The organism is Victivallis lenta (assembly GCF_009695545.1).
Lineage (GTDB): Bacteria > Verrucomicrobiota > Lentisphaeria > Victivallales > Victivallaceae > Victivallis > Victivallis lenta.
The window spans coordinates 230687-287060 of sequence record NZ_VUNS01000003.1; the positions used below are offsets into that span (position 1 = coordinate 230687).

The 56374-nt window shown below is 60.8% G+C and carries 52 protein-coding genes and 4 tRNA genes (2 of these 56 cut by a window edge); 37 read left to right on the plus strand and 19 right to left on the minus strand.

Going from position 1 to position 56374, the window contains the following annotated elements; genetic code table 11:
• Together FYJ85_RS04735 and FYJ85_RS04740 are read right to left on the minus strand one after the other, a co-directional pair.
• On the minus strand, positions 1–213 hold the 5' portion of the coding sequence (locus tag FYJ85_RS04735) for a response regulator transcription factor (protein WP_106055743.1). Its footprint begins 474 nt before the window's first position; the window shows 213 of its 687 coding nt (coding positions 1–213); its start codon is at positions 211–213; its stop codon lies beyond the left edge, outside the window.
• Positions 214–387: 174 nt separating this feature from the next.
• Positions 388–463, minus strand: a tRNA-Glu gene (locus FYJ85_RS04740).
• A 168-nt stretch (positions 464–631) separates the two neighbouring features.
• Here FYJ85_RS04740 and FYJ85_RS04745 point away from each other — a divergent pair.
• A tRNA-Met gene (locus FYJ85_RS04745) sits at positions 632–708 on the plus strand.
• A 12-nt stretch (positions 709–720) separates the two neighbouring features.
• Positions 721–797: transfer RNA gene (locus tag FYJ85_RS04750), tRNA-Met, on the plus strand.
• Positions 798–935: 138 nt separating this feature from the next.
• Here the strand turns inward: FYJ85_RS04750 and FYJ85_RS04755 are convergent.
• Positions 936–2357, minus strand: a complete 1422-nt coding sequence (locus tag FYJ85_RS04755) for an MATE family efflux transporter (protein ID WP_154417143.1) — start codon at positions 2355–2357, stop codon at positions 936–938.
• Between the two features lie 118 nt (positions 2358–2475).
• Between FYJ85_RS04755 and FYJ85_RS04760 the strand changes: the two genes are divergently transcribed.
• Genes FYJ85_RS04760 through xseA form a run of 3 tightly spaced genes read left to right on the plus strand, consistent with a single transcriptional unit; the run spans position 2476 to position 4685 of the window.
• Positions 2476–2793: a YqfO family protein gene (locus FYJ85_RS04760; RefSeq protein WP_235903102.1), complete on the plus strand. Its 318-nt coding sequence runs from the start codon at positions 2476–2478 to the stop codon at positions 2791–2793.
• Positions 2794–2805: 12 nt separating this feature from the next.
• On the plus strand, positions 2806–3438 hold the full coding sequence (locus tag FYJ85_RS04765; RefSeq protein ID WP_106053863.1) for a site-2 protease family protein: 633 nt from the start codon (positions 2806–2808) through the stop codon (positions 3436–3438).
• Positions 3439–3455: 17 nt separating this feature from the next.
• The gene (gene xseA / locus FYJ85_RS04770) at positions 3456–4685 is read left to right on the plus strand and encodes an exodeoxyribonuclease VII large subunit (RefSeq protein WP_154417144.1); all 1230 of its coding nucleotides are present in this window, start codon (positions 3456–3458) and stop codon (positions 4683–4685) included.
• Between the two features lie 116 nt (positions 4686–4801).
• Here the strand turns inward: xseA and FYJ85_RS04775 are convergent, their stop codons facing one another.
• Positions 4802–6157, minus strand: a complete 1356-nt coding sequence (locus tag FYJ85_RS04775) for a catalase (protein WP_154417181.1) — start codon at positions 6155–6157, stop codon at positions 4802–4804.
• A 193-nt stretch (positions 6158–6350) separates the two neighbouring features.
• Here FYJ85_RS04775 and FYJ85_RS04780 point away from each other — a divergent pair, with 193 nt between their 5' ends.
• The 9 genes from FYJ85_RS04780 (at position 6351) to FYJ85_RS04820 (ending at position 14427) form a co-directional block, all read left to right on the plus strand.
• On the plus strand, positions 6351–6923 hold the full coding sequence (locus FYJ85_RS04780) for an HAD family hydrolase (RefSeq protein ID WP_106053861.1): 573 nt from the start codon (positions 6351–6353) through the stop codon (positions 6921–6923).
• Between the two features lie 89 nt (positions 6924–7012).
• Positions 7013–9577, plus strand: coding sequence for an FtsK/SpoIIIE family DNA translocase (locus tag FYJ85_RS04785; RefSeq protein ID WP_106053860.1), 2565 nt, complete (start codon positions 7013–7015; stop codon positions 9575–9577).
• A gap of 122 nt (positions 9578–9699) precedes the next feature.
• Positions 9700–10413 (plus strand): helix-turn-helix domain-containing protein, encoded by a 714-nt coding sequence (locus FYJ85_RS04790; protein ID WP_158704067.1) that lies wholly within the window; start codon positions 9700–9702, stop codon positions 10411–10413.
• A 73-nt stretch (positions 10414–10486) separates the two neighbouring features.
• Complete coding sequence (aroQ, locus tag FYJ85_RS04795) at positions 10487–10936, plus strand: type II 3-dehydroquinate dehydratase (protein ID WP_106053858.1); 450 nt, start codon at positions 10487–10489, stop codon at positions 10934–10936.
• 42 nt (positions 10937–10978) lie between these two features.
• Positions 10979–11434, plus strand: a complete 456-nt coding sequence (gene accB, locus FYJ85_RS04800; RefSeq protein ID WP_154417146.1) for an acetyl-CoA carboxylase biotin carboxyl carrier protein — start codon at positions 10979–10981, stop codon at positions 11432–11434.
• Positions 11435–11453: 19 nt separating this feature from the next.
• Positions 11454–12827 (plus strand): acetyl-CoA carboxylase biotin carboxylase subunit, encoded by a 1374-nt coding sequence (gene accC / locus FYJ85_RS04805; protein ID WP_106053856.1) that lies wholly within the window; start codon positions 11454–11456, stop codon positions 12825–12827.
• Positions 12824–13297: an Asp23/Gls24 family envelope stress response protein gene (locus tag FYJ85_RS04810; protein WP_106053855.1), complete on the plus strand. Its 474-nt coding sequence runs from the start codon at positions 12824–12826 to the stop codon at positions 13295–13297. The genes accC and FYJ85_RS04810 overlap by 4 nt, the downstream gene beginning before the upstream one ends.
• Positions 13298–13352: 55 nt before the next feature.
• Complete coding sequence (locus tag FYJ85_RS04815; RefSeq protein WP_106053854.1) at positions 13353–13889, plus strand: Asp23/Gls24 family envelope stress response protein; 537 nt, start codon at positions 13353–13355, stop codon at positions 13887–13889.
• The gene (locus FYJ85_RS04820) at positions 13870–14427 is read left to right on the plus strand and encodes a Maf family protein (RefSeq protein WP_154417147.1); all 558 of its coding nucleotides are present in this window, start codon (positions 13870–13872) and stop codon (positions 14425–14427) included. Before FYJ85_RS04815 ends, FYJ85_RS04820 begins: the two co-directional genes overlap by 20 nt.
• A gap of 93 nt (positions 14428–14520) precedes the next feature.
• Here the strand turns inward: FYJ85_RS04820 and FYJ85_RS04825 are convergent, their stop codons facing one another.
• The 6 genes from FYJ85_RS04825 to FYJ85_RS04850 form a co-directional block, all read right to left on the minus strand.
• On the minus strand, positions 14521–15333 hold the full coding sequence (locus FYJ85_RS04825) for a hypothetical protein (protein ID WP_154417148.1): 813 nt from the start codon (positions 15331–15333) through the stop codon (positions 14521–14523).
• A gap of 198 nt (positions 15334–15531) precedes the next feature.
• Complete coding sequence (locus FYJ85_RS23965) at positions 15532–16278, minus strand: prepilin-type N-terminal cleavage/methylation domain-containing protein (protein WP_106053852.1); 747 nt, start codon at positions 16276–16278, stop codon at positions 15532–15534.
• Positions 16279–16380: 102 nt separating this feature from the next.
• On the minus strand, positions 16381–17106 hold the full coding sequence (locus FYJ85_RS24170; protein ID WP_154417149.1) for a prepilin-type N-terminal cleavage/methylation domain-containing protein: 726 nt from the start codon (positions 17104–17106) through the stop codon (positions 16381–16383).
• A gap of 111 nt (positions 17107–17217) precedes the next feature.
• Complete coding sequence (locus FYJ85_RS04840) at positions 17218–17955, minus strand: type II secretion system protein (protein WP_154417150.1); 738 nt, start codon at positions 17953–17955, stop codon at positions 17218–17220.
• A gap of 138 nt (positions 17956–18093) precedes the next feature.
• On the minus strand, positions 18094–20145 hold the full coding sequence (locus tag FYJ85_RS04845) for a beta-galactosidase (protein ID WP_154417151.1): 2052 nt from the start codon (positions 20143–20145) through the stop codon (positions 18094–18096).
• 65 nt (positions 20146–20210) lie between these two features.
• Positions 20211–21194, minus strand: a complete 984-nt coding sequence (locus FYJ85_RS04850) for a LacI family DNA-binding transcriptional regulator (protein WP_106053848.1) — start codon at positions 21192–21194, stop codon at positions 20211–20213.
• A 242-nt stretch (positions 21195–21436) separates the two neighbouring features.
• Here FYJ85_RS04850 and FYJ85_RS04855 point away from each other — a divergent pair.
• From FYJ85_RS04855 to FYJ85_RS04865, 3 genes are all read left to right on the plus strand, one after another.
• A tRNA-Thr gene (locus FYJ85_RS04855) sits at positions 21437–21513 on the plus strand.
• A 270-nt stretch (positions 21514–21783) separates the two neighbouring features.
• Positions 21784–21930 carry a hypothetical protein gene (locus FYJ85_RS04860; protein ID WP_154417152.1) on the plus strand — a complete coding sequence of 49 codons (147 nt, stop codon included), beginning with the start codon at positions 21784–21786 and terminating at the stop codon, positions 21928–21930.
• A 257-nt stretch (positions 21931–22187) separates the two neighbouring features.
• Positions 22188–23453 (plus strand): L-rhamnose isomerase, encoded by a 1266-nt coding sequence (locus FYJ85_RS04865; RefSeq protein ID WP_420856446.1) that lies wholly within the window; start codon positions 22188–22190, stop codon positions 23451–23453.
• A 44-nt stretch (positions 23454–23497) separates the two neighbouring features.
• On the opposite strand, the gene FYJ85_RS04870 is transcribed toward FYJ85_RS04865, so the two are convergent.
• Entirely contained in the window at positions 23498–24892 is a 1395-nt protein-coding gene (locus FYJ85_RS04870) for an ArnT family glycosyltransferase (RefSeq protein WP_154417154.1), read from the minus strand.
• A 212-nt stretch (positions 24893–25104) separates the two neighbouring features.
• Here FYJ85_RS04870 and gap point away from each other — a divergent pair, with 212 nt between their 5' ends.
• The 3 genes from gap (at position 25105) to FYJ85_RS04885 (ending at position 29442) form a co-directional block, all read left to right on the plus strand.
• The gene (gene gap / locus FYJ85_RS04875) at positions 25105–26103 is read left to right on the plus strand and encodes a type I glyceraldehyde-3-phosphate dehydrogenase (protein ID WP_106053841.1); all 999 of its coding nucleotides are present in this window, start codon (positions 25105–25107) and stop codon (positions 26101–26103) included.
• Positions 26104–26194: 91 nt separating this feature from the next.
• Positions 26195–27448, plus strand: coding sequence for a phosphoglycerate kinase (locus tag FYJ85_RS04880; RefSeq protein ID WP_106053840.1), 1254 nt, complete (start codon positions 26195–26197; stop codon positions 27446–27448).
• Between the two features lie 149 nt (positions 27449–27597).
• Positions 27598–29442 (plus strand): TaqI-like C-terminal specificity domain-containing protein, encoded by a 1845-nt coding sequence (locus FYJ85_RS04885; RefSeq protein ID WP_106053839.1) that lies wholly within the window; start codon positions 27598–27600, stop codon positions 29440–29442.
• Here FYJ85_RS04885 and FYJ85_RS04890 read toward each other — a convergent pair.
• Positions 29436–30239, minus strand: a complete 804-nt coding sequence (locus tag FYJ85_RS04890; protein WP_106053838.1) for a hypothetical protein — start codon at positions 30237–30239, stop codon at positions 29436–29438. The two genes, FYJ85_RS04885 and FYJ85_RS04890, sit on opposite strands and share 7 nt — an antisense overlap.
• 288 nt (positions 30240–30527) lie before the next feature.
• On the minus strand, positions 30528–31019 hold the full coding sequence (gene lepB, locus FYJ85_RS04895; protein WP_106053837.1) for a signal peptidase I: 492 nt from the start codon (positions 31017–31019) through the stop codon (positions 30528–30530).
• A gap of 568 nt (positions 31020–31587) precedes the next feature.
• On the opposite strand from lepB, the gene FYJ85_RS04900 reads away from it, so the two are divergent.
• On the plus strand, positions 31588–32964 hold the full coding sequence (locus FYJ85_RS04900) for an alkaline phosphatase (protein ID WP_206212975.1): 1377 nt from the start codon (positions 31588–31590) through the stop codon (positions 32962–32964).
• 44 nt (positions 32965–33008) lie between these two features.
• Here FYJ85_RS04900 and FYJ85_RS04905 read toward each other — a convergent pair whose 3' ends face one another.
• Positions 33009–33782 (minus strand): PP-loop family protein, encoded by a 774-nt coding sequence (locus FYJ85_RS04905; RefSeq protein ID WP_106053835.1) that lies wholly within the window; start codon positions 33780–33782, stop codon positions 33009–33011.
• On the minus strand, positions 33775–34554 hold the full coding sequence (locus FYJ85_RS04910; protein ID WP_235903117.1) for a J domain-containing protein: 780 nt from the start codon (positions 34552–34554) through the stop codon (positions 33775–33777). Before FYJ85_RS04910 ends, FYJ85_RS04905 begins: the two co-directional genes overlap by 8 nt.
• Positions 34555–34745: 191 nt before the next feature.
• Between FYJ85_RS04910 and FYJ85_RS04915 the strand changes: the two genes are divergently transcribed.
• Positions 34746–35159 carry a response regulator gene (locus FYJ85_RS04915; RefSeq protein WP_106053833.1) on the plus strand — a complete coding sequence of 138 codons (414 nt, stop codon included), beginning with the start codon at positions 34746–34748 and terminating at the stop codon, positions 35157–35159.
• A gap of 33 nt (positions 35160–35192) precedes the next feature.
• Positions 35193–35501, plus strand: coding sequence for an HNH endonuclease (locus tag FYJ85_RS04920; RefSeq protein ID WP_154417156.1), 309 nt, complete (start codon positions 35193–35195; stop codon positions 35499–35501).
• Between the two features lie 108 nt (positions 35502–35609).
• Here FYJ85_RS04920 and FYJ85_RS04925 read toward each other — a convergent pair whose 3' ends face one another.
• The 3 genes from FYJ85_RS04925 to FYJ85_RS04935 form a co-directional block, all read right to left on the minus strand.
• Positions 35610–38894, minus strand: a complete 3285-nt coding sequence (locus FYJ85_RS04925) for a beta-galactosidase (RefSeq protein ID WP_206212977.1) — start codon at positions 38892–38894, stop codon at positions 35610–35612.
• A gap of 18 nt (positions 38895–38912) precedes the next feature.
• Positions 38913–39611: a DUF1559 family PulG-like putative transporter gene (locus tag FYJ85_RS04930; RefSeq protein WP_154417158.1), complete on the minus strand. Its 699-nt coding sequence runs from the start codon at positions 39609–39611 to the stop codon at positions 38913–38915.
• A gap of 106 nt (positions 39612–39717) precedes the next feature.
• Entirely contained in the window at positions 39718–40776 is a 1059-nt protein-coding gene (locus tag FYJ85_RS04935; RefSeq protein WP_206212978.1) for a GntR family transcriptional regulator, read from the minus strand.
• 205 nt (positions 40777–40981) lie between these two features.
• Here FYJ85_RS04935 and FYJ85_RS04940 point away from each other — a divergent pair, with 205 nt between their 5' ends.
• The 8 genes from FYJ85_RS04940 to FYJ85_RS04975 all read left to right on the plus strand — a co-directional run bounded on the left by FYJ85_RS04940 (position 40982) and on the right by FYJ85_RS04975 (position 49891).
• A complete protein-coding gene (locus tag FYJ85_RS04940) occupies positions 40982–41731 on the plus strand; it encodes an IclR family transcriptional regulator (RefSeq protein ID WP_106053829.1) in 750 nt (249 codons plus the stop codon).
• A 5-nt stretch (positions 41732–41736) separates the two neighbouring features.
• Complete coding sequence (locus FYJ85_RS04945; RefSeq protein WP_154417160.1) at positions 41737–42480, plus strand: SDR family NAD(P)-dependent oxidoreductase; 744 nt, start codon at positions 41737–41739, stop codon at positions 42478–42480.
• A 16-nt stretch (positions 42481–42496) separates the two neighbouring features.
• Positions 42497–43921 carry a GH39 family glycosyl hydrolase gene (locus FYJ85_RS04950; protein ID WP_206212979.1) on the plus strand — a complete coding sequence of 475 codons (1425 nt, stop codon included), beginning with the start codon at positions 42497–42499 and terminating at the stop codon, positions 43919–43921.
• Complete coding sequence (locus FYJ85_RS04955; protein ID WP_106053826.1) at positions 43918–46068, plus strand: beta-galactosidase; 2151 nt, start codon at positions 43918–43920, stop codon at positions 46066–46068. Before FYJ85_RS04950 ends, FYJ85_RS04955 begins: the two co-directional genes overlap by 4 nt.
• A complete protein-coding gene (gene dgoD, locus FYJ85_RS04960; protein ID WP_106053825.1) occupies positions 46065–47234 on the plus strand; it encodes a galactonate dehydratase in 1170 nt (389 codons plus the stop codon). Before FYJ85_RS04955 ends, dgoD begins: the two co-directional genes overlap by 4 nt.
• Positions 47235–47299: 65 nt before the next feature.
• Positions 47300–48178 (plus strand): polyphosphate kinase 2 family protein, encoded by an 879-nt coding sequence (locus tag FYJ85_RS04965; protein WP_154417162.1) that lies wholly within the window; start codon positions 47300–47302, stop codon positions 48176–48178.
• Positions 48179–48330: 152 nt separating this feature from the next.
• Positions 48331–49083 (plus strand): hypothetical protein, encoded by a 753-nt coding sequence (locus FYJ85_RS04970; RefSeq protein WP_106053823.1) that lies wholly within the window; start codon positions 48331–48333, stop codon positions 49081–49083.
• Positions 49084–49192: 109 nt separating this feature from the next.
• Positions 49193–49891 carry a hypothetical protein gene (locus FYJ85_RS04975; RefSeq protein WP_106053822.1) on the plus strand — a complete coding sequence of 233 codons (699 nt, stop codon included), beginning with the start codon at positions 49193–49195 and terminating at the stop codon, positions 49889–49891.
• Between the two features lie 25 nt (positions 49892–49916).
• On the opposite strand, the gene xerD is transcribed toward FYJ85_RS04975, so the two are convergent.
• Positions 49917–50816: a site-specific tyrosine recombinase XerD gene (gene xerD, locus FYJ85_RS04980; protein WP_106053821.1), complete on the minus strand. Its 900-nt coding sequence runs from the start codon at positions 50814–50816 to the stop codon at positions 49917–49919.
• 86 nt (positions 50817–50902) lie between these two features.
• Between xerD and FYJ85_RS04985 the strand changes: the two genes are divergently transcribed.
• The 6 genes from FYJ85_RS04985 to FYJ85_RS05010 form a co-directional block, all read left to right on the plus strand.
• Positions 50903–51448, plus strand: coding sequence for a DJ-1 family glyoxalase III (locus tag FYJ85_RS04985; protein WP_158704061.1), 546 nt, complete (start codon positions 50903–50905; stop codon positions 51446–51448).
• Between the two features lie 190 nt (positions 51449–51638).
• Positions 51639–52721: a tRNA guanosine(34) transglycosylase Tgt gene (tgt, locus tag FYJ85_RS04990; RefSeq protein WP_154417163.1), complete on the plus strand. Its 1083-nt coding sequence runs from the start codon at positions 51639–51641 to the stop codon at positions 52719–52721.
• Positions 52722–52885: 164 nt separating this feature from the next.
• The gene (larC, locus tag FYJ85_RS04995) at positions 52886–54118 is read left to right on the plus strand and encodes a nickel pincer cofactor biosynthesis protein LarC (protein WP_154417164.1); all 1233 of its coding nucleotides are present in this window, start codon (positions 52886–52888) and stop codon (positions 54116–54118) included.
• Positions 54119–54235: 117 nt separating this feature from the next.
• Positions 54236–54535 (plus strand): HU family DNA-binding protein, encoded by a 300-nt coding sequence (locus FYJ85_RS05000; RefSeq protein WP_106053817.1) that lies wholly within the window; start codon positions 54236–54238, stop codon positions 54533–54535.
• Positions 54536–54667: 132 nt separating this feature from the next.
• On the plus strand, positions 54668–55933 hold the full coding sequence (gene hisS, locus FYJ85_RS05005; RefSeq protein ID WP_154417165.1) for a histidine--tRNA ligase: 1266 nt from the start codon (positions 54668–54670) through the stop codon (positions 55931–55933).
• Positions 55934–55957: 24 nt separating this feature from the next.
• Positions 55958–56374: the 5' portion of an adenylate kinase gene (locus tag FYJ85_RS05010; RefSeq protein WP_106053815.1), read on the plus strand. It continues 234 nt past the right edge of the window; the window shows 417 of its 651 coding nt (coding positions 1–417); the start codon lies at positions 55958–55960; its stop codon lies off the right edge, out of view.

The window sequence follows — 56374 nt, forward strand, 5'->3', positions numbered from 1 at the left end:
GTTCTTCAAATTCCGGCAGACGGTCAGCCCGTCGATTCCCGGCAGCATGATGTCGAGCAGGATCAGATCGGGGACGAGCCTGGCGGCCATCGCCAGCCCCTCTTCGCCGTCGGAGGCGCAGTAGACCTGCAGGAAGCCGTTCATATTGAGGTTCATCTTCGTCATGTCGCAGATCGACGCGTCATCTTCGATCATCAATATCCGTGGATTCATTTTGCCTGCCTCTTTCCGGAAACCGCTGCAACCGGCAAAGGGACGCAAGCCGCATCCCGCCGTCCTGTTCAATATAATCATGCTGCGAAAATAAATCAAGTGCGGTCCGGCTTTTCCGGAATGCGGACAGAAAAAAAACCGTTCAGCGAACTGAACGGCGACGATGCCGGTAAATGGCATCCCCACGGGGATTCGAACCCCGGTTGCCGGGATGAAAACCCGGTGTCCTAGGCCTCTAGACGATAGGGACGTCTGATAACATGTTTCTAAATATATCACCTCTGTCTGGTTTTACAAGCGGGATTTGGAAATAAATTCATATTTTTTCCGGAAAAAAGCGGCGCCCTTTTGATTTTTTCGGGATTTTTTCCGCGAAAAGCTTGTAAAAAGGTAAAAATCATCTATTGTAATAAGGCGTGGCGGGTTAGCTCAGCTGGTTAGAGCGTCGGAATCATAATCCGCAGGTCTCGTGTTCGAATCACGAACCCGCTACCACTTTTCATAATTGGCGGCTTAGCTCAGTTGGTTAGAGCGTCGGAATCATAATCCGCAGGTCCCTGGTTCGAATCCTGGAGCCGCTACCATTTTTTTCCCCCTGATTTTTTCCGGGCCGGATTGTATTCCGGCAAATTCCGGATTGTTCTGCCTGAAACACGGAGAAAGCGGCGCGGAAGAGCGGACAATGCTTTTTACCTCGGCATCGGAATTCCGAATTCGGGCCGTCAGCGGGCGTTTTCGGCCGGCTGCTCGATCATCCGGATCTTCCGCCATTTGCCGGAGCTGAACCGCCAGAGGAAGATCATGGCGTCGATAAAGCCGCAGAAGGCGACGAAGGCCCAGACCTGGTGAATCGTCGCCGGATACCACTTGGTCAGCAGGATCATGCCCGGCACCAGGACTCCCCAGGCGGTCAGGCTGTTCAGCAGAAAGATCGCCAGCGTGTCGCCCGCGCCGCGCAGGCCGCCCATGAAGATGAACTTGATGCTGTCGCAGGCGTTGAACATCGCGGCGGCGGTCAGTACGCCGGTGCAGATTTTCACGACTTCGTCGAAGTTGACGCCGGAATCCTGCTGCGGAGCGAAAAACGTCGCCAGCGCTTCCGGGAAGCAGATGTAGATCAATACACCGGCGAATGCGTAGATCGCCGAAATCCGCCAGGCGCGGTAAACCGCCTTTTCCGCGATTCCCTGCCGCCTGCGTCCGATGTACTGGCCGACCACGATCGCGGTCGAATCCGCCAGGCCCGTCAGCGGCACGAAAAAGATATTGTTGATCGAGAGCGCGATGACGCTCGCCGCAAGCGCGGTCGGTCCGAGGTCGCCGATCAGGAACGCCAGGAGCGTGAAGGCGCCGACATCCACCAGCGTCTGGAACCCGGCCGGAGCACCGTAGCGGAACAGGCGCAGCGCGAGGTCCGGGTGAAACTCCCAGCGACGGCGGGTCGGGATCTTCCGCTGGTTCTGGCTGTAAAAGTAGATGACGATCGCGATCATGCTCAGTCCCGCGCAGATGCTCGAGGCGATTCCGGCGCCGTAGATGCCGAGCGGCGGCAGGCCGCAATGCCCGAAGATGAACATCCAGTTCAGCGGGATGTTCAGAAGGCAGCCGCCGATGTTGATGACGGCGACCGGCAGCGTGCGTCCCTGTCCGGAGAAGAAAGAGTAGAACGGCGCGGCGGCGCAGACGAACACGCCGCTCGGCAGCAGCGAAATGAAATAGTCCATCTCGCGGCCGACCAGCTCGGGATTGTGGTTGGTCCCGCCGAGGATCGCAAGCCCGAGGACCGGGATTATGAATGTGATGAAGAGGCCGGCGGCGACGGCGACCGTCTGCCCGGCCCACACCGCGCGCAGCAGGTTCTGCCGGTCGTGCGCCCCGTGGTACTGCGCAACCATGGCCGACGTGAAATTGCAGGTGACCATGAAAAAGCAGAACAGCGTGAAGTACAGGATGCCGGCCGGCATGGCGGCGGCGACGTCGAGCGTCGAGTGATGCGCCAGGAACCAGCGGTCGACGAACTGCATGACGCTGTTGCTCGCGCTCATGATGATGAGCGGATAAGCGATCCGGCAGATTTCGAGATAGCCGCCGCGGCCGATGAAATTACGGCGGTTGAATGATTTGCGAATTCCGAACAGTTCCATGGCGATTGTCTTTCTGAAAAAAGTGCAAGATTTGTAATATAGCTGCTGCGGCGGAGAAAGCAAGCAGAAAGCCGGAATTTCGATTGATTTTTTCCGGGAGTGCGGTTATATTTATTTCATGATGGAATATTGCAAGCTTGAAGTGTACGTTCCGGCGACGCACGCCGGAGCTTTGAAAGAGGCGCTCGCGGCGGCCGGGGCCGGGAGGCTCGGGAATTACGACTCCTGCATCTGGGAGTGCGCCGGAACCGGGCAGTTCCGGCCGCTCGCCGGGAGCAGGCCGTTTCTCGGCACGGAGGGCGCGGTCGAGACGGTTGCGGAAACCAAACTCGAGATGATCGTGGAGCGCCCGCTTCTCGACGCCGTCCTGAAGGCTTTGCGGGCTGCGCATCCGTACGAAACGCCGGCTTTTCAGTATTGGCCGGTTCAACTCTGATGGAATTTTTTCATGAATTTGTTTATCACGCAATTGTTTGAAGATCCGCAGCGCTTTTTCATCTGGCTGCTGGTCGTGATTTTTTCGATCTGCTGCCACGAGTTCATGCACGCCTGGGCGGCGCTGAAGCAGGGGGACCCGACCGCGGCGGACGAGGGACACCTGACGTTGAACCCGATGAAGCAGATGGGGCCGTTTTCACTCGTCATGCTTGCCGTCTGCGGCATTGCCTGGGGGCGGGTTCCGGTCCGGCCGTGGCAGATGCGGCACCGCCACAGCGATGCGCTTGTTTCGCTGGCGGGACCGGCCACGAATTTCGGGCTTTTCCTGATTTTCGGCATCCTGTTCTACGTCTGTTACCGGGCCGGCGTCGAAAATCAGGCCGCGCTCATGCTTCTTGAGCTCGGCAGCGTTCTCAATATCGTGCTGTGCCTGTTCAATCTCCTGCCGGTCCCGGGACTCGACGGCTTTGCGATCCTGAAGAGTTTCTTCCCGAAGCTCGGCGAGGTGAATTCGGAGTGGAGTTCAGGGGCGTTTCTTGTGGCCTTCATGCTGCTCTTCTTCGTCGGCTTCCGGTATGTGGCGCTGGCGGGCGGATTCATGTTCTACCTGCTGTGCGGCACACTGGTCGGGATATTCGGCTGACGGGAGGGAACCGGAAGATGGAAAATCCGCAGATCTGGAGTGTGTCGGACGTAAATCATGCGGTTCGCGAGATCGTCGAGGGCGCGCTGCTGCCGTTCTGGATGGCCGGTGAAGTCGGTTCGCTGACGCTGCACCGTTCCGGGCACGCCTACTTTACGATGAAGGACGCGAAATCGCAGATCCGGGCCGTCTATTTCGGCGGCGCCGCGGCCTGCACGCGGCTCGGCATTGCGAACGGCTCGATGATCGAAGCGTTCGGCAACCTCTCGGTCTACGAAGTGCGCGGCGAGTACCAGTTCGGCATCCGGCAGCTGCGGCCGGCCGGCGTCGGGGACCTTCGGATGCGTTTTGAGGAGCTGAAGCGCAGACTGGCCGCCGAAGGGCTGTTCGACCAGGAGCGCAAGCGGCCGATTCCGAAGCTGCCGGGGCGGATCGGGGTGGTGACGAGTCCGTCGGGGGCGGCGATCCGCGACTTCCTGCAGATCATCAACCGCCGCTTTCCGAATGTGAATGTGCGGATTTATCCGTGTGCGGTGCAGGGGGCCGGGGCGGCGGAGCAGGTGGCGCGCGGCGTCGAATTTTTCAACCGCACGGACGGGGCCGATGTGATTGTCGTAACGCGCGGCGGCGGCAGTATGGAGGATCTCTGGCCGTTTAATGAGGAAATTCTGGCCCGTGCGGTCGCATCCAGCCGGATTCCGGTGGTCAGTGCGGTCGGGCATGAGATTGACTTTTCGATCTGTGACTTTGCGGCCGATCTGCGCGTCCCGACGCCTTCGGCGGCGGCGGAGCTGGTGATCGGCCGCCGGGAGGAGATGGTCCGGGAGCTCGACCGCAGCGAGAAGGATATGCGCTATGCGCTCGAATCGGCGCTGTCACAGGCGCGCGCCCGGCTTGACCGTGCGGCGGGGAGTTTTGTTTTCCGCGAACCGGCGCATCTGGTGCGGATGCGCCGGCAGCAGCTTGACGAGCTTGATACGCGCCTCGGAACGGCGGCGGAACGGTTCCACGGCCAGTTCCGGGCGCGGCTGGAGCGGCTGGAGAGTACGCTGCTTGCGCTTGATCCGCGCCGCCAGCTTGAACGCGGCTATGCGATTTTGTTCGACCCTGCGCAGGAGAAGCCGGTGACGAGCGCCGCGAATGTGGCGGCCGGAACCCGGCTCGTCGCCCGGCTGGCCGACGGCAGTTTGAATGTGACGGTTGACCGGCCGGGCAGCGTACCGCCGCCGCCTTTCGCTGCGGTCTGAACGGCCGGTGTTTCGCCCGGATTCAATTTGAAGTGCCGCCTCGAGTCCCGCCGGGGGCAGGGAGCCCCCCCTCCGGGAACCTTTCAGGGCCGCGCTTTGGCGCTTTTCCGGTTTGGTTACAGCGTGAGCTTGACCCGCTGGTCCTGCGACATCATGGAGAGATGCCGCACCGTGTCGAGTTCAAGTCTCAGCGCATTCGCCACCCGGGTGCCGTATTCGCGGTCCGCCTTGTAGAACAGCGCACACTGACGGAGCTGAATGTTCTTCTTCGCATAACAGAGGTGTCCGGCGATGTTGGCGACGAGATGCGTTTTATCCTTGTCGCCGAGCACACGGCGGTAAAGTTCGCCGGGCTGCTCGAAGTCGATGTCCTCCGGATCGATGTCGTGGCGCGCGATACTGCCCGAGATGTCGATCGCGGGCGGCGTGAACGCCTGGCCGGGCTCCGGTCCGTCCTGCATGTCGCCGCCGGCGAACAGCCGCCCCAGCAGCAGCTTGTCGGGCGACGGACCGATGCCGGGAACGAAATTCGCCGGATTGAAAGCCGCCAGCCCGACATTCTGGAAATAATGATCCGGATTGCGGTCGAGCACCATTTCGCCGAGCTCGATGAGCGGGAAGTCGGCATGGTACCAGACCTTCGTGACGTCGAACGGATCGAAGCGGGAGGCTTTGGCCTGCTCCGGCGTCATGATCTGCACATAGAGTTTCCATTTCGGGAAGTCGCCGCGCTCGATCGCCTCATAAAGCTTCCGTGCGGCGAGACCCGGGTCCGCTTTCGCCGGCTCTTCCGCCTGCCCGGCGTCCGGCGCCCGGAATCCGGTCGCGGCCTTGAAGTGATATTTGACCCACACATACTCGTTCCTGTCGTTGTACCACATGAAGGCGTGGCTGGAATAGCCGTCCATCTCCTGATAGGAGGCGGGCGTGCCGCGGTCCGAAAACAGGATCGTCACCTGATGCAGCGACTCCGGCGCCAGCGACAGGAAATCCCAGAACATGGTTGCGTCCTTGAGATTGCTGCCGGAATTCCGCTGCCGGGTGCGGATGAAGTCCGGGAATTTGATCGCGTCGCGGATGAAAAAGACCGGCATGTTGCTGCCGACCAGATCATAATTGCCCTCTTCGGTATAGAATTTGACCGCGAATCCGCGCGGATCGCGGACTGGGTCGGCCGGGCTGCGTTCACCGCCGTCCGTCGAAAAACGGGCGAAAAGTTCGGTCTTTCCGCCGGCCTTGCCGAACAGGCGCGCCCGGGTGTATTTCGAGAGATCGTTCGTGACTTTGAAGTAACCGAACGCACCGGCGCCTCCGGCGCGGACGGCCCGCTCCGGAATCCGTTCACGGTCGAAGCGGGCGGGTTTTTCAATCGGGGGGCCATCCTGCACCAGGGTACAGCCGGTCGAACCGGAGACCGGGCCTCCGTACACGGAATTTCCGTTTGCGGTCGTCAAAGTCTTCTGATTCTGCATCATCTTTCTCCTCCTCAAGTTGAAGCTGCATCGTCGGAAAGTCGGGCCGGAACGGGGGCTCTCCACTTCCGCCCGCTCCGGTACTGCATCTGGACTATATCACGTGTTTTCCCATATTTCAACTGGTTTTCGGGAAAAAGCATGCTATACTATCCCTGCGTAAAATCATATTTTGAAAAAGGAGTTCGGACTCATGACGGAAAAAGTGATCGCACTGGATATCGGCAATGTCTGCATCGGGATTCATCCGGAGCGCTGTTTCGGGGCGCTCGGGTTCCGCAGCCTGGCGGATATTCCGCGCGAAGTGCTGTTCCTGGCCGGCGAACGGTTCGAACGCGGTGAAATTTCCGAAGCGGAATTTCTGGACGGCTTCCGGCGGCTGACCGGTTCCGCGCTTTCGGATGCGGAGCTGCGCCGGGCGTTCTGCGCGATCATCGGGGAGCCGGTGCCCGGCATGGCGGAGCTGGTCTCCGGGCTGGCCGGGCGCGGCTACCGGCCGGTTTTCTTCTCCGATACGTCGGTCACCCATATGGAAGAGCTGCGCCGGAAATTCCCGGCCGCCTCCGCAGTTCCGGACGGCATTTACAGCTACCGGGTCCATGCGAAGAAACCGGAGCTCCCGATGTTCGAGGCGTTCGAGGCCCGTTTCGGTGTTCCGGCCTTCTACTTCGACGACCGCGCCGAACTGATCGAGGGCGCCCGGAAACACGGCTGGAACGCACATCGCTTCGTTTCAGCGGAAGAAGTCGACAAAATCCTCGGTTGAATCGGCATAACCTATTGCATTTGCGGCGGCTCCGGTTTATATTACAGCCGATGGAACTGTTACAACTGCTTTGAGGATATTTGAGCGATATGGCCAATTCGACTCCGGTCCGGGAAGAAGAGTCAGGCTTCCGGGTCCGCTACATCTTTTATATTGCGCTTCTGCTACTGGCGCTGCTGGCGATCTTCTCGTATTCGCCGGCCGACAGCGCCGCGATTTCGGGGGGTGTGGACGCGCCTCCCGCAAACTGGATCGGCAATGCCGGCGCATGGTTCGGTTTCTGGCTCTTCAACCTGTTCGGGCTGGCGACCTATCTGCTTGCGCTGGTGACGCTGCTGCGGCTTCTGCGCGCGGTCCTGCCCGGCAAGGGGCGGCCGCTGCTGTTTTTCACCGGGGAGGCGATGATCCTGCTCGGCTCGATCCTGCTGCTGGCGCTGTCGCCCTATCCGTTCGTTTCGATGACCGAACAGCTCGGCATCGGCCGCAGCGGCGTCCCGGAGCTTGCGCTGGCCGGCGGCGCTGTCGGACAGGTGCTCGCGGCCCCCGGCCTGGAGTCCCCGGAGCTGCCGGAAGGGGTGCTGCGCCAGCTGATCGGCGCGGTCGGCACGACGATTTTCGGCTGGGCGCTCGTGCTCGGCGGCACGATCATCATCTATTTCTCCGACTGGCACGCTCTGCTGCGCGACCGGGTGTTCGTGGCCCGTCCCGGCGAAGAAGGTTATCCGGAGGAATCCGTTCCGCGCAGCCGCCGGGCCGCCCTTGCGGCCGAAGAGGATGAGGAGGAAGACGACGATGACGGGCCGGAACCATCCCCCGCTTCCGGCGGCCTCTTCTCCGGCATGCGCGACGCGCTGAGCGCGCTGCGCGCCCGCCCCCGCGCGGCGGAAGCGGAAGAGGGGGAGGCGGACGAGGATGACGAACCGGTCGAGGCGACTCAGCCGGACCTGATTGCCGCGCCGGAACCGGAGCCGGAACCCGAAGCGCCGCTCCGGGCATCGGCCGTTGCGGCGGCCGAGCGGCCGGACTGGAAAAAGAACATTCCCCCCGCTGCGGCGGATGCGCGCCCGCCGGCCGCGCCGGAACGCGGCATTCCGGCCGTCAGCACGAAAGTGGTCGAACGGGGCGAAAAGGCGACGGCCAGCGGCCGGGAATATGTGCTGCCGCCGCTGTCGATGCTGAGCAGAGGCTCCGATTCGGTCGGGGAGGCGCCGGAGGCGATCGCCCGTTCCCGCGAGATTCTGCAGCGGACGCTCGACAGCTTCAAGGTTTCCGGCAAAGTTTCGGGGTATATTTCGGGTCCGCGCATCACCCGCTATGAAATCTCGCTCGACGAGGGAGTCAACGTGAAAAAGGTCGAGGCGATCGCCGACAACATTGCGATGAACCTGTCGGCCAAAACCGTCCGCGTGCTGGCGCCGATTCCGGGGCGCCCTGTGGTCGGCGTCGAAGTGCCGAACACAAAGACTGAAGCGGTTTTCATGCGCGCCGTGATGGAGTCCGAAGCATGGCAGAAGGGGCACGCCGCGATTCCGATCGTGCTCGGCAAGGACGTGGCCGGCAACCCGGTCATGCTCGACCTGGCCAAGGCGCCGCACCTGCTGATCGCCGGTTCGACCGGTTCGGGCAAGTCGGTCTGCATGAATACGCTCATCATGAGCCTGCTCTTCAAGTTCCCGCCGGACGAACTGCGGCTCATCATGGTTGACCCGAAGATCGTCGAATTCGAAGACTACAAGAAGCTGCCGCATCTGATCACCCCGGTCATCAACGACTCGAAAAAGGTGCCGATTGCACTGCGCTGGGCCGTGACGGAGATGGAGAAGCGTTACCACATCCTCGCGAAAGCGGGCGTGAAGAAGCTGGCCGAGTACAACAGCCGCCGCGATCCGGAGCCGGTTTACGATGAAAACGGCGTGGCGGCTCCGGAAAAGATGCCGGTCCTCATCGTCATCATCGACGAGCTCGCCGAGCTGATGATGACCGATGCGCGCAAGGATTCCGAAGCGTACATCACGCGGATTGCGCAGCTCGGGCGCGCGGCCGGCGTGCATATCGTGGTGGCGACGCAGCGGCCGTCGACGCAGATCATCACCGGCGTCATCAAGGCGAATCTGCCGACCCGCATTGCGTTCCGCGTCGGCCAGATGGTCGACAGCCGGGTCATTCTCGACCAGAACGGAGCCGAGAAGCTGCTCGGCTCCGGCGATATGCTGTTCCTCGCCCCGGGCGGCATGGATCTCGAGCGCGTGCAGGGCGCCTGGGTCAAGGACGAGGACATCAAGCAGGTCGTCAAATTCGTTTCGGACCAGGTTCCGCAGAGCTTCAATGCGCAGGTCGTGGCCGAAGAGGAGGCGATGGAGGAGGAGATCGACGACAATGCGGTCGATTACGACGAGGACGACTACACCGATATCGCGCCGGTCATCAAGAAGTACATGCGTCCCGGAGACGACGACAACGTGCGCCGCGCGCTCGAAGTGGTCGTGCTGGACCGCAAGGCGAGCACCAGCTATCTGCAGCGGCGGCTGAAGATCGGCTACAACCGGGCGGCCGAGATCATGGATCTTTTCGAAGAGCGCGGCATTGTCGGCGCCGCTTCGGGCAGCGGCAACAAGCGCGAGATCCTGATTTTCGACGGCATGGACGAAGAGTGACGCGGAAAACGGCATGAAGATCGGCCGGAAGCCGCGGTTTTCGGAAATCCCGATTGCAGAATGACGAAGAAAGTATTATATTGAAACAGGATGATCATCCCAATACGGTAAGGATGCAGAAGATGGAAGACCTGAGAAACGGGCTGCTGCCCGGCCGGAAGAAGGAAGAAGAGCCCGGACTGTTCGCCGCGGAGCCGGATCAGGCGGCGGAACAGCGGCAGCGGCGGAATGCGGAGCCGGAAGAGCCGGAGCTGCCGCCCGGCCCGATCGACTCCGAAATCCGTGAAGTGCCCGGCGCTCCCGCGAAGAAGAATACGTTCTGCCGGGTGGCCGGGGACGGTTCGTTCGGAAGCTGTCTTGCCGAATTGCGGCAGCGCCACAATTATACGATCCGGCAGCTGGCCGAGGAGACCAAGATCCGTGAAATTTATCTTGAGGCGCTTGAGGCGGAGGACTACCGGAATCTGCCGCAGCTGGTCTATGTGATGGGTTACATCCGCAAGCTTTGCGCGCTCTACGGCGTCGGCAAGGAGGATGCGGACGCCCTGACCGCCGGGCTGCGCGAGCGGCTGCAGTACGAACTGCCCGAAGATATTTCCAAAACGGTGGTGGACCATGAGGTCAGCGAGGAGAACGAGCGTAAGCTGCGGCAGCTGATTCTTTTGATTTCAGGGGCGGCGGTCCTGATCGTGCTGGCGCTTGTGGTCGGCGGCGTGCTGATTCTGATGGGGTTGCGGAGCAGCGAATCCGCCTCTTCCCCTGCGGACCCGTTTAATGAAAATCTGCTGGTTGACCTCCAGCCGAAGCCGAAGCTTGAAGTCCAGGAATTGAAGTGAAAAAGCGCGATTTTTCACGGAAACGGTGCCCGGTGCTGGAAAAATCCGGAATGGAGTGCTATAGTAATTGGTTATGAAAATACTGCTGATCAATGGGCCGAACCTGCAGCTCCTGGGCGTCCGGGAGCCGGGGATTTATGGAAATGACACGCTGCCGGCGATCGTGTCGCGTCTCAGGACGCTGGCGGAGGAACTCGGGTGCGAGCTGGTCGACTTCCAGTCCAATCACGAGGGCGCGATCGTTGACCGGATCGGCGCCGCGCTGGAGGAGGGGGTCGACGGCATCGTCATAAATCCGGCCGCCTACACGCACACCTCCGTGGCGATCCGCGATGCGATTGCAGCCGTGAAGCTGCCCGCCGTCGAGGTGCATCTCAGCAATGTGCAGGCCCGCGAAGAGTTCCGCAACCATTCGCTGACCGCGCCGGTCTGCATCGGCGTGGTGGCGGGTTTCGGGGCGGATTCCTACGGTCTTGCGCTGCATGCCCTTTTTTCCTGCTTGAAAAAGCGGGGTCAGAAATAAAAGAGTTTCCAAACCCTAACAGTCCAGGGAGAGTTTTGTGCAATGAAAATCGAAGAAATCAAGACGATAGTGAAGCTGATGAGCGAGCATGATCTGACCGAGTTCAAGATCGAGGCCGAGGAGTGCAATCTCTGCATCCGCCGCGGCTGCAGCTCGCCGGCGCCGGTGGTGACGCAGATTGCGGCTCCGATGCCGGCCGCTCCGGCCGTCGCGGCGGCGGCGCCGGCACCGGCCGCGGCTGCGGAGGCGCCGAAGGCCGCTCCGGCCGAGACGATCGACTCTCCGCTGGTCGGCACCTTCTACCGTGCGCCCTCCCCGGAAGCGCAGCCCTACGCGAAGATCGGCGACAGGGTTTCCGCCGACACGGTGGTCGGCATTATCGAAGCGATGAAGGTCCTGAACGAGATCAAGGCCGAGAAGAGCGGCGTCATCAAGGAAATCCTCGTCGAGAACGGTCAGCCGGTCGAGTACGGGGAAGCGCTGTTCGTAATCGAATAAAAGGTGACGGAAAACGACTATGTTCAATAAGATTCTGATAGCCAACCGCGGCGAAATCGCGCTGCGCATCATCCGGGCCTGCCGGGAACTCGGCATCCGGACGGTCGCGGTCTATTCGCAGGCGGATGCCGACAGCCTTCCGGTGCGGATGGCCGACGAAGCGGTCTGCATCGGCCCGGCCGCTTCGAGCCAGAGTTATCTGCTGATCGACCGGATTCTGTCGGTCGCCGCGATCTGCGACGTCGATGCGATTCACCCCGGCTACGGCTTTCTTTCTGAGAACGCCTATTTCGCCGAGGCGTGCCGCAAGCACGGCATCACCTTCATCGGGCCGACGCCCGAGGCGATGCGCGCGCTCGGCGACAAGGCGGTCGCCCGCGACACGATGAAGAAGGCCGGGGTCCCGACCACGCCGGGCAGCGACGGCATTCTGCTTTCGGAGCAGGAGGCGCTCAAAATGGCCCACCAGCTCAAATATCCGGTCATCATCAAGGCCGTGGCGGGCGGCGGCGGGCGCGGCATGCGCATTGCGCGCAACGATGCGAGTCTGGTCCAGGGATATCACGCCGCGCGTTCGGAGGCCGAGAGCGCTTTTGCGAACGGCGCGCTCTACATGGAGAAATACCTCGAAAATCCGCGCCATATCGAAATTCAGATTCTCGCCGACAATTACGGCAATGTGATCCATCTCGGCGAGCGCGACTGCAGCGTGCAGCGGCGCAACCAGAAGCTGATCGAGGAAGCGCCGTCGCCGGCGCTGTCGCCGCGGCTCCGCGAGCGGATCGGCGCGGCGGCGGTCAAGGCGGCCAAGGCGGCCGGCTACACGAGCGCCGGAACGATCGAGTTTCTCTACACCGAGGACGGCAATTTCTATTTCATGGAGATGAATACGCGCATTCAGGTCGAGCACCCGGTAACCGAGGCGGTGACCCGCCTTGACCTGATCAAAGAGCAGATCCGGATCGCCGCTGGCGAACGGCTGAGCGTCCGCCAGAAGGATGTCCAGTTCCAGGGGCATGCGATCGAGTGCCGGATCAATGCGGAGGACCCGTTCAACAACTTCACGCCGAGCCCGGGGCGTCTCGAGCTGTTCATTCCGGCCGGCGGCCCGAATGTGCGGGTCGATTCGCATGCGTATTCGGGGTATCGGATTCCGACCTATTACGACAGCATGATCGGCAAGCTGATCGTCTGGGGAAGGACGCGCGAGGACGCGCTTTCGACCATGCGCCGCGCGCTTGACGAAATGACGATCGAGGGCGTCAAGACCACGATCCCGTTCCAGAAGCAGATCGTTTCCCACAAGAGTTTCAACGAAGGGAAGTACGATACCGGATTTGTCGAACGCTTCATGCAGGAGAGTTCGGCCAAGCACAAGGAGGACGGAAAATGAAGGCAGCAGCGAACAGCAAGAAGGCAGAGGCTCCGCAGGTCGAGAACACGACGGCGGCGCTGGAGGGTTCCGAACTCGGTGAAGTGAAGGTTCATGAGAACGTGATCGCTTCGCTGGTGCGCCGTGCGGCGCTGTCGGTCGAAGGGGTTTCGCGCCTCGCCGGCAGCACGCTGGTGGACAACATCGCGGAAATCGTCGGCAGCCGCCGCATGCAGTCGCGGGCGATTACGATCGAGATGGCGGACAACAACCGTGTTTCGATTGAGATCAAGCTGATCCTGAAAGCCGACTTCAACATTCCCGAAGTTGCGGCGCAGGTGCAGAAGGCTGTGATCGAGCGGGTCGAGAAGGTGACCGGCATGACCGTGACCAAGGTCGGCGTTCTGGTTCAGGACATCGACGAAGTGACGCCGCCGGAAGAGGAGCCGGACGACGAGAATGCGGAGATCGATTCGATCCCGATGAATTGAAGAGCGGGGTGCGCCGGCAAGGCGCACCCCTTGTTGCTGAAGAGGAGGTTTCGGAATGTTTGAGCGGCTTTTCTCCGGTGAATTCTATCAGGAGTTGCTGAGCAGCGACTTCAACTGCGGCTATGTGACCGGCGCCGGCATTGTGCTGGGGCTTCTGGTCCTGCTTCTTATTGTCCGGCTCGTGCTGCGGATTCTGTTCCGCCGCCGCCGGTGCGGTGCGATCGTGGTGCCGAGTCCGAACGGGGATTTGACCATCTCGCGCAACGTTGTGGAGAAGGCGGCCCGGACGGTGCTGGACAAGGTCGGCGAACTTGATATCCGCCGTATCCAGCTTTACCGGAAGGGGAAAAATTATTCGCTTCTGCTCTGCTGCACATTTTTCGACGGGGGGAACGGAGTTCCCGAGATCGCCGACGGAATCCGGGCGGATATTCAGGAGACTTTGCGGAAGCTGTTCGGCATTACGACGCTGAAACGGATTGATTTCCGGGTGGAAGAGCAGGGCGACGCGGCTCCGGCCGCTCCTGAGATCCGGGTCCCGGCCCGGCTGACCGATACCGGAGAGAAGCCCGATGCTGATTCTGGCCTCTAATTCGCCGCGCCGCCGGGAGCTCCTGCTGTCGCTCGGAATCCCGTTCGCGGTGGAAGCCGCCGATATTGAGGAGATCGAATCGCTCGACGATCCGCGCGAGGTGCCGTTGCGCAATGCGGAGCGCAAGGCGGCGGCAGTCGCCGCCCGCCATCCGCACGACCCGGTTCTCGGTGCGGATACGGTCATCGTATTCCGCGATGCGGTCATCGGCAAGCCGCGGGACGAGGCCGACGCATTGCGCATTCTGCTCTCGCTTGCAGGCAAGACGCACGAGGTAGTCACCGGCCTTGCGTTGCTGCGCTGCGCGGACGGTTTCCGGCGAATCTGGCGTGAAACGACTCGCGTCACCTTCAAGCCGTTCGGCCGGGAGACGGCGGAGCGTTATCTGTCGCTTGTCTCCGTGCTCGACAAGGCCGGAGCCTACGCGATTCAGGAATCCGGCGAGTTTCTGGTCGAATCGGTCGACGGTTCCATCGAAAACGTGATCGGCCTGCCGCTCGAACGGCTTCAGGAAGAGCTGATGCGCCTCAACGACTGATCCCACCGTAATAGGTCATGGGGCTCGGAGGGAGGGGCTTCATCTCTGCTTTTTCCCGGAAACGAGGCTGGATTATGCCGTCGGGCCACGAAATCAGAGTTCTGGGTCCAAAATCGTGACATCCTCCATTCCGGGTTCTTTTGCACCGGTTTCCAACGTAATGACTGCACGTATATGTTTAAAATTAGTATTAGTAGAAAATTCTACTTTTGATATGTTATCGGAAAGCAAAACAAAAACGGGATAGTCCGAAATCGATTCAGAGATAGTCAAAGTTTGACTCGCTGACGTTGTGGTTTCCGCATGTGGTTCACGATATTTGTAATTTAAATCATTATTTCCCTCGAAGCACAACGGCCAAGACTCTTCGTTACTGATATAAATCTCAGAATCAGGAGTGGCAATCGCCATAGGAAGGGCACCTTCGAATATTCTCCACTTCGCATGCCCGTCTTCATCTTCTGTTAAAGCAAATTGTAAGGAACAATACACTCTTTCACGTGAAGAAGCATGAAAGTGTTCATCATATACCGTCAAGGCACTGATATATTCCCAATATCCCCAAAAGTTCAATGAATAGACTTGAGATGCTACCGTTCCGTCGGAAAATATTGACGGGCCGAGAGCCTTCCATTCCGGAACACCGTCAACTCCAACTAAAGATGCACTTGTGATCCATGAACTATAATCGTGGACAGTGGAATCAGTGCATTTGATTCCCAGCTTGAAATATTCCGGTTCCAGCATCTGTACGGAGTTTTGGGTAATGGCGGTATCGTTGTCGTTGGCGGTTGCCAGTTCCGGCGCGGCAGAAAGGCATACCGGCGAAAATGCAATAGCGGCAAGCACTCCTGCAAAGAAATTCGTCCACATTCCCGAACCTGTCATTCTGCGCTGTTCCATCATTTATGCTCCTTTTTTTAGCCACCGGAACTTTTCCGGTGATACCGAAGTGGTCAGGTGAAGGCGTCTGGAAAGCAATTTGAAAGAATTCAATTTATATGACGGAAAAAACGGAGTTCCGAGGGAAACGGAACTCCGCGGTATGAAAACGGGGATTGATCTTCGTGAAAGAAGGGAAGGCCCCGGACCTTTTTTCGTCGGTCAGTTCGGCAGCGAGCCGGTGATTCCCTGCTGGTAGGGTTCGTGCGCGTTGAAGGCGCTGTTGTTCGGGCCGTTGTTCGAGCCGTTGATCCAGTAGGAGCGGGCGATTCCGGCGGCGTGGCCGTCCGCGAAGAGCGCGCCGTTCGTCCTGCCGTGGGCGCCGAGACGGGTTGCCGGCGAAAAGCTGCTGTTCGCCGCGTCGTTCGCTTTCGGGCGGAAATAGAGCTGCATGCTGATGTTGCCCTTCTCCGTATCCAGCGTATCCATGAGCAGGATCTTCTTCGACACGTCCACCACCCGGGTCAGCTTCCGGCTGCTTTGGGCGTTTTTGGTCAGGTAGAGATAACCGTTCAGCCATTTGCTGCAGTAAAACGAGGTGGTCCAGCTCGTTCCGCTGTAACGCGGAATCAGCGGGCACTCCCAGAGCTTGTCCGGCTCTTCGTTCTTGCCGCCGTTGCGCCAGGAGGTTTTGCCGAGGTATTTTTCGAGAAGCTGCGGGATCGACTGCTTCGAGTTGGCGAACAGTTGCGACGCACCGTCGCTGCCCAGCGTCGAATAGGCGATGAAGTCCTGATTATCCCCGGCGTACATGATGTTGGCGTATCCGAGCTGTTTGGAACGGGCGATGCAGTCGGCGCTTTTCGCCCTGGTCCGCGCCTGATTCAGCGCCGGCAGCAGCATGGCCGCAAGGATGGCGATAATTGCGATGACAACCAGAAGCTCGATCAAGGTAAACGTTTTCTTCATACAGCACCTCCCGGATTTCAGAATTTCAGGAACTTTCAAGTAACCCAAGTATTTCTATAATCAGATCAGCCTCTCACTTCCGCTCTTTGCGGGCTTGGCGGTTTAACGGGGAAGATACCAAGTATTCCAAGCATAATAGGGCTTCCAGATATTTCTGGAATTCTCTTCCGTCTTGGTCCGCGAAAGCGATGTGACATGGCCGTCGAACATGGCATAATTCGCGTTTCCGTTGTGACGGAGAGCAACCGGATACCAGGTATCCATTTTCCCCTGTCCCCAGTAAGCGCCCGGCTGGATCATCCCGGTCATGTTCTGAAGACCTTTACTCAAATTCATATCAGGCTCACAATCACCAAAGTGGATCAATTGTGCGAGCCGGGCTCCTTTTCCAAGCAGGGTTGAAATTTTACGTGCCTGATTATATTTTGCATCACCTCTGTGATGTTCACCGGTTGCATAGTAATGAATGCCGTAAGTGTAAATCATATTCAGCTTTGTACCCGCCGGCGGATTGTCACGATATTTTTTCCACGGCAGGCTGTCCGCGACGCTCGGACAGAACATGGCTTTGTCATTGATGTTGTACCAGTCGTAAAACGCCGCGATCCAGGTGTCACCGCCCCAGCGCGGCTGGGCCGGCACCAGATAATCGTTATTATCATTTGTGTAGAGCATGGCCATCTGGCTGATGCCCTTGAGGTTCGAGGTGCAGTTGGCCGTCCGGCCGCGTTCCCGCGCCTGCTGAAGCGCGGGCAGCAGCATCGAAGCGAGAATCGCGATGATCGCGATGACGACAAGGAGCTCGATCAAGGTGAATGTTTTTTTCATATTGCTATCTCCTAAATTTTCAGGAACTTACGAAAATTTCAAACTCTTATTTTTTTCGTGCCGAAATCGCTTTTCCACATTATCCTTTCAGATGGCGACTTGTAAAAATTATCAGTCTTTCCAGAACTGTTTGCCGCCGTCATAAGTATTATTGGCAGGAATATCGTTCCTGATTCGCATATTCGCATGACCATCTACATAGGAAATATTAGCTCCCTGGCCATTACGATGCCGCCACAACGCGCCGTCACCAGAGTAAGCGCTGGCCACGCTGGAAAGATTCTGCTCCTGCCACTGTCCGACTTTATCGATATCCATATACAGCATCCGACCGCTCGGGTACTTGACCTTGGAAGCTTTTGTCACCGGCATATCCCAGGATTTCGGATCGTAATTGCCATGTTTCTCGTTCATTCCATAATGGCGGGAACCGGCAGTTTCATTGCTTCCCAATACCATTTGGGAAGGACAGCCAAAAATCCCTTTAGGGCGTTTTTTAGTATTGTCCCAATGCTTCCAGTCTGTTAAGTTTCCGCCGTTTTGAAGAACATAAAGCCCATCCTGCCACTTCCCATTGCCCTGCCAGCAATGAGTACCGGGGTTCAATAATCCGTTATATTTCGGAAACTGGCCGTTATTTGCATCGACATACATCTGCGATAACGTACCGATCTGCTTCATGTTCGAGAGGCAGGAGGTATCCCGGGCCCGGCCGCGCGCCTGATTCAGCGCGGGCAGCAGCATCGCGGCGAGAATTGCGATGATCGCAATCACGACCAGCAGTTCGATCAGGGTGAATTTCCGGCGCATAATACCGAATATGTTGTGCGACTTCTGTTCGATTTTCATTCTTTTACCCTCTTTTTTGTTCCTATGATGACTGAATCAAGTTTATAAATTTTACAGTGGCCTCACATATTCGGTATTATACGAAACGGCAATTATATTATATATGAATTACCCGATCTTTCAATCAATTTTCTTCCATTATTTCATGGAGTTGTTGAGTTTGCCGTTCATTCTGTACGTATACATGTTCTCGCCGACTTCGCGGGAGGCTTTGATCATCTCCGGATACGGGGTGTCGGCGACGTCGACGAAACCGATCTGGTAGCCTTCGCCGTCCCAGCGGCCGGTCAGCGGCTGGTCGCGGAACTGGAACCAGTGTGCTCCGATCATGTTCGGGTGAACCAGCGCACCCTGCACGTACCGCTGGTAGGAGGTCGCGCGCTCCTGCTGGTCCCCGACCGGGCAGAGGCTCGCGGAGAACATGCCGCGATCGTAGGTCCCGAAGTGGAATTCGCCGATCAGGATCGGCTTTCCGCCGAACGATTTCGGATCGACGTTCGCCACGCTGTTGTGGTAGGTGTTGACGCTGACCACATCGCAGTACTTCGCAGCGCTCTCCTGGCACTCCTTCGACTGGCGGAAGCCGACGAACCGGCAGCCGAGGTAGAGCCGGTGCGGAGCCGCGCTCTTGATCCCTTTGCTGCAGAGTTCGAAGTAACGGTCGATCATTTTCGCGTTGAATTCATTGGCGTCCTTCTTGTAACCGGCGCTCTTCGGTACGGTATCCCCGTCGGCCAGCTGCTTCCAGTCCTTATAGTCGGTCTCCCACGCCTTGTTGAGATCGCCGATCTTCTGGTATTTCGCCTTCAGGTCCTTGATGAACTCCTGCTTGGCGGGCTGATCCGCCTTCGCCTTCATCACGCCCTCCATGATCCGGCCGAACTGAAGTTCGTTGTCGATGAAGTAACCGATGCACATCGGGTCGTCGATCGACTTGCGGGTCATCTCGTCCTCCTTCGCGCGGTCCCGCAGGATGTTGCCCATCTTAGCCTCGAACGCGGGGTCGAATACATCGTAGAATTTCACATTCGGCAGCCGCGGGAAGTTCCGCGCAAAGTCGGCCAGCTGCATCGTGTAGGGCTGTTCGCCCTTCAGCATGATGTTGCTTTTGGACCAGTTGCCGATCGTATTGATGCCCCACGCCTTCAGACGCCTGGACATGGTGTCGTAAAAATCGTCCTCGTAACGGCCCTTGCCGTATTTTTTCTGCAGATTCCAGTGAGTGAAGGGCATCACGCCGTCCGCCGGGACCTTGCCTTCGAACCACTTCTCATGGCCGCGACCGGTCGTCGCGTCGGTATGGGCCTGCAGGACGTCGATGCCGGTCGACCAGAAGAGACGCCCTTCCGGGTCGACGAGGAACCATTTGCCGTTGTATTTCTCGGTACGGAAGTTTCCGGTCGCCTCAAGCTGCGGGCCCTCAGCCCAGCCGCCGAAACGGTCCCAGGTCGACGGTGCCGGAGTTGCGGCGAGCTCGGCGAGCTCGCGCTGGTGCTCTTTGGTCAAATCCGCATCGGAATGGATCTTTTCGGGCCATTCGCCGTGCTTGTACTGTCCGTAGACATCGATGAACGGGAAGTATTTGTCCCCCATGCCGGTGACCTTTTTGTCGGTCTCCGCCTCGCCTTCGAGCCGGAGGTTCGAGAGACGGCAGTCGATCAGCCCCTTGACCTGGTGCGGCTCGAACGGCCACTGCATTTTGAATTCAATCGAGTTGATTTTCGACGTGTCCAGCGGCCGTTTGATATTCCTGCCGCCCTCCGGCGCCGTGAAAAGCGCCGCGTGCGGCAGGTAGAGGCGCATCGTGCGCTTCTCGCCCGGATTCAGGCCGACGCCGGTGTTGACCTCGCGGTGCGGCAGGTCGACGTGGCTCGTGCTGGCCTTGTCTTTGCCGCCGCTCGTGATGTGCATGGTCAGCCGCATCTGGCGGTCCTTCGAGAGGTTTTCGACGTCCACCGCGAGATATTCGGCGCCGGAGAAGTCGAACTTCTGCCCTTTCGGCGGGTTGATCCGCAGTCCGGCATCCCATTCCGCCGTGTCGCTCTTGAGCAGAATGCCGTCGGCGGTCTGCTCGACTTTGGCCCGGTACCGGGCTTCCAGCTGATCCTTCGAAAGTTCCAGCCCGCCCGCCAGCAGACAGCCGGTGCAGAAGACCAGCGCCGTCGAAATCCATGTTCTGCTTAATCTCATATTAGTCCGAATCCTCTTGTTTTTTGGCATAAAGGGTCTTTTGAATTGAAAATTCATTTGATTTTTTACTTCAGGGACATCACGGAATTGCGTTCAATCAGTTTTGCCGGTATTTCAACTTTCCTCAGAATCTTGCACTCGCCCTCCATGACCAGGTCAACCGCGATCTCGGCCATGTCGTGCAGCGGAATGGATATCGTACTCAGCGACGGCCGCTGGAATTCGGAGATGCCGGGATTTTCGGAGCCGAGCAGCGAGATGTCTTCCGGCACACGCTTGCCGGAGAGCTCCTGCAGCAGCCAGTTCACTTCGAGCGCGCGCATGTCTTCGCCCGGAACCCAGACCGCGGTGCAGCCGTTGTCGATCAGCCGCTTGACGGAGAGGTGCAGCGGTTCGCTGCTCGACAGCGCGAGCAGGAAGCCGTCCTGTTCGAAGCCGCCCTCTCTGATCGCGATCCGGATGCCTTCGGCGCGGCCGCAGCCGGTGTAATCCGGGTCGTGGATGACGGCGATCCGGCGATGCCCCTTGCCGAGCAGATACTGGCCGGCGAGCTTGCCGTTCTCGTAACAGTTCGTGAAAACCGTGTGGCACCAGGAGGATTGATTGTCGCTGAACCAGACCATCGGAATGTTGTGGATCTTCTTCAGAATTTCGATCGTCCGGTCCTCCCAGGCGATGCCGATGACGCCGTCGAACCAGCAGTCGGCCAGATTGCCGATCCGGTCTTCGGTGATCATGGTGATTCCGGCGTCCACGCGGGAGAGCGCGTAGCAGATATGCTGCGTCAGCGTATTGACGTAGCCGCCCATGACCGTCCGGTGCGGCGGCTCGGTGACGATCGCGATCTGCTTGCTGCGCACGCCGACGCGGGGGCGGAAGCCGAGTTCGCGCGCCGCGGAAAGCACCCGACTGCGCGTTTCGGAAGGAATCAGCGAACTGTTATTGAATACGCGGCTCACCGTCCCGGTGGAAACCCGCGCTCTCGATGCCACCTGCGCCAGCACGCCGGAGGTCGATGCACTGTTTTTTACTCTCGTTTCAGCAGCCATATTAAAAACCCGTTCATGTTATGAGTCTTTTGCATTACGTTTATATTATACCAAAAAAATATGCAAATGTCAATAGGGGGAAGACAATTTTTTCTGTTTTTATGCAATTTTTGCATGAATGAGATAAAGTTTACGCGGCATATGATTCAGATCGGCAGGAAAAGTTCGGCAGAAAAGTTTGAAAATACTCCAAAACCATTTGCACAACCGGCGGCAACGCAGTATATTGTGTCCATGGCCGGGCCGGCTTAGCTCAGTTGGCTAGAGCGGTTGACTTGTAATCAGCAGGTCGTGGGTTCGATTCCCACAGCCGGCTCCATTTTTCCGCCTGAATCCTTTGCGGCTTTGAGTTCAGCTTACCGGGTTTCGTCCTGATGCGGCCGCTTATCCGTATTTCCGCTTTTGCACACCCGTTTTCGATATTTCCGGGAGATGAAGAAGATGAAACAGGTGCACGACAAGTTCCCCGTTTTCCCATAAGATAACTTTCTCTGCTGCTGTTTTCAAATTCCTTCAGTACTTGCAGCCGGAGTTGCATTGAGGATTCGCCGGCGCCGATCTCCGGCCGAGGCGGTTTGGCTGCATTGATGTGTGCACAGGTGCGGCGACGACTCTGCTGCGCGGCGGCGGCTTTGCGGTCACGCTCGCGGCGGGGAAGGGGAAGAGCCTCCTGAGACTGTCGGACGGCAAAACCGAAAAGACGCTTCCGCTTGCGGAGAAGTCGCGCGATGTGTGACGGACGGTCGAAATCGATCCGGCCGCCGAAGAGCTCGCCCTGCCGCCGGCCGGAACCGTCTGGCGGGCCGAAGTCGGCCGCAATCCGGTCTACGGGATCGAACTGCCCTGAGCCCGGTATCGGCCGGAAGGGGGGGAGGTTCGCCCCCATTTCCGCTGCGTTGGTCATAAACGGATACAATTTATTCCGTCGCGTCCATTCCGTTTCCGAAAAAATCTGGTATAATGCAGGAAACACCTTGTGCAATGACAGGAGGGATCATGGACCACACGGAAGAGATTTACCGTTCCGCCCGGGAGATTTATGCCGGATACGGAGTCGACACGGAAGAGGCTTTGCGGAAGCTTGACGCGATTCCGCTCTCCGTCCACGCCTGGCAGGGCGACGACGTGAAGGGATTCGAAGCGGCCGGGCATGCGCTGACCGGCGGCTGCCAGGTCACCGGGAACTATCCGGGCTATGCCCGGAACGCCGAAGAGCTGCGAGGCGACCTCGATGTCGCCCTCGCGCTGATTCCGGGGAAACACCGGGTCTGCCTGCAGGGGCACCAGATCGACCGCGCCCTCCCGGGAATCGACCGCGATGCATTCACGATCCGGCAGTTCTCCTGCTGGCTCGACTGGGCGAGGCAGAAGGGGATCGGCATGGACATCGCTCCGGCCTTCTACTCGCACCCGCTGCTTGACCACGGGCTTTCGCTGTCGCACCCGGATGCCGGAATCCGCCGTTTCTGGATCGATCACGCCAAAGCGATCCGGCGCATCGCGGCCGAGTTCGGCCGGGCGCTCGGTACGCCTGCGGTCTGCAACGAGTGGGCGCCGGACGGATTCAAAGACATTCCGGCCGACCGTCTTGCGCCGCGCGAACGGCTGCGGGAATCCCTCGACGAAATCTTTGCGGAGACGATCGACGAATCCCTCGTCCTCGACGCGGTCGAATCGAAACTCTTCGGCATCGGCGCGGAGTCGTACACGGTCGGATCGCACGATTTTTATCTGAGCTATGCCGCGAAGTCCGGCAAGCTGATCTGTCTCGATTCCGGCCATTTCCACCCGACCGAGTCGATCGGCGACAAGCTCTCGGCCATCACCGCCATGCAGGGGCGGATTCTGCTGCACGTGAGTCGCGGCGTCCGCTGGGACAGCGATCACGTGCTGGTGCTGAACGATGAACTGCTTTCGATCGCCCGGGAAACGGTGCGCTGCCTTGCGGCAGGGGCTCAGATCCATATCGGGCTCGACTATTTCGACGCGAGCATCAACCGTATCGCGGCCTGGGTCGTCGGCGCGCGGAATATGCAGAAAGCGCTGCTCTGCGGGCTCCTGGAGCCGTTCGAACGCATCCGGGCCTGCGAGACGGACTGGGATTTTTCGGGCCGCCTCGCGCTCGGGGAGGAGGCCAGAACGCTGCCGTGGGGCGCCGTCTGGAACTACTACTGCCTGACCCGCGGCGTTCCGCCGGACGCGGGGTTCATGAACGATATCCGCAGCTACGAGCAGGAAGTGACCCTGCTGCGCGGGTGAAAACGGCTCAGCCGAATCCGCAATGCGGCGCTTGCCGGAGCGCGTCAGTCTCCGATCCGGGCCGGCGCCTGCTTCGAGCGGCGCAGCCCGGAGGCGGCGGCCTGAAGCTGCAGCGCCGCCATCAGCGCGAGGAACGGCAGCGCCGGCAGCTGGTAGCGCGGCGCCGTAATCGGCCCCGGCAGGAAGAAGTAATACTCGACAAATGCAAGGAAGAGAAAAATCCAGTACCACTCCCGGCGCAGGTTCACCGCCCAGACGATCAGCTTCCACAGCGCCAGCGCGTACATCGCCAGCGTGACGCAGAGCAGCGGAATCACCGGAATCAGCACCCAGAGCCTGTCTCCGAAGTAGAAACGGACCGCCGCAGACACTCCCTCTTTCTGCATGACGTCCATCGTGCCGCGTCCCGCGCTCGTCACCCCGAGGATTTCGAAGAAAGTCGGCGCGTCCGGCAGCAGGATGTGCGGCCGGAAGTGCTGCGGCAGCCAGACCAGCGGATGCGCGAAAATCAGCTCGCGGAATTTCTTGAGCCGATAGCTGCTCCGGCTCTTCCGGTCCGGATATTTCTCCGCATCGGCGAATTCCGTTTCGAGTTCCGCGAGAATCTTCGCCTTTTCCTCCTCGAAGCTCGAACGGTTGACCCGGGCGAGAATCATCGCGCCGTTCTGATGATACATTGCGCCGGTGTTCGTATCGATCGACCACCCCGCGCCGAGGGCCGCGTTGCGCCCCATCCACGGCAGCAGCACGAGCAGGAACGCCGCGAGCCCGGCAACTCCGCCGGCCAGCTTCTGTTTCCAGCCGAGCCCCGGCCGGACGGCGATCAGGAAGAGCGCCGGCAGCACCCAGACCGAGTTGATCGGCCGGATCAGGGCCCCGACTCCGGCCAGGAACAGCGTCAGGACGAACCAGCGCGGATCGCTTTTCCGGTGAAACTTCCCGAAACAGCCGAACATGAGCGCGGCGATCAGTCCGAACAGCGTGTCGGAGAGCAGCATCGGCGCCTGGGCGATCATGGTCAGGTTCAGCACCGTGAAGCCGCAGCCCCACAGCGCCGTCCGCCGGTCGAACCAGACGGTTCCGGCCCAGTAGACCGCCAGCGGAATCAGCGCCCCGGCCAGCAGCAGCGTCACGGCCAGCGCCGCCGCGTTCTCCGGCCCGAAAAGCCGGAACACCAGCGACGCGAAGAACGGGAAGCCCGGCGCCCGCCCGCAATTCGGTTCGCCGCCCGGACAGTCGAGGTAGCTCCCTTCGGCGGCGAGCGCGCGGGCCGGGCCGAGGTAGCCCGGCGTATCCGGACGCGAAAAACACGTTTCGGCATCGCCGCAGAGCCCCGGCAGGGCGACCGCCAGCCGCAGCAGAAGCCCCGCGGCGAGCAGAGTCAGAAGGACGCGGTTCTCCCGCACGAAACGACGGACGCGGGCGGCGGAGTCGGGCATGGTTTTCTCTCCGTGGAATTTATTTTTGATTTTTTTTACTATAGCATGAAAATTCCGCCGCGCCACAATCCGGCGTAAATCCGTTGGCAAACAACGGCGAAAGGCCCGAATTCACCCGATATGCGGTTTGACTTTTCGGAAAACCGGGCTATATTTCAGAACATCGATAATTTTATACCTGACCCTTAACATAAAAAAAGGAACGTCGAAAAATGATCAAAGTTGGTATCAACGGTTTCGGTCGTATCGGCCGGATGGTCTTCCGCGCCGCGGTCAAGAATTTCAGCAATGATATCGAAATTGTCGGCATCAACGACCTGCTGGATCCGGACTACCTCGCCTACATGCTGAAGTACGACTCGGTCCACGGCAAATTCGAAGGCGACATCGCCGTCGAGGGCAGCACGCTCGTCGTCAACGGCAAGAAGATCCGCCTGACCGCCGAGAAGGATCCGGCCAACCTGAAGTGGAACGAAGTCGGCGCCGACGTCGTCGTCGAATCCACCGGCCTCTTCCTGACCAAGGAAACCGCCGAGAACCACATCAAGGCCGGCGCCAAGAAGGTCATCATGTCCGCCCCGTCCAAGGACGACACCCCGATGTTCGTCTTCGGCGTCAACGACAAGACCTATGCCGGTCAGGCGATCATCTCCAATGCCAGCTGCACCACGAACTGCCTGGCTCCGATCTCCAAGGTCCTCGATGACAAGTTCGGCATCGTCCGCGGCCTGATGACCACCGTCCACGCCGCCACCGCGACCCAGAAGACCGTCGACGGCCCGTCCAAGAAGGATTGGCGCGGCGGCCGCGGCATTCTCGAGAACATCATCCCGTCCTCGACCGGCGCCGCCAAGGCCGTGGGCAAGGTCCTGCCGCAGCTGAACGGCAAGCTGACCGGCATGTCGATGCGCGTTCCGACCTCCGACGTCTCGGTCGTCGACCTGACCGTCGAGCTGAAGAAGGCTGCGACCTACGAAGAGATCTGCGCCGCGATGAAGGAAGCCAGCGAAGGCGAACTCAAGGGCGTTCTCGGCTACACCGAAGAGAAGGTCGTCTCGACCGACTTCCGCGGCGAAGCCCGCACCTCCGTCTTCGACAAGGGCGCCGGCATCCAGCTCGACCCGACCTTCGTCAAGGTCGTCTCCTGGTACGACAACGAGTGGGGCTACTCCAACAAGGTTCTGGAGATGGTCCGCGTCATCTCCAAGTAATTACATTCGATTGTAATTCCCTGAAAGGGCGGGTGGTAATAGGCCGCCCGCCTTTTTTGCATCAAGCCAAAAGAAGAAGAGAGAGAAAATCATGAACAAGAAAACGCTTCGCGACGTCGATCTCAAGGGCAAGCGCGTAGTCATGCGCGTTGACTTCAATGTGCCGATCAAGGAAGGGGTCATCAAGGACGACACCCGCATCAAGGGCGCGCTCGCGTCGATCAAGTACGTGCTTGAAAACGGCGGCAGCCTCGTGCTGATGAGCCACCTCGGCCGGCCGGCCGAGAAGGGCTACGAAGCTGATTTCAGCCTGAAGCCGGTGGCGGAATACCTTTCGAAGATGCTCGGCAAGCCGGTCGTCTTCGCCGCCGACTGCGCGAATGCCGACAAAGAGGTCGCCGCCATGAAGCCGGGCGACATCGTCATGCTTGAGAACACCCGCTTCTACGCCGAAGAGCAGGGCAAGGTCAAGAAGAAGGAAGGCATGACCGATGACGAGTACAAGGCGAAGAAGGCCGAGATGAAGGAAAAGCAGCTCAAGCTCGCCGAAAAGCTCGCTTCCTACGGCGACATCTACTGCAACGATGCGTTCGGCACGGCCCACCGCGCCCACGCTTCGACTGCGGTCATCACGAAATTCCTGAAGCCGGCGGTCGCCGGTTTCCTGATGGAGAAGGAGATCGCCTACCTCGGCAGCGCGGTCGAGAATCCGGTCCGTCCGTTCGTTGCGATCCTCGGCGGCGCGAAGGTCTCCGACAAGCTCGCCGTGGTCAAGAACCTGCTGACCAAGGTCAACACGCTCATCATCGGCGGCGGCATGGCCTACACCTTCCTGAAGGCGCAGGGGCATGATGTCGGCAATTCGCTTTGCGAGCTCGACCAGCTTGAGTATGCGAAGGAAATGATCGAGAAGGCGAAGGAGCTGAATGTCAGCTTCCTGCTGCCGGTCGACAACGTCGCGGCCGACAAGTTCGACGCCGAAGCGAATACGCAGATCGTCGGCGACGATATCCCGGCCGGCTGGATGGCGCTCGATATCGGCCCGAAGACCACCGAGCTCTACGCGAATGCGATCAAGAGCGCGAAGACCGTGGTCTGGAACGGACCGATGGGCTGCTTCGAGATGCCGAAATTCGCGAACGGCACCTTCGGCGTCTGCAAGGCGGTCGCCGAGGTCGCGGCCAACGGCGGTGTTTCGATCATCGGCGGCGGCGACAGCGTTTCGGCCGTGAACAAATCCGGCCTGGCGGACAAGATGAGCCACATTTCCACCGGCGGCGGCGCTTCCCTCGAATATCTCGAGGGCAAGGAGCTCCCGGGCGTGGTTGCGCTCACCGACAAGTAATTTTCGCGGAGCGATTCCGGAAAGCGGTTTCCGCCGGCTGGCGGAGGCCGCTTTTTTCATGGACTCTTTCGGGGTTCCGGATTGATAAAACGGCCCGGCGAATTTATATTATCGGCAGCCCGCTGCGAGCGGAAGAACGGGGATGGACAGTGAGCGAAACGGACGAATTGCCGGAACATGCGACACCGGCCGCCGATACGGCGGCCGGCAGGCTTCTGCCGCTGCGCGAAGCGGCGGCCCGTCTTCATGTGTCGACCGCCACGCTCCGCAACTGGATTCGTCTCGGCGTGCTGCTGCCGGACCGGGAGAGGCCGTACCGGTTCCGGGTGGAGGCCGTTGCCGCATTCCGCCGGGAAAAGCGGTCGGAAAGCGGCGCCCGGCTGACCAGCCGGGCGAACAAAAGCCGTTCGACGGTCCGCCGTTTCCGCGGCCCCTGCCGGGAAGCGGCGGCTGTTTTCCGTTCGCTGCGGCCGGGGCTCGAGTGCGCGATGTACACGGCCGCGCTGAAGCGCCTCGAAGCGGCGGGGGAGATTGAGCTCGACGGCATACGACCGGTCTGTTTTCTGCGGGAATCGGTGCGGACCGTACTGGAGAACTGGCGGAGGCGACTGCGGCAGGAGCCCGGAGAGCGGGCTTTGCGTTTTTTCGAAGCGCTGCCGGCGATGGACGGCGAAGAGTCGCTGGGCGAGCTGCACCAGGCGCTGACTTCCATCGGGCATCGCGCCGTCCGGGGAGCCTACTACACGGCGACCGGCCTGGCCGACGATGCGCTGCGGTTCGGAGCCGGTGCGGGCCGGTTTCTCGATCCGTGCTGCGGCAGCGGTCATTACCTGGTCCGGGCGGCGAGTGTGCTGAAACTGGGGCCGGACCGGATCTACGGCATCGAGTGCGATCCGGTCGCGGCGGAGCTGGCGCGGATCAATCTCCTGCTGGCATTTCCGTTCGACGAATTCACTCCGCATATTTTCCGGGGGGACGCGCTCGCCGGGCGGATTCTGCGGGAGGCGTACGGCTCGTTCGACCTGGTGGCGACCAATCCGCCGTGGGGGGCGGTCCGGAGCGGACGGGAGGAAAGCTTTGCGCTGTTCATCCGGCAGGCGCTGCGTTTTCTCGGCCCGGAGGGCAGGCTGTCGTTTCTCCTGCCGGAAGCGGTGCTGAATATCCGGGCGCACGCTCCGCTGCGGCGCATGCTTTTCGAAGAGTGCCGGATCGAATCCGTCACTCTGCTCGGCCGCTGCTTTACGGGTGTCTTTACGCCGGTCGTCCGCCTCGACGCGGTCAATGCGCCGCCCGGAGACGGACACCGGTTCCCGGTCGTCCATCCGGACGGTGCGCGCGAACTGCACCGCCAGGAGCCAGGATGCCGCGACTGCGCCATCGAGACCGGAATTTCGGCGGCCGACCGCGCGCTGCTCGATAAGATCGACGCCTGTCCGCATCTGACGCTCGCCGGCAACGCGGAGTGGGCGCTCGGCATTGTGACCGGCGATAACGCGAAACTGCTCGCCACCGCGCCGGAGCCGGGGGCGGAACCGATTCTGCGCGGCTGCGACATCCGGCCGAACCGGCTGAAGACGCCGCAGCGCTATCTGCGGCCCGGCAAACTTCAGCAGGCGGCACCGAAGCGGCTTTACCGGACAAAACCGAAGCTGGTGTACCGCTTTATTGCGAACCGCCCGGTCTGCGCCGTGGACCCGGACGGATTCCTGACGCTGAACAGCGCGAATCTGCTGATTCCGCATCTTCCGGGCTGGCCGGCGGAGCTGGCGGCGCGGTATCTGAATTCCCGCCTGGCCGGTTATATTTTCATGAAACGGTTTGCAACCTGCAAGGTGCTGCGGAAAGATCTCGAACTGTTGCCGTTTCCGCCGCTTGCCGCGGGGGAGGCCGACGGACTCATGCGGCTGGGGGAAGAGGAGCTGGAAGAGCGGTTCTTCGATAAATTCGGCCTCGCGGCGGAAGAGCGGGCGCTCATTTTCCGTGTTTTTCAATAGATGCAAAGCAATGTAAGGTATTCGTTGGTGACGGTGTCCGGCAGCATGGCGAGGGGGGCGTCGGCCGGATCGGGAAATTCCGGGTGGATGATCGGGAAACGGGCGGCCAGCGCTTCGGGCGGCGAAGATGCGGAGCTGATGCGGAGCCGCAATTCCGCGCCGCCGCGCCGCCGCAGGGGGGAGAGTGAATCCAGCTCGACCGTTATCGGCACTCCGAGCCGCTGCCGCAGATAAGCGGCGGCCGTGCGTTCGAACTCGAGCAGCGGAAGTTTGCGCTCTTCGACGATCAGTTCCTTCAGCGAAGGCGCGTCGTCGGTGTGGAAGCCGGATTCGAGCGGATCGAGCTCCGCCCGCAGGAAGAGCAGGCCGTTGATGACCCGGATCCCGAATAAATACTCCGTTTCGAAGACGGTGCCGAGCGGAGCGTCGAGACGGGTCAGGGCGATGACCGAACCGCCGGGGAGGGCGATGCGGCAGCCGTGTGCCGGTAATTTCCGGGGGAGTTTGCGGAACCATTCTCGGAACTCCTCGAAACGGATGCTTCTGCCCCACAGCGAGAATTCAAAGCAGATCCGGCTTCCGTCCCTGTTCAAAAAGCTGCGCGAGAGCGAGAGGCCGACGCCGACTTCATCCGGCTCGAGGACCCCGTAGCGGATCCGTTCGTAATCCGGCAGTACCTTCAGGCCGGAGAGATGGCGGATGATTCCCCGTTCCACGGTCAGGACATTCACGGCCTTCAGTGCATATTCCACGATCTCGCTGCCGCCGGGACGGTTCCGGTTCGTTTCGTTTTCCATGGTTGACATTCTCCCGTTGTTATCCGCCGCCGATTGCCGCGGCTGTTCCCACATCAAAAAATAGTCAACTTTTAGCCTCATAAAATGAGTTTTCAATCTGAAAATACAAAAAACCGCGCTTTTCCGTGCAAATATGCGGGGGGAAACCGGCATCGACTGTTCCGGGACGGGAAATGCGGGAACGGGGTAGGCGGAAAAATACGGGATGGCGGCAGGCCGAAAACGCCGGTTGGAGCGAGAATAATCGCGCCGGAGGAACCCTTAAGCGTGTCGGAGCGGCAGGCCGGTTTACCGCTCTGCCGGTATGCGGGCGATCACCGCGCTTTGCGGGACCGGGCCGAAATCCCGGCTGTCCAGCGAAATCTGCGGCGCGTCTCCGAGCAGGAAAAGTTCACCCTCCGGAACCTCGAAGCGGTCAATTCGCGCCTGGCCGATCTCCTCCGCCAGCCGGTAATAGCGGATATAGTCCGCTGTCTGCACCAGCAGATTGAACCCTTCGTCCAGCCGGAAGATCACGACTTCGTCCCCCGGCAGCGCGTAGATGCGCTTCAGGCAGGTCTCGTTTTCGTGCCGGAAGAGCACGACCTCTCCCCGCCGGAACGGGATGTTCCGGCAGAACAGTTGTTTCCGCCCGAGCAGCAGCCGGCCGGAATGGTAGGTCGGCGACATCGACTCCCCGCTTACAATGATCAGACGGTAGGGAGAGAATGCCGCCGCGCCGATCAGCAGCACTCCGAAGGCGGCCAGGATCAGCAGCCGTTTTTTCTTTTTGTCCATCATCGCGTGAAAATTCTCCGAACCTTCTCACCATAACACGGAAATGCTCCGCATGCAAGTTTTGCCGTGCCGTATCTCCCGATATTTCCGAATTCGAACCGTTCTCTAACCAAACCCGAATATTCCGGTGATATCTTATGGCATGAACAAGACGGAGCGGTACGATGCCGTCCTGCGGATCGGAACCGGAAGAAACAGGATGAGGCGGTTCTCTCCGGCCGGACTTCTCTCCCGCCTGCGTCCCGTCCGTGTTCTGCGTCCATGTGAAAAAGGGCGGCATATGTACATCTTCGGCTGCTGCGCGGCGAAGTGCCGGGACGCCGGGGGGATTAACCGAAAGGAGCCTTTCATGAAGAAGAATCCGTGACGGAGAAGTTTCGAGGGAAAGCGGCGGGGTGGTCCGTCCCGCTTCCCGCGTTCCGGAGACTGCTTCCGCCGCGATGGGTACAATCGCCTTTTGTTTTCGCGGCGGAGAGAGAGGGAAGCGTTTTCCGAAGCCATCGCAGTCCGGGCCATGGCCGGCGGCGACGATAGAAAGAACTTTGCTTTAGAACCATATGAGGTGAAATCGATGAAACAACTTCGACTGTTCGCGGCGGTCTGCGCCGCACTGCTGGCCGTTGCCGCTCCGGCGGCCGGTCTCGAAAAACCGAAATACATTTTCCTCTTCATCGGGGATGGAATGGGGGCTCCGCAGGTCAGCCTCGCTGCGGAATTCTGCGGAAAACCGCAGCTGTTCGACGGATTCGAAACCGTCGGGCTGACTGCCACCCGGTCGCTGAATTCGTATATCACCGATTCGGCGGCGGCGGGAACCGCGCTCGCGTCGGGGAGCAAAACCAACTCCGGCATGGTGGGCCGGGCGCCGGACGGGACTCCGCTTCCGTCCTATGTCATCGCCGCCCGTGAAAAGGGGCGCAAGGTCGGCGTGGTCACCAGCGTGAGTCTCGACCACGCGACGCCGGCCGCCTTCTACGCGAACGTGCCGTCCCGCTCGAACTACTACGACATCGCCGTGCAGATGGGCCGGAGCGGAATCGACTACCTCGCCGGCGGCGGACTGCTCCGGCCCGCCGGGAAAAAGAAGGACCGGCCGGACGCCTACCGCCTGGCCGAAGAGAACGGCTATACCGTCGTCCGCACCGTCGATGCGTTCGACGCGCTGAAGCGCGGGGCCGGCAAGACCATCGTCATATCGCCCGAACCGAACCGGACGGCCAGCCTGCCGTATGCGATCGACCGGAGGGACGGAGTTCCGACCCTCGCCGCCCTGACCGCCAGGGGCATCGAGCTGCTCGACAATCCGAACGGTTTTTTTCTGATGGTCGAAGGCGGCATGATCGACTGGGCCTGCCATGCCAACGACGCGGCGACCGCGGTCGCGGAAACCCTTGCCTTCCGCGATGCGGTGGCGGAAGCCGTGCGCTTCGCCGACGCCCATCCGGACGAGACGCTGATCATCGTCACCGCCGACCACGAGACCGGCGGGCTCACGCTCGGCCAGCGCACCCTGCCGTACGGCAGCCGCTACGGGCTCCTGAAAGCCCAGAAAGTGTCGTTTCAGGCGTTTTCGGACGAGCTCCGGGAACTGAAGAAGAGGGATGTCCTGACACCGGAACGGATGCGGCGGCTCGTCACCGAACGGTTCGGACTGCGGTTCGACGGAACCGGGCCGCTCGTTCTTGCGGACGAGGAGAAAAACGAGCTGGACCAGGCGCTCGAAGCGTCGCTGCATCCGTCGGCGGAGAGCAAACTGCGCTGCGGCGGCTATGAACCGCTCGCCGTCGCGGCGACCCGGATTCTGGCGGCGAAAGCCGGAATCGGCTGGACCACCTACGCCCATACCGCGCTGCCGGTCATGACCTTCGCGCGCGGCGTGAATGCGGAACTGTTCTCGAATTACTATGACAACACGCATATCGCCGAACTGATCAGGGCGATGTTGTGACAACCGCACCGCCGGAACGGAAAACCGGTCCGGCGGGAGGAGGCTCAGTCCGGGTCGCCCGGTTTCAGGTAGGCGGGGTCGAGCAGATAGCCGGGCTGGATATTGCCCAGGGAACGCAGCATCTGGCTGCGCAGATTCGGAATCCGCTCCGCCAGTTCGTCGACGAGCCCGCGGAAGTAGGCGCGGTCGCCGTCGGCAAGCTCCGCCTCGTAACGGCATTTTCCGGCCTGCGGCAGTTCACGTTCTTCGCGGCAGCGGACGATCAGCGACTCCGGCGCAAGCACGAACGGCCGGATGATCCGGATTCCCTCCTTCGCCTTCGCCGCGACATTCGGCCCCATCGTGCTCAGGCCCTGGCCGCGGAACAGGCTCATCAGGAACGAGGCCGCGATGTCGTCGAAGTGCTGGCCGAGCGCCAGCTTGCCGCACCCCTCCGCCGCGGCGAGCCCGTACAGCTTGCCGCGCCGCAGCCGCGAACAGAGCACGCAGGGAGTCCCTTCGTACCGCTTTTCTGCGAGGATGCCGGCGATGTCGAGCTTCACGACCCGGTGCTCCCATCCCTGCCGCCGGCAGTAATCCGCGATGCCCGCGACGTTGAATTCCGGAAAGCCGGGATCGAAGGTTGCCGCAATCAGGTCGAACCGCACCGGCGCCTTCCGCCGCAGCGCATGCAGTGCATGCAGCAGCATGAAGCTGTCCTTGCCGCCCGAGAGGCCGACCAGGATGCGGTCGCCTTCTCCGATCATCCGGTACCGGCTGACCGCCTGCCCGGTCAGTTTGCAGAGTTCGCGGAACGCCGCCGTCTTTTCTTCACTCATCGTCGCGGTGCTCCAATTTCTGATGCCGCGCGGCACGGGTCAGCGAACGGTTCAGCTCGCCGATCATCCGGTCGGCTTCATCCTCGCCGAAGTCGGCCGGTTTCGGCCGGAACCACTGCCGGAACCGGCCGAAAAGCGGCAGGCGCCTGATCTGCGCCTCTTCGAGTTCGCGGCGCACCCGCCAGAGCTGCTGGCGCGGCTTCCGCCGGCGCCCGGTCGACAGCGCGGCGCGGTAGTGCTTCACGGCCGCGCCGTACTTCCCCTGCGCCGTCAGCGCGCGGGCCAGGCAGATGCGGAATACGATATTCTGCGGCGCCGCCAGCACCACCTCCGTGAAACAGGCTTCGGCTTTGTCGTAACGTGCGCTGCGGAGATGGTCGCGCCCTTCGCGGTAGGTCATGAAGATTTCGGTCTTTTCGAGATCGGCCAGCAGGGTTGCGAGCGACGTTTCCGGCGGCGCATGATTCCCGACGATCAGTTCCTCGAGAATGTCGTCCGCCTCCGAATCCATCATCGGTTCAGGCGATTTCTCGGGGTCGCGCCGGAAAAGTTCGTTGTCGGAGAGGAGGCTGCGGTCGTATTCCCGGCGCTTCCCGGCATCGGTCAGGACATCGAATGCGAGCGCCAGCAGCTGAAATTCGCGGGTCTTTTCCGGTGAATTTCCGAACAGGTCCGGGTGGCACCGTTTCGCCTGCCGGTAATACGCGCGCTTCAGCTCTGCGAATCCGGCCCGCGCGTCGACGTTCAGGATCTGATAGTAGGTCTTTGCCATTTTTGTCAAAATATCGTTCCGGTGCTTGCCATTCCTGCGGAAATCGAGTATAATATATACATAACTTATTTCCAACGCCAATAGAAAGATAAAATAAAAAGCGATTTTCCGGCACTGCCGCGGCGCGTACATATTGTTTTAAGTCGGCAGCGTAACGGAATCGGTGCAACCGAAGAGGCAAGTTTACAACCATGAATAAGAAAGTCAATTCACTGCCGGGAGGGAGCGAGACGATCCTCATCGTCGACGATCACGAAACGATCTGGGACTTCCTGATCGAAGCGCTCCAGCAGCTCGGCTACTCGGTGCTGCTCGCCGAGAACGGTCTCGACGCGGTTGAGATTTATGAGGCGAATCCTTCGCAGATCGACCTCGTCCTGCTCGATATGATCATGCCCAAGCAGGGAGGGCACCAGACTTTCTTCCGCATCCGCTCCATCGACCCGAAGGCGAAGATTCTGCTTTCGAGCGGATTTGTCTCGGAGGCCGAGGTCCACGACCTGCTTCAGCAGGGGGCCTGCGGTTTCCTTCCGAAACCGCACCGGCTGCCGACCGTCGCCAAGGCGATCCGCGAGGTCCTCGACACCGGCCGCCTTGCCGGCTGAAGCATTCCGCGACGGTTCGGAGAAGAGGTCCGCATGGATGACTGGGTGGAAATCAGCCGCGACGAACGGCATATCAGGCGCGAGCGCGCGAAAGCGCGCGAATTGCGCAAAACGCCGTATTACCGGAATCTGTTCCGGAAGGGAATCTGCCATTACTGCGGGAAGAAGTTTCCGCCGGAAGAGCTTACGCTCGATCACATCGTTCCGGTTGCGCGCGGCGGCAGGAGCACGAAGGGGAACCTCGTCGTCTGCTGCCGCAGCTGCAATCAGGAGAAGAAGTTCCTGACTCCCGCCGAGCTGCTGCTCCGCCGGCTCTCCGAAGAGCCGGAGAGCGAATCGTAACGCCGGCAATTCCGTCGCGTACAGGCTGCGCCGACGACTATGCCGAAGCGGTCCGGCTGGCCCGGAACGGCATCGGCGCCGTGCCGGTCAGCCGCGTTTCCGTGCTCCTCAGCGGGCGATTTCGAAGTAGAGAACGGGGCCGCCCGGCAGGGTACCGGTGTCAACCGGCAGCTCGAGCCTGCCGCCGGAAACAAAGAGCGGAATCGGGGCGCGGCGTTCGCCGTTCAGTTCCAGCGGATATGCTTTCATCTGCGATGCGTTTTCGTTCCTGACTATCAGCGTGAAGGTTCCGGTTCGGACGAGAGTCGGATTCTTCCCCGGATGTTTCCGGACCGTCATGGTCCGGTCGGTGAACGTCATGCCGGAGTTCAGTGCGTTGGTAGCGTAGACGACCAGCAGCCGTTTTGCCGTGCGGATCGTGCCGTCGAGTGCGATGACGGAGAGATTGCCGTCTGTCGTGAAACGGGTGATTTCAATGTCGCTGAGCTTCAGCGCTGTTCCCGCAGGAGCGGCCATCCCCTGAAAACGCGGCGTGTCGGCACGGACAAGTTTCCGGTTCGCGTCAAGCAGGAGTTCTCCGGTCTCGCTTTCGAAAAGTGTCCAGCCGCCGCTGCGATTGGCCTCCGGCAGTATGCCTTGTTTTTTCAGGGCGGAGAGTTCGGCGGCGAGATTGAAGCCGGAGGGCGCGGCCTCATGTGTCTGCGAGAATCCGGCGGTATTGTTTTCCACGCGCGAATTTCCCGACAGCGGGATGATCGCAACTCCTTTTCCGGCAGGAAGAAGCGGTTTTCCGGAATCGTTCTGCTCCAGGGTCAGCTTCGTTACGAGGGACAGCCGGGACTGAGCGCTGCCGAGCGCGTCCGGATACGCTCCCGTTCTCCGGAGTTCCTGTTCGGAAAAGCGGATGCGCGCTTCTCCGCATGCCGGAGAGATATCGCCGCGCAGGAAGAGGAAGTACCCCTGAAGCTGCTGTGCGCATTTGACCGGGTCCCAGTAGATCGCCCAGGTGTCGATCATCCGGGCGTTCGAGATAGCGGCCGGCCCCTCGTGGGCCATGAGGCCGTCCACATCGTTCATGGCGGCGAAAGCGGTGAACCCGAGCGCCTCCTCATAGCGGTAACGGTTCCAGAACAGATGGCCGTACTCATTGATCATGAATGGCTTTCCTGCAATCCGGGTCGAGGCGCAGTCGCGGAAGAGCGGTGCGCCGCCTCCGACCATGCTTCCCTGGCTCTGCTGGGTGCCGTCTGCGGACAGGTGGCCGAAATAGGAGTGCATGGTTACGACCTCGAGGTCGCCGCGTACCGCAGAGTAGTGCATGGATTTCGTCATATCGAAATTTGTGAAGAGCCCTTTATAGCCCCATTGCCGGAACTTCTGCGTGAAGTAGCGGATCATGCCGCGTTCCTGCCGGGCAATGAATTCATCGAGGTCCGCACCGCGTCTGCCGCGTGCGGCGTACTGCTCCGGAGTGAACGCCGGCACCTCGCTGAAAGCGCCGAACGCGGTTTTCCATGCCGCGTTCAGCCTTTCGGCGGAACCGTATTTCTCCCGGAGGAAGCGTCGCCACGCCGGGGCTCCCAGCTCATGAAAATCATGATTGCGGATGAAGGCGAACTCCTGCTCGTTGCAGCCTGTAATCAGTGCGAGGACAGGATCGTCGATCAGGCGCGTCCCTGTGTAGGGGTTCCGGTGGGTGAAGAGCTGCCGCATCCCTTCTTCGCACTGTTTCCGGCTTTCTGCGTCGAAATACATGGTGTAACGGTGTTCCATTGTGCCGCCGACGAGCCAGCGGTTTGCTCCGGAGTAGCCGGTCGGTCCGCCGAGCGCGTCGATCATGAGGTAAATCCCGTTTTTTTTAAGTGCGCTGACAAGGTAGTCCAGAAGATCGAGCTCCGCCGGCTTCAGCTTCACTTCCCCCTGTTCCAGATTCCCGAGGCTTATATTCGGCATGTGGATGCGGTACATATTATAGCCCTGACGCCGGATTTCGCGGACGAAGCGGTCGATCTTTTCGTGCGAGTCAAGGTCGTTCTCCCGGATTCTGAGGCTCTCGCGTCTGCCGTTGTGCATGAAGTGGATCGTGCCGCCGAGCCCGCCGGAGGCGGAATAGAAGCGTACGGCTTTTTCGGGTTCGCTCTGCCGCGCGAACCGCCCCGCCGCATTGACGATGATCCGTTCGACCGGACGGATGGTGCCGGAAGAGAGATCGAGGGCGGAACCGGGGAGGATGCACGGTGACTCCGGGCGTTTCAGCGGTTTCCAGGGCCCGCCCGCTTCGATGACATATTCCGTGTCGCGGACAGGGGTGTACTTCCGGTCCGAGATCGTTGCTCCGGCGATGATCCAGAGCGCTTCTCCACCGGCCGAGCGGAACTTCAGCCGCGCAATATCGGAATCAAGCGCGAATCGTGCGGTGAAAAGCCCGACGCTGCTGCCGTTTCCTGCTGTCCATTTCGCGCCGGGCCACGCCTCCGGCAGTTCGCGGACCCGCCACCAGTCGTCGACGTGGCGGCCGCCGATGACGTCGACGGTGCGGGTTTTCCCGGTTGAAGAGGTGATTTCGAGTTCGCCGGTTCTGCCGGTATTCCCCCAGCAGAGCGCGTGGAGCAGATAGAGGTATTTCCCCCGCAGCGGAGTTTTGAAGCGCAGTTCCGCCTCTTTCCGGCCGTTCGGAAAGTGGGTCGAGTACATGGAGAGCACGCTCCGGCCGCCGTTTCGGGCGGGATCGGAGAGGACGAAGGGAACGCCGCCGTACACCTCCCTTCCCCGGTCGAAATTCCGGGCATCGCTGTCGCGTCCCTGGTCGGACCAGCCGCCTTTGCCGTCTCCGGCGGTTTCATCGGAGAAATCCATATTCGCAATCGCGGAGAGATCGAGCATCGTGTCGTCCGCTTCGGCGGAAAAATTCCGGAACTCCAGTTTCCCGCCGGCATTCTGAAAGCCGAGCGTGAGCAGGACCGTTTCCGCGTCGGCCGGAATATTCGTCCGGAACGAAATGCGCTGCCACCCGTAGCTGCCGGGGGCGATTTTTCCACCGGGATAAAGTTCCCCTCCGGGCGACTTTATCCAGAGCAGGAACTTTCCTCCGTGGAAGTGTTTCGCCTGCGGTCCCGGCACGAGGTTTTCCGCCCGGACTTCGATCGAGCAGCTCACACGCCGTCCGCGCAGGCGATCGACCGGCAGGGAGCGGAAGATCCCGACCGTCCCCCTCGAAAGCTTCTCCCTCGGCAGCTTGAGCGTGATCCCCTCCCGGCCGGGCGCGGCTTCGCAGCCTCGAACGCTCCACTCTTTGAGCGCGCCGGTTCCGGTCATGGGGAGGGAGATTGCCTGCGCCGCCGCCGGGAATGCAGAGCAGAGCAGGAGAAGCAGCAGCGGTACTGTCTTATTCATCGGCAGCCTCATATATGTTTACGGAACCCAGTAGAGGAACATGGAGTCGCGCGCCGTCATCTCCGTCGGCCAGGTCGTATCCGCGGTCCGCTGGAGCCACGCCACGTGACCGTCGACGAATGCGCCGTTCGCTCCGGATTGATGACGGTCGGAGACCGCCGTATCGTAATCCCAGCTCAGCCGCTTCCAATAGCCGAACCAGTACGAGAATTTGTCGGAATTGATTTCTTTGTAGCCGTCGACCATGAAAAGCTTCCGTGAGGGGCCTCTGCACTGCCGGAAGCTGATCCACTTGCCGTTCGTTCCGAGGAGCGAGGCGTTATGGATCGTTGCCTCGTTGATCGCGTAGCCGCCGCCTTTGGACGGGTCCCCGGCATAAGCCGGGCAGAGGGCGACACCGTCCGGTCTCCATCCCTGTGACGAGCCTGCGAGTTTTTTCAGATAGCCGCGCAGCTGCAGGAGCCCGAAGTGTGCGAAACTGTTCCCGCCTCCATCGACGATCTTTGTCTGCGAACCGTTGCTTGCGAAGGCGTTGCAGTCGGTATCGTACATGATATGCGCGAGCATGAGCTGCTTCAGGTTCGACTGGCAGCTGCTGCGTTTTGCAGTCGCCCGCGCCCGGTTCAGGGCGGGCAGCAGCATCGCGGCGAGGATTGCGATGATTGCAATTACGATAAGAAGTTCAATCAGTGTGAAATGAAATGTTTTGTTTCTCATGAATTACTCCCATATTCTCCAACAAATGATCGTTGTTTCGGCCGCTTTTCGGCGGCTCCGCGGCTCCGCCCTGCGCCGGCGGGCGTTGTCGGGAACATCATCCCACTTATCTGGCTGCCTGCAAAACTTTCAAAGGCACGGGCAATGCGACATGAACCGGAGGTGCGGAAGCATCCGCCAGCCGTTCGGAAACACGGCGGGCGATCCGGTCGCCGAGTTCTTCGAACGGGACTTCCGATACGATGCCGCAAAATTCCGGAGTATGGATGGTGTGGAATTCCGCGAGCATCCGGCACTGCGAAACGGTATCGACATGGTGCATTTTCAGGAGTTCGAGGATGCCGGAGAGGTACTCCCCATGGGTGTAGAATGCATCGGGGATCACCCCGGCTTCGAGCTTCGCTGCGATCTGGTCGAAGACGGAGGACGAGGGCTCCTCCCGGAACGCATGCAGATCAAGCTTTCTGCCGGCTTCGCGGTATGCATCTTCAAAACCGCGCAGGCGGCTCCGGCTGGCGTCGTTTTCGACGGCGAAGAAGACCCGGCGGCGCCCCTCGGCGAGCAGTCGCAGTCCCATTTCACGGCCGGATCCGTGCAGATCGAAGCGGAAGTTGTCGACGGCGGCCTCTTCCGGCAGCTCGCCGCAGGTTACGATCAGGATTCCCGCTTCTTCGAGCCGCCGGATCAGCGGTAATCGCGTCTCGCTCGCATTGAACCAGACCAATGCATCGAGATACTGGCTGCGGATCTCATTGAACATCTCGTCGTCGCTCATGGAGACAAGCGACAGGTGGCGGACCATCCGGAGACTCCGGGTCAGCGACCGTCCGGTGCAGCTCAGCAGCGACCATGCCGAGTACTCATAGAAGAAAAATTTGCCGTCCCCGTACAGGAGTCCGACCAGAGGTGCTTTTCTGCGGTCGGGAAAGAAGGTCCCGTTGCATTTCGTGAAGGTGCCGATGCCGCGTTTGCCTTCGATATACCCTTCCCGGGTCAGCGCCTGCAGCACGAGCGTGACCGTGCTGCGCGCCACGCCGAACATCCTGCTCAGCTCAACGGAACTCGGCAGCATGACCGCTTCTCCGGGATGCGTGTAAATCAGGTTCATCACATAGTGCCGGATCTTCAGACTTTCCTGTACCGGTCTGCCGCGTACGTTGCTCATCGGTAGGACCTTTCTATTTAACGGACATTCATCGGACATTTATATTATACGCAATTCGCATTGAAAAAGCAAGCCGTTTTCATGAGATTTGCATTTTTTTAAAGAAATAAGAATTGCAAATCGAATCAGGCTCTTGCTTTTTGAGTTAATATGAAGTATAATTTTATTATAAGACAATTGTATTTCATAATATGAAAGAGTGAAGATGATAAAAGTACTCGACAAAACCTTTGCGATTCTGGAGGCGGTGGTGCTGAATTCGCCGCATCCGCTCCGGATTTCGGTGCTGGCCGAACGGTTCGGCATCAACACCGGCACCTGCGCGCGGATCATCCGCGAGCTTTCCGATGCCGGATATCTGATTCAGGTTTCGCGGCAGGACGGCTATGCGGCAGGACCGCGCGCACTCGCCTTCGCCAATGCGGTCAGCTATAAACCGGCGCTGCTGGAGGCGGCCCGTCCGGTTGCCGACGGAGCCGCTCGGCGATTCGAGGCTTCCGTGCTGCTGGCCGAACGGCAGGGAGGGCTGCGTTACATCCTCTATCACCGGAACGAATCGCCGCGTCTGGCGATCCGGCTCTCCGAACTTGCGTTCCGCGATCTTTTCGACACGGCGACCGGGCTTATGCTCGCTGCGTTCGCACCGGAGGAGGAATTGCCGGCGCTGCTGGATTCGTCCGGCGGCGAACGGTTCCGGCTGCTCGACCCGGCGCGCGGAATCCGGGAACAGCTGGCGGAGATCCGCGAGGCGAAGAGCGTCGTGTTCGCCGATCCGGCGCGCGGACAGGGCATCGCGGCGTTTCCGGTTTTCCGCAACGGGGCGTTTCTCGCGACGCTCGGCGGCTCGATTCCGTTCGACGAGTATGCGGAGCGCGGCGCGGCGTTTGCCGAAGGGCTCTCCCGCGCCGCCTCCGAAATCAGCAAAGCGGTTTCAATCATCAACACGGCAGGATAACAGGCATGGACAGCATCGAAGGAAAAGTCGCCCTGGTCACCGGGGCGTCGCAGGGACTCGGCCGGGTCATCGCGCAGGAACTCGCGAAACTCGGCTGCCGGGTCGTCGTCAATTACGCGAACAACACCGCAAATGCCGAACAGGTGAAGCGGGAGATCGAAACGGCGGGCGGCGATGTCCGCATCGTCCGCTGCGACGTCGGCGACGAAGCGGCCGTGAATGAGATGTTCCGGGAGCTCGGTCCGGTCGACATTCTCGTCAACAACGCGCGGCTCGACCCGTGGCTGCGGACCGCCGATATGAGCGAGGGTGAATGGTTCGACCGGGTCATGCGAGTCAACCTGAAGGGGGCGTTTCTCGCCTCTCTCGCGTTTTTCGAGCGGGCGAAGGCGCGCGGCTGGGGACGGATCGTCAATATCGCCAGCGTGCGGAGCTTCCGCCCGGCCGAGATGAGCATGATCGCCTACGGCGTCTCGAAGCTCGGCATGCATGCATTGACCCGCGCTTTTGCCGACAACGGCGCACCATACGGCATCACGGCCAATACCGTCGCGCCCGGCATGGTCGTGACCGAGAATATCGGGAAGCGGCTGACGCCGGAGAAGTACGCCGAGGAGTCGGCCGCGATACCGCTCGGGCGCGGCGCAACCTGCGGGGAGATCGCCGACGCGGTGATTTTTCCGCTCCGCAACGGCTACGTCACGGGGGAGACCATCAATATCAACGGCGGCATGTATTATGCGCCTTAACCGGGAGAAGTGGAAAATGAGTGGTTTGAAACGGCTCGGGGCGGTCGCTCCGGTACATGCCCGGGACGTGCGGAACTCCGTCTGGGGACTCGGGTTTGAAAAGCTCGACCGCAATGTGTTCGACCCGGGGAAGGCGTATGACAAAGTGGCGGCGCTCGGCGTCAAATGGATCCGGATTCAGTCCGGCTGGGCGCGGACCGAACGGAGCGAAGGCGTTTACGACTTCGCCTGGCTCGATTCGATCGTCGACAATCTCGTGTCGCGCGGCCTCGTCCCGTGGATCTGCCTCTGCTACGGCAACGGCATATACGACGAAGCGGCGGCGCAGGTGTTCGGCGCGGTCGGCTGCCCGCCGATCCATACCGAAAAGCAGCGGCGGGCGTGGCATGACTATGTCGTTGCGACCGCGGCCCGGTATCGCGGCCGGGTCCCCCGCTTCGAAATCTGGAACGAACCCGACGGCCGCTGGTGCTGGAAGCACGGCGTGAACGGCGCGGAAACCGGTGAATTCACGAAGGCGACCGCCGCCGCGGTCCGCGAAGGCAATCCGGAGGCGGAGGTGATCGGCGGCGTCATCTGCTGCTGCGATTTCGGCTGGCTGACTGATTTTCTCGAAACCGGCGCGGCTGCTTCGCTCGACGCCTTCAGCTATCACAGCTATACGCCGGACGAACGGGTCGGGCTCGGGAATTTCCGGCGGCTGCGGGCGCTCGTCCGGCGCTGCAATCCGGAGATCGCCTTCATCCAGGGAGAGACCGGCACCCAGTCGCGCGAAGGCGGGGCCGGAGCGCTCCGTGAAGGCGCCTGGACGCCGGAACGGCAGGCGAAGTTCCTCGCCCGCCATCTGCTGGTCCATTTCGCGCAGGGAGTCGAAATCAACTCTTATTTCTCATGCCTCGACATGGTCGAAGCGCTGAACGGCAAGGTCGGCGACCGCGGCAGCTATCTCGATTACGGTTTCTTCGGCGTGCTGGGAGCGGAGTTCGATGCCGAAGGACGGTCGACCGGGGAATATGCGCCGAAGCTTTCGTACCGGACACTGCAGACGCTCGCCGCGATTTTCCGCGAAGAGTGCGCCGTTGAGCCGCTGCCGTTCCGTTTCATCACCGGGCTGCATTCGCCGCGCATCATGCGTCATGACGATTCGGGAGAGGAACTGTTCACATACGGCTTCCGCAAGCCGGACGGGGCCGGATTCGTCTACTGGCATCCGGCCGAGCTGCTGACGACGGCCGGATACGAATCGACCGTTTCCGTGGAGTTTGCCGGGGTCGAAGGCGAACCCGTGCTGGTCGACCTGCTGAACGGCGAAATATATGCGCTGCCGCCGGAGATGGCGGAGACGGACGGAAAGGGACGATGCAAATTCCTCCATTTGCCGGTCCGGGATTATCCGCTGCTGCTGGCATTCGGGAATTTTACCGGGGAGATGGAAAAATGACGGAACGTTTTTTTCCGGTCGGAGCAACTTATGCGCCGCTGCCGAAGGCGACCGAAGTCGATATCGCGGAATGGCCGCGGGATATCGGGAACATCGCGAAGCTCGGGCTTACCGTATTCCGGCTCTTTCTCTGCTGGGACCGGGTTGAGCGGGAGCCGGGCGTGCGGGATTTCTCCCGCATCGATCGCGCGTTCGACCTGGCGGAGAAACACGGGCTCAAGGTGATCGGCAACGTCGGCGGCACCTTTACGAACCTGCAGGCGATCTATCCGCCGCGCCACCTTGTCTACGACCGGCACTGCACGCTGCTGAAGCCGAAGCCGGATTCGCCGGAGGAGCTGCGGTTCAACCGCTTCAAGCTCTGTTATGACGATCCGGTCTATCAGGAGCTCGCGGCGGAATTCATCCGCGAAGCGGTGTCGCGTTACAGGGACCGCCCGTCGCTGCTGGCCTGGTCCGGCTGGAATGAACCGCGCCTGTCGGAGTGCTACTGCCGTCACACCGTCGCGCTCTACCGGGAGTGGCTGGAGAAAAAATACGGTGCCCTCGAAGCGCTCGCCGAGGCGTGGAGCACGGAGTTCCCGGTTCGTTTCCGCAGCTGGGAGGATGTGAATCCGCAGCCCGAAGCGAGTTTCGAAGCCGGCGGCTACCGGCCGTTTCTCGACTGGAGGGAATTCACCGCCTGGAACCGGACCTGCAAATTCAATCTCGTCAGGAGCTGGATCAGGTCCGCCGACCCGGATACGCCGGTCATCTCGCATATGTGCTGGCCCGGCGACGCCGATATCTTCGGCGAAGAGGATATCCTCGGCACGAGCATCTATACGATCCATGCCCAGGGGAAAAGCGATACCGGATTTTCCGCGTATGAGTTCACGACCCATCAGAACGTCCACCTTCTGCCGCAGGGAAGGCGGGCTTTCCGCCGCGATCCGGAGGGATTCTGGGTGGTTGAAACCGAAGCCGGCCCGGTCAGCTGGGTCCACAACCTCGTGCCGCGCGGCTACTCGCCGCGCAAGATGAATGCGCGCGACCTGCTGTTCGTCGCCCACGGCGCCCGGGCCGTGCTGCGCTGGCTCTACCGCAGCCGGATTTCGGACGCGCAGGCCGGGGAGTTCAACCTGGTCGGCTGGGACGGCCGGATCACGGACCGCGCGGCGGCGTTCGGAGAACTTTCGCGCTTCCTGAATGAACATGCGGACGATTTCCTGAACCATGTCGCGGACCGCTCCGGCGTCCTGATACTCGATTCGCGCGACTGCGAAGCGATGGCGGAGGCGGAGGGCTATCGCGGCCGGTACAACAATGCCCTGCCGAATCTCTACAACGCGCTGCTGCATATCGGCATCCGGGCCGAAGTCTGCAACCTGCGGCAAATCCGCGAAGGCATACTCGACGGCGCGAAGGCGCTGTTCATCCCGTTCCGGCCGTACGTCGATCCGTGGATGGAGAAGGTGCTCCGCCGCTTCGTTGAAAACGGCGGCGCGCTGATTGCCGAGTCGCCGTTTGCGCTGAAGGGGAGCTGCGGCATTCACTACGAGGTGACGCCGGGCGGCATGACCGATCTGTTCGGCGCGCAGGTCTACGATCTCGGGAAGCTGCCCGGCTCGGATTGCGGCGGCATTCCGGCTTTCGATTTCAGGGCGGAAATGGAGGTCGCGGCGGGGACGGTCGAGGCGCGTTTCGCCGACGGAGCTCCGGCGGTCGTGTCGCACGCATACGGGAAAGGGAGAACCGTGCTGTACGCATCGCAGCTTTCGATGGCGTACCAGATCGAACGGCCGTTCTATCCGAACGACGTTCCGGTTTTGTCGTGGGAGCAGGCCGGGCCGTTCCGGCGGGAGCTGGCAAAACAGCTTGAAAAATCCGGCATCCTGCCGAAGTGGAGGATTTCCGGCGCCGGCGGCGAAGCGCGGAAATATATTCAGGTCGTGCCGCGCCGGCAGCCGGACGGCCGCGGTTTGTGGTTCGTGTTGAACATGGATGATGTGCCGCGTGAATTTTCGCTCCGTTTCGACGGGGCGGAGAAGATGCGGCCGCTCGGCGTTTCCGCCGGCGATGAAACTGCGGAGTTCCGCGACGGAGCATTCAATTTCAAGCTCGGAGAATGGGGGTGGGCGGTGCTGGCCGCCGCGAATGGAAAATGAAGATCACGAAACTGAAGACTTATATCTGCAACTGTTTCCGCACGAACTGGGTGTTCGTCAAAGTCGAGACCGATTCCGGCATTCACGGCTGGGGCGAAGCGACGCTCGAGTACCGAGAGCCGACCGTCGCCGCGGCGATTCATGACCTTGAAGGCTGGCTGATCGGCAGGGACCCGCACAATATCGAGGCGTTCCGCCACGACTGTTACCGCGATGCGTACTGGCGCGGCGGCCCGGTCCTGATGAGCGCGCTCGCCGGCGTCGAAATCGCGTTGTGGGATATCAAGGGCAAAGCGCTCGGCGTTCCGGTCTGGCAGCTGCTCGGCGGCAAGGTGCGCGACGCGGTCCCGATCTACGTGAACGGCTGGTTCGCCCCGGCGAAAACGCCGGATGAATTCGCCGCGAAGGCCGCCGCGGTCCGGGAGCACCGTTTTCTCGGCTGCAAGTGGGACCCGTTCGGCAAGGCGTGGCAGCAGATCGGCAGGCGCGAACTCGACTCCGCCATGGAGTGTGTCCGCAAGGTCTCCGAAACCGTCGGACAGGATGTGCTGCTGCTGATCGAGGGACACGGCCGTTTCGACATTCCGACCGCGGTGAAGATCGGCCGGCGGCTCGAGGAGTTCGACATCTGCTGGTTCGAGGAGCCGCTGCCGCCCGATGACCTCAACGGCATGCGTGAAGTCAAGGAGCGCGTGCGCGTGTCGCTCGCGGCCGGCGAACGGCTCTACAACCGCTACGAGTACCGGCAGTTCTTCGACCTGAACTGCGCGGATTACATCCAGCCCGACATTTCGCACGCCGGCGGCATCTTCGAAATGCGGCTGCTCGGCGCCGAGGCGGAGGCGCGCCACATCGGTTTCTGCCCGCACAATCCGTCCGGGCCGGTCGCGAACGCGGCGACGCTGCAGCTCGCCGGCTGTGTGCCGAACTTCGTGATCCTCGAAATGATGATGACCGACGTGCCCTACCGGGCGGAAATCTGCGACGAGGAGCTCGTGGTGCGCGAGGGCAGGATGGTCATTCCGGACCGCCCCGGCATCGGCATCGACCTCGACGAAAACGAACTTCTGAAACACCCGTACCAGCCGGTCGGGCTGCGCCACTACCGTGGCGACCTGACCGATATCCGGCCGCCCGATGCCGTGAAATATTACCGGGTCGGGTGACTTCCGCTTGCAATCCGCGCCCGGGCTGTCTATATTGAAGAGGAACCAACCGGGGAGGGCGGAGAATGGATTTGCGTAAAGAGTTGATGGTCAGTCCGGGGGAGAAGGTCGATCTGGGCCGGATCGATCCCGCCGGCACGTTCGGGTTCGGCAAGGACGACGAAATCCTGAAGGAGACGGCCGGGAACAGCGCCGAGCTGGCGAAGCTTCAGTTCGACCTGTACGCCGAGGGGAAGCGCTCGCTTCTCGTCGTGCTGCAGGGGATGGATGCGGCCGGGAAAGACGGCGTCATCAACCACGTTCTCGCGCCGCTGAATCCGCAGGGGTGCCGGGTGCAGTCGTTCAAGACGCCGAGCGCGCTCGAGCTCGCGCACGATTTCCTCTGGCGCGTCCATATGGTCGCGCCGAAGAAGGGGGAGATCGTGATCTTCAACCGGTCGCATTACGAGGACGTGCTGATCCAGCGCGTTCACAAGATGGTTCCGGAAGAGGTCTGGCGCGAGCGTTACGAATTCATCAACGATTTCGAAAAGCTGCTTGTGAAGAGCGGGACCGTGATCGTCAAATTTTATCTCCACATCAGCCCGGAGGAGCAGCTCAAGCGGTTCAAAGACCGGCTCGACGACCCGTCGCGGCAGTGGAAAATCAGCAGTGCCGACTATGCCGAACGCAAGCTCTGGCCGGAATACCGGAAGGCGTTCGAAGAGGCGCTCGAGCGCTGCTCGACCGCGCAGGCGCCGTGGTATGTCATCCCCGCCGACAGGAAATACTTCCGGAATTACGCCGTTTCGCGCATCCTGGCCGACACGCTGAAGGAGATGAGGCTCGAACTTCCGCCGGTGTCGGTCGACATCGCCGCCGTCCGGGAGGAGTATGCGAATGCAAAGCAGCTGGAAAAAGAGGGCCTGGGGCCGGACGGAACTCCTGCGAAGTCTGCGAAATGAGGAGCCTTAACGTATTTTTCCGGCAATTATTGTAAAAAAATATAAAAAAAGCGGTAAAACAATTTGCTTTTTCGGAGAATTGATTATAGCTTAACTGACAAGAAAATTCGTTTGCGGTCACCTTGCATAACTAAAACAAAGGGGAAAAGGGTATGCATATTGTATATATCGCGTTGATGATTCTGGCTTTGATCGGCATGATTGTCTGCAGTAAGAAGCAGAAGACGAATCCGGCCATGCAGCCGGTCGCGTTCGTGCTCTTCGTCGTGGTCGTGATCAGTGCGGGGCTTCTCCTCAACGAGATGAATGTTTTCGGCACGCGTGACGGCCTGCTCGAGAACGAGATGAAGTTCTACGCCTCGCAGGGCACCAAGACCGGTGACTATCTCAAGACGACGTTCCCCGGCAAGAAGGTTCTGCTGGTCGCCGACCCGGGATTCGAAAAGAATGACAACGTCAAGAAGCTTGCCGACGCCCTCCAGGCCGGTTACGGCGGCGAGGTGGTGACCGACACCGTTCAGCTTCCCGGCAACCAGGCCGATGCTCCGATGCCGCTTTATATGATGATGAAGGCAGCCGACTTCGACGCAATGGTCGACAAGCATCCGGATTGCGGCGTCATCGTGACCACTGTCGGGCTGCCGCAGGACGCGAATCGCCTGAAGTTCATGAAGCAGTCGGCCGACAAGCGTCCGGCGCTGTTCCTGATGGGTCTGCCCTCCGGCCCGGTGCCGGGGATCATGGCGGCGCTGCAGAGCGGCATCATCACGGGCCTGATCATTTCGAACCCGGATGCGAAGTACGATGTGCCGGCCCCGTCCGACCCGATGAAGGCGTTCGATATCCGCTATGTGCTCGTCACCAAGGAAAATGCGGATCAGTACAAGGCGCATTTCTCCAACTGAGTTTCGGGTTTCTGAGAAACGGAGTCACCACCGGATAGCGTATTGCCATACACTGTCGGGTGGTGTTTTTTTTGATAATCACTGTCTGAGGTAATGAGGGGTAACTGGGATGGCCAAATTCTTCAAAACGCTTCTGGCGTTTCTGTTTGCAACGGCCTCCGTGTCTTTTGCGATCATGGTGTTTTCCGGCGGGGCGCTGTTCTGGCACCGCCAGTTCGGCGGTTTGAGCGATGATCTGCTGGAAAATGAGATGGCGTTTTATGCTTCTCAGGGATACGAGGCCGGAGTTTTTCTGAAGGGAACGGAGCCGAACCGGCAGCTGCTGCTTCTGGTCGATCCGGACTTTCACCGGAATGAAAACATCAAGCAGCTGGCTTATGCGATGATCGAAGGGTACGGCAGCAGCGATGTCATGCTCGACACGATCCAGCTGCCGGTGGAGCTCTCCGAGATGCCGATGCCGCTCTATATGTCGATGACGGCGGAGGATTTCGATAAAGTCGTGGAGCGTTATCCGGATGCCGCCGTCGTGATTTCCACGATCGGCCTCCCGTCGGATATCGAGAATCTGAAGTTGCTCAAGAACGAGGAAGGGCCGAGGATTCTGCTGCTCGGGCTGCCGTCCGGACCGATTCCGGGGCTGGTCGACCTGATTCGGAGCGGCAAGGTCGCGGCTGTGGTGTTCTCAAACCCGAAGGCGCGTTATGACGTGCCGGCGCCGAAGGACCGGACGGAGGCGTTCAAGATCCGCTATGTGCTTGTAACCAAAGATAATCTGGACGAATTCCGCAATCTCTTCGCGGATTGAGCCACGCGCGGGGGGCCGCCGGCGGTCAGCCGCGCGGATGGAATTTCCTGTGGGTTTCCCGCAGGCGCGCGGCATCGACATGGGTGTAAATCTCCGTCGTCGCGATATCGGCATGTCCCAGCATCTCCTGAATGACGCGGAGGTCCGCGCCGTTGGCCAGCAGATGGCTCGCAAACGAATGCCGCAGTGTGTGCGGATGGATGTTTTTCTTGATTCCGGCCCGGGCGGCGGCCTCCTTGACTACGGCCCAGACGCGCTCGCGGTCGAGCTGCCTGCCGTTGCGGGAGAGAAATACGAACGGGGAGGCCGGATTTTTCGCGGCCAATACCGGGCGTGCCTCGGCGAGATAGCGCTGCAGGAGTTCGAGCGCGGCTTCCCCGACCGGCACCATGCGGGTTTTCTCTCCTTTGCCGGTGACGCGGACCAGGTGATTGTCGAAGTCCGGCGCGGCCAGCGGCAGGTTCGTCAGCTCCGAAACCCGCAGCCCGGAGGCGTAGAGCAGTTCGAGCATCGTCCGGTTGCGCAGCTCGAGCGCCGTACCCTTTTCGGGCCATGCGTTCAGGAATGCGTTGACTTCGGAGACGGTCAGAAAGTCCGGCAGGACGCGCCAGAGTTTCGGCGATTCCAGCACTGCAGCCGGATTCTCTTTGATCAGCCCCTCCTCTTCGAGATGGCGGTAGAGCATTTTGATCGCCACGAGACGGCGGGCCAGCGTCGCCGGCTCCATGGCGCGCTCGGAGTGCCCGAAGTTCAGGTAGTTGACAATCGTTTCGCGTTTGACTTCCCGGAAGGAGTCGATGCTGCGGGCGGTAAGCCAGGCGGCGTAGTCTTCCAGATCGCGCCGATAGGCGTCGGCCGTATTGCGCGAAAGACCGCGTTCAATGGTGAGGTAGCGGAGAAAATCGGTGAAATCCCGTTCGAACATGATTGTCGGAGACCATTCTGGATGTTATATTAAATGCGTGCAATTATTAATCTATCCTGAAAATGATAAATCGTCAAGGGGGTTTTGTGAAGAAGATTGCAATTATTCTTGCCGACGGTGTCGAAGAGACGGAATTCATTGCGGTCGGCGATGTCCTGCGCCGGCTCGGTATGGAGGTGACGGTTGCCGGTTTGCATCGCCTTGAGGTTAAGGGAGCTCACGATTTCGGGCTGAAGGCGGACCGGTTGCTGGCGGAGTGTTCCCCGGCCGGATTTGACGCCGTTTTCCTTCCCGGCGGCATGGGCGGAGCGCTTGCGATGTACAATTCCGTGGCCGTGGTGGAATTCGTGCGGGAGATGGAGCGCTCCGGCAAGATCGTCTCCGCCATCTGTGCCGCGCCGATTGTTCTTGCGAAAGCTGGAGTTCTTGAAGGAAAGAAGTTTACGATGTATCCGGGGCTCGGCGAATATCTGCCGGACGGCTGTGTCCCCGGCGAAGGTGCCGCCGAACGGGACGGCCGGATCGTGACCGGAAAGGGGCCCGGCGCGGTCTTCGCCTTCGCTGCGGCTCTGGCCGGAGCGCTCGGGGCGGAAACCGATGAGCTCTATCGGGCCATGTTCGTAAAATTATAAGTTTGGAAGCGGCTCGTTAATCCGGTTCGGGGGTGATTCATGCGCCCGTTTCCGATGCCGGAGACGGCCGAACTGTTTCGGAAATATTTGCCGCCGAAGTTGGAAAACCGCCTGGGATGCGGATAAAGTATATCGTGAATTGCGGAGCAGGTCCGCTGTTCCGGCCATTTTAATTTTTCAGGAATTTTTTATGTTTGAAGTACTCTCCCGTTGCGGGAATGCCCGGCGAGGCGTCCTTACGACCCGCCGCGGAACCGTTCAGACGCCGGTGTTCATGCCGGTCGGCACCCGGGCCAGCGTGAAGGCGATGTCGCCTGCCGAGCTTGAGGAACTCGGCGCCGAGATCATCCTCGGCAACACCTACCACCTGTTTCTGCGTCCCGGCATGGAGCTTATGGCGAAAGCAGGCGGACTGCACAGATTCAGCAGTTGGAAGCGGTCGATTCTGACCGATTCGGGCGGCTTTCAGGTGTTCAGCCTCGCGACGCTGCGGAAGATGGAGCCGGACGGCGTCCGGTTCGCGTCGCACATCGACGGCACGCGTTTCTTCCTCGGGCCGCGCGAGTCGATGGCGATCCAGCGGACGCTCGATTCGGATATCGTCATGGCGTTCGACGAATGCACGCCGTATCCGGCCACCTTCGAGCAGGCCGAGAAGTCGCTGGCCGTCACGACGCGCTGGGAGCGCATGAGCCGCGAACAGCCGCTGAACGACGGGCAGATCCGGTTCGGGATCGTGCAGGGTTCGGTCTATCCTGAGCTGCGGAAGCGCGCGGCGGAGAGCCTGGTTGAAATCGGGTTCGACGGTTATGCGATCGGCGGCGTTTCGGTCGGCGAAAGCGAGCCGGAGATGATGCTGGCGGTCGATGCCGCCGCGCCGCACCTGCCGGATAACGCGCCGCGCTACCTGATGGGCGTCGGCACGCCGCGCCAGATTGTCGAGAGCGTCGCGCGGGGGGTGGACATGTTCGACTGCGTCATGCCGACCCGGCTCGGCCGGCACGGTTCCGCCTTCGTCGGAGGCGGCGGGACCATTCCGGTCAAAGCCGGGCGCTATGCGGACGATTTCACGCCGATTGACCCGGAGTGTTCCTGTTATGCCTGCCGGAACTTCACGAAGGCGTATATCCGGCATTTGTTCAACGTCGGCGAGATCCTCGGCGTGCGCCTGGTGACGCTGCACAATCTGCACTATTTCCTGAACCTGATGCGCCGGATTCGCGCCTCGATCGAAAACGGCACGTTCGAAGAGCTGCGGAAAGAGTTCCAGTGAGATTCCGCGATCCGAAGGGTTGAGATATCCCGGGATTCCGCGCGGGACGGCGCCGCAGCGGAATCCGGAAGGTTTGCATCGCGCTTCAAGGAGCGGGGCCAGGCGGAAGGCTTGACTTTCCGGATATCCGGCGTTACAGTAAAAAGGTTAAGGATTTTACTTTTATGAAAATCATTCGGTTTGACAGTGTCGGCGGTGCGTCGGGGGATATGATCCTCGGCGCGCTGATCGCGTTGGGGGCGGACCGCGATACGATCGTTCGCGGCCTGGAGTCTCTGCTGCCCGGACATTTTACGCTTTCGGTCGAAGAGACGAGCTCCCACGGCATCGCGGGAGTCCGTGCCCGCGTCGCGCTGCCGGAGACGGAGCATCATCATCACTGCCGCGGAGAGCACGGGCAGGAGCATGGACACCACCACCATGATCACCACGCGTTCCGGGAAATCCGGGCGCTGATCGAAGGCTCCGCGCTGCCGGAGCCGGTGAAACGGTCGTCCGTTGCGGTTTTTGCGCTGCTGGCCGAAGTGGAGGGGAAGATTCACGGCAAGGCGCCGGAGGAGGTTTCGTTCCACGAAGTCGGCGCGGTCGATTCGATCGTCGACATCGTCGGCTGCTGTTACGGGTTTCATCTGCTCGGCGCGGAGGCCGTATCGGTCTCGCCGCTGCCGACCGGTCAGGGGACTCTTGAGTGCGCGCACGGCGTCATGCCGATTCCGGCGCCGGCCACGGCCGAGCTGCTGACGCGCGGACTTGAGATCGCCCCTTCGGACGAGCCGTTCGAATTGCTGACGCCGACCGGCGCTGCGCTGCTGGCGGCGTGGCCGCATGCCGCGGTTCCGTCCGGTTCGCGGGTGCTGGCGGCCGCGTCTTCGTTCGGGCGGCGCGAACTGCTGCACCGTCCGAACCTGCTGCGCGCCATGCTGATCGACGCGGCGGAGCGGCCGGAAGGGGAAGAGGCGCTCGAGGAGCTCTCCTGCAATCTGGACGACTGCACGGGCGAGGTGACCGGCTATTTGATCGAATGCCTGTTCGCCGCCGGCGCGCTCGATGTCTGGACCGAGGCGATCCAGATGAAGAAGCAGCGTCCGGGAGTGAAGCTCTGTGTGCTGACCCGCCCGGAGGAGCGCGAAACCATGCTTGCGCTGATTTTCCGCGAAAGCACGACGCTCGGCGTCCGGATTGCCCCGCTCGCGCGCCGGAGTCTTGCCCGGCGGGAACGGAAGGTCGTGACGCCGCGGGGAGAGATCCGGGTCAAGGTCGCATACGGCGCCGACGGCGGGGTTCTTTCCGTAAAGCCGGAATTCGAAGATTGCCGCCGGATCGCCGAATCCGGCGGCCTGCCGCTGAAAGAGGTCATCCGTGACGCCGCGGCCCGGTTCGGAAACGGCGGAGCGTAAAAAAATCCGCTTTTTTCACCCGGAGATATTGACTAAGGGCGATTTTGGCGTAATATTATCTAACTGTAAAAAGAAGAGAAACTTAAAAACCTTTCATACATAAAATGGAGATTGAAAATGACCAAGCGTGATTTGGTGGTTAAGATTGCCCGCGAGACCGGCTTTATCCAGAATGATGTGGCCGAAGTCGTGCAGAAGACCCTCGACTATATCGCGGAAGACCTGATTGCCGGGAACACGATTGAACTCCGCAACTTCGGCGTTTTCGAGATCAAGGTCCGCAAGAGCCGCAAGGGCCGCAATCCGAACCAGCCCAAGAACGAAGTCGTGATTCCGGAACGCGCCGTGGTCAAATTCCGCGCCGGAAAAGAGCTGAAAGAGGCCGTCGAACAGCTTGATCCGAAACAGTTCAAGTAATCCGGCCGTCTGTTATGAGTCGAACGCACGCCTGACGAATGCATTCATTTTCGTCGGGCGTGGTTTGTTTTGCCGGGTTCCGGAATCGCGGAATGCGGAACGGAATCACGGCTGAAACTGGGAGTTTTTGAAATGGCGACCTTTGCCCCCCCGCCCGGTACGGCGGACATTTTCGCGGACGAGGCGCGCCGCTGGCGGAATCTGGAAAACACCGCTGCGGCGGTCTTTTCCAGATACGGTTACGGTGAGCTCCGGACCCCCGTTTTCGAGTACACCGAAGTGTTTCAGAAGGGCCTCGGGAACGAGACGGAAGTGGTTCAGAAGGAGATGTATACCTTCGAGGACCGTGGCGGCCGGAGCCTGACGCTGCGCCCCGAGGGCACGGCGGGCGTCATGCGTGCGCTGTCGTGCACCGATGTCATGAACGGCGTCGAGCAGCGGGTCTACTATTACGGGCCGATGTTCCGCGGCGAACGCCCGGCGGCCGGACGCCGCCGCCAGTTCCACCAGGTCGGTGTCGAAAACGTCGGCCGGGTCGCGCCGCTCATCGATGCCGAATGCATCGCGATGCTGATGGACTATCTGCATTCGATCGGGATCACCGACGCGAAGCTCGCGATCAATACGCGCGGCGTCATGGAGGACCGCGGTCCGGCCGGAAAGCTGCTCGCTGACTATTTCGGGCGGCATATCGACGGCATGTGCGACGACTGCAAGGCGCGGCTGACCCGCAATGTCTGGCGCATCCTCGACTGCAAGCAGGAGGCGTGCCGGAAGGTCGTCGCCGAAGCGCCGGATTATGTCGCGAGTTTCAGCGAGGCGTCGCGCGCCTACTTCGACGAAGTCCGGGCGGCGCTTACCGCGCTCGGCGTCGAATACACGGTCGATCCGCTGCTGGTGCGCGGGCTCGACTATTACGTGCATACCGTTTTCGAAGTCACGCACGGCGGACTCGGCGCGCAGACCGCGATCGCCGGCGGCGGCCGTTACGAACTCTATCTGCCGGGCCAGAAAAAGCCGGTCCCGGGCGTCGGTTTCGCGGCCGGCATGGAGCGGCTGCTGATGGTGCAGGACGTGCTCGGAGTCGGCGCGCCCGCCTCCCCGGTCCTGCCGGTCTACCTGGTCGGCCTCGGCGAAGAGGCGCGGATTGCGAATCTGAAGCTGGCCGGAGAGCTTCGCCGGGCCGGCATCCGGGTCGAGCTTGAGCTTGAGGAGCGCTCCTTCAAGGCGCAGCTCCGGAATGTGAATAAATCCGGCGCTCTTCTCGCAGTCATCCGCGGCGAGGAGGAGCTGAAAAAGGGAGTCGCCGCAGTCAAGACCATGGCGACCGGGGAACAGATCGAACTTGCGGATCCGGAGCTGGCCGGTTACCTGATCGGCTTCGCCCGGAACCTTTAACTTTACATCAAAGAGAGAAAGACAATGCTGAAACAGAAAAATCTGATCTTCGTCGGCGCTCCGGGCGCGGGCAAGGGAACCTTCTCGGCGCTGCTGCTCGAGCGTCATCCGATGGCGCATATCTCGACCGGCGACATTCTGCGCGACGAAGTCAAGCGCGACACCGAACTCGGCCGCGAGGCCGCAAAACTCATGAAGGAAGGCAAGCTCGTTCCGGACGAAGTCATTGCCGGGATGGTGCGCGAACGTCTCGCGCAGCCCGACTGCGATAACGGCTTCATTCTCGACGGCTTTCCGCGGACCATCCGCCAGGCCGAACTGCTTGAGGAGGCACTCTCCTCGCTCGGCAGGAAGCTCGACCGCGTCGTCTACTTCAAGGTCGACGACGATGTGATCCTGAAGCGCCTGACCGCCCGGCTGAACTGCAGAAAGTGCGGCAAG

Bases quoted from the DNA above. Each gene is read 5' to 3' on its own strand.
- FYJ85_RS04925 (WP_206212977.1), bottom strand. From the start codon at position 38,894: ATGAATAAGACAGTACCGCTGCTGCTTCTCCTGCTCTGCTCTGCATTC.
- FYJ85_RS05000 (WP_106053817.1), top strand. From the start codon at position 54,236: ATGACCAAGCGTGATTTGGTGGTTAAGATTGCCCGCGAGACCGGCTTT.
- FYJ85_RS04900 (WP_206212975.1), top strand. From the start codon at position 31,588: ATGAAACAACTTCGACTGTTCGCGGCGGTCTGCGCCGCACTGCTGGCC.
- FYJ85_RS04920 (WP_154417156.1), top strand. From the start codon at position 35,193: ATGGATGACTGGGTGGAAATCAGCCGCGACGAACGGCATATCAGGCGC.
- FYJ85_RS04775 (WP_154417181.1), bottom strand. From the start codon at position 6,157: ATGCAGAATCAGAAGACTTTGACGACCGCAAACGGAAATTCCGTGTAC.
- FYJ85_RS04845 (WP_154417151.1), bottom strand. From the start codon at position 20,145: ATGAGATTAAGCAGAACATGGATTTCGACGGCGCTGGTCTTCTGCACC.
- FYJ85_RS04765 (WP_106053863.1), top strand. From the start codon at position 2,806: ATGAATTTGTTTATCACGCAATTGTTTGAAGATCCGCAGCGCTTTTTC.
- xerD (WP_106053821.1), bottom strand. From the start codon at position 50,816: ATGTTCGAACGGGATTTCACCGATTTTCTCCGCTACCTCACCATTGAA.
- hisS (WP_154417165.1), top strand. From the start codon at position 54,668: ATGGCGACCTTTGCCCCCCCGCCCGGTACGGCGGACATTTTCGCGGAC.
- FYJ85_RS04965 (WP_154417162.1), top strand. From the start codon at position 47,300: ATGGATTTGCGTAAAGAGTTGATGGTCAGTCCGGGGGAGAAGGTCGAT.
- FYJ85_RS04880 (WP_106053840.1), top strand. From the start codon at position 26,195: ATGAACAAGAAAACGCTTCGCGACGTCGATCTCAAGGGCAAGCGCGTA.
- accC (WP_106053856.1), top strand. From the start codon at position 11,454: ATGTTCAATAAGATTCTGATAGCCAACCGCGGCGAAATCGCGCTGCGC.
- FYJ85_RS04915 (WP_106053833.1), top strand. From the start codon at position 34,746: ATGAATAAGAAAGTCAATTCACTGCCGGGAGGGAGCGAGACGATCCTC.
- FYJ85_RS04820 (WP_154417147.1), top strand. From the start codon at position 13,870: ATGCTGATTCTGGCCTCTAATTCGCCGCGCCGCCGGGAGCTCCTGCTG.
- FYJ85_RS04910 (WP_235903117.1), bottom strand. From the start codon at position 34,554: ATGGCAAAGACCTACTATCAGATCCTGAACGTCGACGCGCGGGCCGGA.
- larC (WP_154417164.1), top strand. From the start codon at position 52,886: ATGAAAATCATTCGGTTTGACAGTGTCGGCGGTGCGTCGGGGGATATG.
- FYJ85_RS04785 (WP_106053860.1), top strand. From the start codon at position 7,013: ATGGCCAATTCGACTCCGGTCCGGGAAGAAGAGTCAGGCTTCCGGGTC.
- FYJ85_RS04755 (WP_154417143.1), bottom strand. From the start codon at position 2,357: ATGGAACTGTTCGGAATTCGCAAATCATTCAACCGCCGTAATTTCATC.
- FYJ85_RS23965 (WP_106053852.1), bottom strand. From the start codon at position 16,278: ATGAAGAAAACGTTTACCTTGATCGAGCTTCTGGTTGTCATCGCAATT.
- accB (WP_154417146.1), top strand. From the start codon at position 10,979: ATGAAAATCGAAGAAATCAAGACGATAGTGAAGCTGATGAGCGAGCAT.
- FYJ85_RS04905 (WP_106053835.1), bottom strand. From the start codon at position 33,782: ATGAGTGAAGAAAAGACGGCGGCGTTCCGCGAACTCTGCAAACTGACC.
- FYJ85_RS04970 (WP_106053823.1), top strand. From the start codon at position 48,331: ATGCATATTGTATATATCGCGTTGATGATTCTGGCTTTGATCGGCATG.
- FYJ85_RS04825 (WP_154417148.1), bottom strand. From the start codon at position 15,333: ATGATGGAACAGCGCAGAATGACAGGTTCGGGAATGTGGACGAATTTC.
- tgt (WP_154417163.1), top strand. From the start codon at position 51,639: ATGTTTGAAGTACTCTCCCGTTGCGGGAATGCCCGGCGAGGCGTCCTT.
- FYJ85_RS04840 (WP_154417150.1), bottom strand. From the start codon at position 17,955: ATGAAAATCGAACAGAAGTCGCACAACATATTCGGTATTATGCGCCGG.
- FYJ85_RS04780 (WP_106053861.1), top strand. From the start codon at position 6,351: ATGACGGAAAAAGTGATCGCACTGGATATCGGCAATGTCTGCATCGGG.
- FYJ85_RS04890 (WP_106053838.1), bottom strand. From the start codon at position 30,239: ATGGAAAACGAAACGAACCGGAACCGTCCCGGCGGCAGCGAGATCGTG.
- FYJ85_RS04945 (WP_154417160.1), top strand. From the start codon at position 41,737: ATGGACAGCATCGAAGGAAAAGTCGCCCTGGTCACCGGGGCGTCGCAG.
- dgoD (WP_106053825.1), top strand. From the start codon at position 46,065: ATGAAGATCACGAAACTGAAGACTTATATCTGCAACTGTTTCCGCACG.
- FYJ85_RS04790 (WP_158704067.1), top strand. From the start codon at position 9,700: ATGGAAGACCTGAGAAACGGGCTGCTGCCCGGCCGGAAGAAGGAAGAA.
- FYJ85_RS04975 (WP_106053822.1), top strand. From the start codon at position 49,193: ATGGCCAAATTCTTCAAAACGCTTCTGGCGTTTCTGTTTGCAACGGCC.
- gap (WP_106053841.1), top strand. From the start codon at position 25,105: ATGATCAAAGTTGGTATCAACGGTTTCGGTCGTATCGGCCGGATGGTC.
- FYJ85_RS24170 (WP_154417149.1), bottom strand. From the start codon at position 17,106: ATGAAAAAAACATTCACCTTGATCGAGCTCCTTGTCGTCATCGCGATC.
- aroQ (WP_106053858.1), top strand. From the start codon at position 10,487: ATGAAAATACTGCTGATCAATGGGCCGAACCTGCAGCTCCTGGGCGTC.
- FYJ85_RS04760 (WP_235903102.1), top strand. From the start codon at position 2,476: ATGATGGAATATTGCAAGCTTGAAGTGTACGTTCCGGCGACGCACGCC.
- FYJ85_RS04815 (WP_106053854.1), top strand. From the start codon at position 13,353: ATGTTTGAGCGGCTTTTCTCCGGTGAATTCTATCAGGAGTTGCTGAGC.
- FYJ85_RS04810 (WP_106053855.1), top strand. From the start codon at position 12,824: ATGAAGGCAGCAGCGAACAGCAAGAAGGCAGAGGCTCCGCAGGTCGAG.
- lepB (WP_106053837.1), bottom strand. From the start codon at position 31,019: ATGATGGACAAAAAGAAAAAACGGCTGCTGATCCTGGCCGCCTTCGGA.
- FYJ85_RS04870 (WP_154417154.1), bottom strand. From the start codon at position 24,892: ATGCCCGACTCCGCCGCCCGCGTCCGTCGTTTCGTGCGGGAGAACCGC.
- FYJ85_RS04930 (WP_154417158.1), bottom strand. From the start codon at position 39,611: ATGAGAAACAAAACATTTCATTTCACACTGATTGAACTTCTTATCGTA.
- FYJ85_RS04940 (WP_106053829.1), top strand. From the start codon at position 40,982: ATGATAAAAGTACTCGACAAAACCTTTGCGATTCTGGAGGCGGTGGTG.
- xseA (WP_154417144.1), top strand. From the start codon at position 3,456: ATGGAAAATCCGCAGATCTGGAGTGTGTCGGACGTAAATCATGCGGTT.
- FYJ85_RS04950 (WP_206212979.1), top strand. From the start codon at position 42,497: ATGAGTGGTTTGAAACGGCTCGGGGCGGTCGCTCCGGTACATGCCCGG.
- FYJ85_RS04955 (WP_106053826.1), top strand. From the start codon at position 43,918: ATGACGGAACGTTTTTTTCCGGTCGGAGCAACTTATGCGCCGCTGCCG.
- FYJ85_RS04850 (WP_106053848.1), bottom strand. From the start codon at position 21,194: ATGGCTGCTGAAACGAGAGTAAAAAACAGTGCATCGACCTCCGGCGTG.
- FYJ85_RS04935 (WP_206212978.1), bottom strand. From the start codon at position 40,776: ATGAGCAACGTACGCGGCAGACCGGTACAGGAAAGTCTGAAGATCCGG.